The organism is Bradyrhizobium sp. RD5-C2 (assembly GCF_019972155.1).
GTDB lineage: Bacteria > Pseudomonadota > Alphaproteobacteria > Rhizobiales > Xanthobacteraceae > Bradyrhizobium.
Window position 1 is genome coordinate 340,882 of sequence record NZ_BOVL01000005.1, and the last position, 53,853, is coordinate 394,734.

58 protein-coding genes (1 of these 58 only partly in view) are annotated in these 53,853 nt (G+C 64.8%); 36 read left to right on the forward strand and 22 right to left on the reverse strand.

The window, feature by feature from the left end:
- On the reverse strand, positions 1-957 hold a 957-nt coding region (locus tag BraRD5C2_RS03845), incomplete at its 3' end, for a GlxA family transcriptional regulator (protein ID WP_223966949.1).
- A 64-nt stretch (positions 958-1,021) separates the two neighbouring features.
- On the opposite strand from BraRD5C2_RS03845, the gene BraRD5C2_RS03850 reads away from it, so the two are divergent.
- Positions 1,022-1,726 (forward strand): DJ-1/PfpI family protein, encoded by a 705-nt coding sequence (locus tag BraRD5C2_RS03850; RefSeq protein WP_223967207.1) that lies wholly within the window; start codon positions 1,022-1,024, stop codon positions 1,724-1,726.
- Between the two features lie 30 nt (positions 1,727-1,756).
- On the opposite strand, the gene BraRD5C2_RS03855 is transcribed toward BraRD5C2_RS03850, so the two are convergent.
- The gene (locus tag BraRD5C2_RS03855; protein WP_223966951.1) at positions 1,757-2,236 is read right to left on the reverse strand and encodes a hypothetical protein; all 480 of its coding nucleotides are present in this window, start codon (positions 2,234-2,236) and stop codon (positions 1,757-1,759) included.
- Between the two features lie 247 nt (positions 2,237-2,483).
- On the opposite strand from BraRD5C2_RS03855, the gene BraRD5C2_RS03860 reads away from it, so the two are divergent.
- The 5 genes from BraRD5C2_RS03860 (at position 2,484) to BraRD5C2_RS03880 (ending at position 8,058) form a co-directional block, all read left to right on the forward strand.
- Positions 2,484-3,548 carry an amidohydrolase family protein gene (locus tag BraRD5C2_RS03860; RefSeq protein ID WP_223966953.1) on the forward strand — a complete coding sequence of 355 codons (1,065 nt, stop codon included), beginning with the start codon at positions 2,484-2,486 and terminating at the stop codon, positions 3,546-3,548.
- A gap of 74 nt (positions 3,549-3,622) precedes the next feature.
- Positions 3,623-4,735, forward strand: coding sequence for an amidohydrolase family protein (locus BraRD5C2_RS03865; RefSeq protein ID WP_223966955.1), 1,113 nt, complete (start codon positions 3,623-3,625; stop codon positions 4,733-4,735).
- 7 nt (positions 4,736-4,742) lie between these two features.
- Complete coding sequence (locus tag BraRD5C2_RS03870) at positions 4,743-5,156, forward strand: Rieske (2Fe-2S) protein (RefSeq protein WP_223966957.1); 414 nt, start codon at positions 4,743-4,745, stop codon at positions 5,154-5,156.
- 148 nt (positions 5,157-5,304) lie between these two features.
- The gene (locus BraRD5C2_RS03875) at positions 5,305-5,922 is read left to right on the forward strand and encodes a glutathione S-transferase family protein (protein ID WP_223966959.1); all 618 of its coding nucleotides are present in this window, start codon (positions 5,305-5,307) and stop codon (positions 5,920-5,922) included.
- A 60-nt stretch (positions 5,923-5,982) separates the two neighbouring features.
- Positions 5,983-8,058, forward strand: a complete 2,076-nt coding sequence (locus BraRD5C2_RS03880) for an FAD-binding oxidoreductase (protein ID WP_223966961.1) — start codon at positions 5,983-5,985, stop codon at positions 8,056-8,058.
- 54 nt (positions 8,059-8,112) lie between these two features.
- On the opposite strand, the gene BraRD5C2_RS03885 is transcribed toward BraRD5C2_RS03880, so the two are convergent.
- Positions 8,113-8,466 carry a hypothetical protein gene (locus BraRD5C2_RS03885; protein ID WP_223966963.1) on the reverse strand — a complete coding sequence of 118 codons (354 nt, stop codon included), beginning with the start codon at positions 8,464-8,466 and terminating at the stop codon, positions 8,113-8,115.
- 123 nt (positions 8,467-8,589) lie between these two features.
- Complete coding sequence (locus BraRD5C2_RS03890) at positions 8,590-9,165, reverse strand: TetR/AcrR family transcriptional regulator (RefSeq protein WP_223966965.1); 576 nt, start codon at positions 9,163-9,165, stop codon at positions 8,590-8,592.
- A gap of 125 nt (positions 9,166-9,290) precedes the next feature.
- Here BraRD5C2_RS03890 and BraRD5C2_RS03895 point away from each other — a divergent pair, with 125 nt between their 5' ends.
- Positions 9,291-10,268, forward strand: coding sequence for an MDR family NADPH-dependent oxidoreductase (locus BraRD5C2_RS03895; RefSeq protein ID WP_223966967.1), 978 nt, complete (start codon positions 9,291-9,293; stop codon positions 10,266-10,268).
- A 27-nt stretch (positions 10,269-10,295) separates the two neighbouring features.
- On the opposite strand, the gene BraRD5C2_RS03900 is transcribed toward BraRD5C2_RS03895, so the two are convergent.
- The gene (locus BraRD5C2_RS03900; RefSeq protein WP_223966969.1) at positions 10,296-12,296 is read right to left on the reverse strand and encodes a hypothetical protein; all 2,001 of its coding nucleotides are present in this window, start codon (positions 12,294-12,296) and stop codon (positions 10,296-10,298) included.
- A gap of 38 nt (positions 12,297-12,334) precedes the next feature.
- Here BraRD5C2_RS03900 and BraRD5C2_RS03905 point away from each other — a divergent pair, with 38 nt between their 5' ends.
- Positions 12,335-12,535 (forward strand): hypothetical protein, encoded by a 201-nt coding sequence (locus tag BraRD5C2_RS03905; protein WP_223966971.1) that lies wholly within the window; start codon positions 12,335-12,337, stop codon positions 12,533-12,535.
- A gap of 128 nt (positions 12,536-12,663) precedes the next feature.
- Here BraRD5C2_RS03905 and BraRD5C2_RS03910 read toward each other — a convergent pair whose 3' ends face one another.
- The 3 genes from BraRD5C2_RS03910 to BraRD5C2_RS03920 all read right to left on the reverse strand — a co-directional run bounded on the left by BraRD5C2_RS03910 (position 12,664) and on the right by BraRD5C2_RS03920 (position 14,742).
- On the reverse strand, positions 12,664-13,434 hold the full coding sequence (locus BraRD5C2_RS03910; RefSeq protein WP_223966973.1) for a COG4705 family protein: 771 nt from the start codon (positions 13,432-13,434) through the stop codon (positions 12,664-12,666).
- A 78-nt stretch (positions 13,435-13,512) separates the two neighbouring features.
- On the reverse strand, positions 13,513-13,911 hold the full coding sequence (locus BraRD5C2_RS03915; RefSeq protein WP_223966975.1) for a hypothetical protein: 399 nt from the start codon (positions 13,909-13,911) through the stop codon (positions 13,513-13,515).
- Positions 13,912-13,965: 54 nt separating this feature from the next.
- Positions 13,966-14,742: a COG4705 family protein gene (locus BraRD5C2_RS03920; protein ID WP_223967208.1), complete on the reverse strand. Its 777-nt coding sequence runs from the start codon at positions 14,740-14,742 to the stop codon at positions 13,966-13,968.
- A gap of 246 nt (positions 14,743-14,988) precedes the next feature.
- Here BraRD5C2_RS03920 and BraRD5C2_RS03925 point away from each other — a divergent pair, with 246 nt between their 5' ends.
- The 4 genes from BraRD5C2_RS03925 (at position 14,989) to BraRD5C2_RS03940 (ending at position 18,791) form a co-directional block, all read left to right on the forward strand.
- A complete protein-coding gene (locus BraRD5C2_RS03925) occupies positions 14,989-15,651 on the forward strand; it encodes a response regulator transcription factor (protein ID WP_223967209.1) in 663 nt (220 codons plus the stop codon).
- Positions 15,648-16,952, forward strand: a complete 1,305-nt coding sequence (locus BraRD5C2_RS03930) for an ATP-binding protein (protein WP_223966977.1) — start codon at positions 15,648-15,650, stop codon at positions 16,950-16,952. Before BraRD5C2_RS03925 ends, BraRD5C2_RS03930 begins: the two co-directional genes overlap by 4 nt.
- A 187-nt stretch (positions 16,953-17,139) precedes the next feature.
- Complete coding sequence (locus BraRD5C2_RS03935) at positions 17,140-17,952, forward strand: amino acid kinase family protein (RefSeq protein WP_223966979.1); 813 nt, start codon at positions 17,140-17,142, stop codon at positions 17,950-17,952.
- 14 nt (positions 17,953-17,966) lie between these two features.
- Complete coding sequence (locus tag BraRD5C2_RS03940; RefSeq protein WP_223966981.1) at positions 17,967-18,791, forward strand: amino acid kinase family protein; 825 nt, start codon at positions 17,967-17,969, stop codon at positions 18,789-18,791.
- A 183-nt stretch (positions 18,792-18,974) separates the two neighbouring features.
- Here the strand turns inward: BraRD5C2_RS03940 and BraRD5C2_RS03945 are convergent, their stop codons facing one another.
- Positions 18,975-19,373 carry a hypothetical protein gene (locus BraRD5C2_RS03945; RefSeq protein WP_223966983.1) on the reverse strand — a complete coding sequence of 133 codons (399 nt, stop codon included), beginning with the start codon at positions 19,371-19,373 and terminating at the stop codon, positions 18,975-18,977.
- A 187-nt stretch (positions 19,374-19,560) separates the two neighbouring features.
- Between BraRD5C2_RS03945 and BraRD5C2_RS03950 the strand changes: the two genes are divergently transcribed.
- Positions 19,561-19,932 carry a cupin domain-containing protein gene (locus tag BraRD5C2_RS03950; RefSeq protein ID WP_223966985.1) on the forward strand — a complete coding sequence of 124 codons (372 nt, stop codon included), beginning with the start codon at positions 19,561-19,563 and terminating at the stop codon, positions 19,930-19,932.
- A 24-nt stretch (positions 19,933-19,956) separates the two neighbouring features.
- Here the strand turns inward: BraRD5C2_RS03950 and BraRD5C2_RS03955 are convergent, their stop codons facing one another.
- The 5 genes from BraRD5C2_RS03955 to BraRD5C2_RS03975 form a co-directional block, all read right to left on the reverse strand.
- A complete protein-coding gene (locus tag BraRD5C2_RS03955) occupies positions 19,957-20,193 on the reverse strand; it encodes a hypothetical protein (RefSeq protein ID WP_223966986.1) in 237 nt (78 codons plus the stop codon).
- Between the two features lie 83 nt (positions 20,194-20,276).
- On the reverse strand, positions 20,277-20,444 hold the full coding sequence (locus BraRD5C2_RS03960) for a hypothetical protein (protein WP_223966988.1): 168 nt from the start codon (positions 20,442-20,444) through the stop codon (positions 20,277-20,279).
- Positions 20,445-20,487: 43 nt separating this feature from the next.
- Entirely contained in the window at positions 20,488-21,606 is a 1,119-nt protein-coding gene (locus BraRD5C2_RS03965; RefSeq protein ID WP_223967210.1) for an acyl-CoA desaturase, read from the reverse strand.
- Positions 21,607-21,839: 233 nt separating this feature from the next.
- Positions 21,840-22,049: a cold-shock protein gene (locus tag BraRD5C2_RS03970; RefSeq protein WP_097671727.1), complete on the reverse strand. Its 210-nt coding sequence runs from the start codon at positions 22,047-22,049 to the stop codon at positions 21,840-21,842.
- A gap of 240 nt (positions 22,050-22,289) precedes the next feature.
- Complete coding sequence (locus BraRD5C2_RS03975) at positions 22,290-22,898, reverse strand: TetR/AcrR family transcriptional regulator (protein WP_223966990.1); 609 nt, start codon at positions 22,896-22,898, stop codon at positions 22,290-22,292.
- A gap of 112 nt (positions 22,899-23,010) precedes the next feature.
- Between BraRD5C2_RS03975 and BraRD5C2_RS03980 the strand changes: the two genes are divergently transcribed.
- The 8 genes from BraRD5C2_RS03980 (at position 23,011) to BraRD5C2_RS04015 (ending at position 29,950) form a co-directional block, all read left to right on the forward strand.
- A complete protein-coding gene (locus tag BraRD5C2_RS03980; protein WP_223966992.1) occupies positions 23,011-23,706 on the forward strand; it encodes a PspA/IM30 family protein in 696 nt (231 codons plus the stop codon).
- A gap of 56 nt (positions 23,707-23,762) precedes the next feature.
- Positions 23,763-24,038, forward strand: a complete 276-nt coding sequence (locus BraRD5C2_RS03985; protein ID WP_223966994.1) for a YiaA/YiaB family inner membrane protein — start codon at positions 23,763-23,765, stop codon at positions 24,036-24,038.
- Between the two features lie 302 nt (positions 24,039-24,340).
- A complete protein-coding gene (locus BraRD5C2_RS03990; RefSeq protein WP_223966996.1) occupies positions 24,341-25,408 on the forward strand; it encodes a hypothetical protein in 1,068 nt (355 codons plus the stop codon).
- On the forward strand, positions 25,405-26,280 hold the full coding sequence (locus BraRD5C2_RS03995) for a HesA/MoeB/ThiF family protein (protein WP_223966998.1): 876 nt from the start codon (positions 25,405-25,407) through the stop codon (positions 26,278-26,280). The genes BraRD5C2_RS03990 and BraRD5C2_RS03995 overlap by 4 nt, the downstream gene beginning before the upstream one ends.
- Complete coding sequence (locus BraRD5C2_RS04000) at positions 26,277-27,476, forward strand: hypothetical protein (protein WP_223966999.1); 1,200 nt, start codon at positions 26,277-26,279, stop codon at positions 27,474-27,476. Before BraRD5C2_RS03995 ends, BraRD5C2_RS04000 begins: the two co-directional genes overlap by 4 nt.
- Positions 27,473-28,594, forward strand: a complete 1,122-nt coding sequence (locus BraRD5C2_RS04005) for a GNAT family N-acetyltransferase (RefSeq protein ID WP_223967000.1) — start codon at positions 27,473-27,475, stop codon at positions 28,592-28,594. The genes BraRD5C2_RS04000 and BraRD5C2_RS04005 overlap by 4 nt, the downstream gene beginning before the upstream one ends.
- Complete coding sequence (locus BraRD5C2_RS04010; protein WP_223967001.1) at positions 28,591-29,586, forward strand: nitroreductase family protein; 996 nt, start codon at positions 28,591-28,593, stop codon at positions 29,584-29,586. The genes BraRD5C2_RS04005 and BraRD5C2_RS04010 overlap by 4 nt, the downstream gene beginning before the upstream one ends.
- Before the next feature lie 157 nt (positions 29,587-29,743).
- Positions 29,744-29,950, forward strand: coding sequence for a hypothetical protein (locus BraRD5C2_RS04015; protein WP_223967003.1), 207 nt, complete (start codon positions 29,744-29,746; stop codon positions 29,948-29,950).
- A 206-nt stretch (positions 29,951-30,156) separates the two neighbouring features.
- Here the strand turns inward: BraRD5C2_RS04015 and BraRD5C2_RS04020 are convergent, their stop codons facing one another.
- The gene (locus tag BraRD5C2_RS04020; protein WP_223967005.1) at positions 30,157-30,717 is read right to left on the reverse strand and encodes a DUF2478 domain-containing protein; all 561 of its coding nucleotides are present in this window, start codon (positions 30,715-30,717) and stop codon (positions 30,157-30,159) included.
- A gap of 91 nt (positions 30,718-30,808) precedes the next feature.
- Positions 30,809-32,218, reverse strand: a complete 1,410-nt coding sequence (locus BraRD5C2_RS04025) for an aldehyde dehydrogenase family protein (RefSeq protein WP_223967007.1) — start codon at positions 32,216-32,218, stop codon at positions 30,809-30,811.
- 177 nt (positions 32,219-32,395) lie between these two features.
- Between BraRD5C2_RS04025 and BraRD5C2_RS04030 the strand changes: the two genes are divergently transcribed.
- Both BraRD5C2_RS04030 and BraRD5C2_RS04035 read left to right on the forward strand, forming a co-directional pair.
- Positions 32,396-32,776: a hypothetical protein gene (locus BraRD5C2_RS04030; RefSeq protein ID WP_223967008.1), complete on the forward strand. Its 381-nt coding sequence runs from the start codon at positions 32,396-32,398 to the stop codon at positions 32,774-32,776.
- 182 nt (positions 32,777-32,958) lie between these two features.
- A complete protein-coding gene (locus tag BraRD5C2_RS04035; RefSeq protein ID WP_223967009.1) occupies positions 32,959-33,750 on the forward strand; it encodes a substrate-binding domain-containing protein in 792 nt (263 codons plus the stop codon).
- 108 nt (positions 33,751-33,858) lie between these two features.
- On the opposite strand, the gene BraRD5C2_RS04040 is transcribed toward BraRD5C2_RS04035, so the two are convergent.
- On the reverse strand, positions 33,859-34,710 hold the full coding sequence (locus tag BraRD5C2_RS04040; RefSeq protein WP_223967010.1) for an SDR family NAD(P)-dependent oxidoreductase: 852 nt from the start codon (positions 34,708-34,710) through the stop codon (positions 33,859-33,861).
- Positions 34,711-34,976: 266 nt separating this feature from the next.
- Between BraRD5C2_RS04040 and BraRD5C2_RS04045 the strand changes: the two genes are divergently transcribed.
- Entirely contained in the window at positions 34,977-36,473 is a 1,497-nt protein-coding gene (locus BraRD5C2_RS04045) for an aldehyde dehydrogenase family protein (protein WP_223967011.1), read from the forward strand.
- Positions 36,474-36,751: 278 nt separating this feature from the next.
- Here the strand turns inward: BraRD5C2_RS04045 and BraRD5C2_RS04050 are convergent, their stop codons facing one another.
- A complete protein-coding gene (locus BraRD5C2_RS04050; RefSeq protein WP_223967012.1) occupies positions 36,752-37,135 on the reverse strand; it encodes a winged helix-turn-helix domain-containing protein in 384 nt (127 codons plus the stop codon).
- A gap of 102 nt (positions 37,136-37,237) precedes the next feature.
- Here BraRD5C2_RS04050 and BraRD5C2_RS04055 point away from each other — a divergent pair, with 102 nt between their 5' ends.
- Together BraRD5C2_RS04055 and BraRD5C2_RS04060 are read left to right on the forward strand one after the other, a co-directional pair.
- On the forward strand, positions 37,238-38,365 hold the full coding sequence (locus BraRD5C2_RS04055) for an alkene reductase (RefSeq protein ID WP_223967013.1): 1,128 nt from the start codon (positions 37,238-37,240) through the stop codon (positions 38,363-38,365).
- A gap of 162 nt (positions 38,366-38,527) precedes the next feature.
- On the forward strand, positions 38,528-39,043 hold the full coding sequence (locus BraRD5C2_RS04060; protein WP_223967015.1) for a GFA family protein: 516 nt from the start codon (positions 38,528-38,530) through the stop codon (positions 39,041-39,043).
- Between the two features lie 53 nt (positions 39,044-39,096).
- Here BraRD5C2_RS04060 and BraRD5C2_RS04065 read toward each other — a convergent pair whose 3' ends face one another.
- The gene (locus BraRD5C2_RS04065) at positions 39,097-40,581 is read right to left on the reverse strand and encodes a hypothetical protein (protein WP_223967017.1); all 1,485 of its coding nucleotides are present in this window, start codon (positions 40,579-40,581) and stop codon (positions 39,097-39,099) included.
- A 329-nt stretch (positions 40,582-40,910) separates the two neighbouring features.
- On the opposite strand from BraRD5C2_RS04065, the gene BraRD5C2_RS04070 reads away from it, so the two are divergent.
- The gene (locus tag BraRD5C2_RS04070) at positions 40,911-42,575 is read left to right on the forward strand and encodes a thiamine pyrophosphate-binding protein (RefSeq protein ID WP_223967019.1); all 1,665 of its coding nucleotides are present in this window, start codon (positions 40,911-40,913) and stop codon (positions 42,573-42,575) included.
- Positions 42,576-42,812: 237 nt separating this feature from the next.
- Here the strand turns inward: BraRD5C2_RS04070 and BraRD5C2_RS04075 are convergent, their stop codons facing one another.
- On the reverse strand, positions 42,813-44,201 hold the full coding sequence (locus BraRD5C2_RS04075) for an LLM class flavin-dependent oxidoreductase (protein ID WP_223967021.1): 1,389 nt from the start codon (positions 44,199-44,201) through the stop codon (positions 42,813-42,815).
- Between the two features lie 228 nt (positions 44,202-44,429).
- Here BraRD5C2_RS04075 and BraRD5C2_RS04080 point away from each other — a divergent pair, with 228 nt between their 5' ends.
- The 3 genes from BraRD5C2_RS04080 (at position 44,430) to BraRD5C2_RS04090 (ending at position 48,342) form a co-directional block, all read left to right on the forward strand.
- Positions 44,430-45,809: a M20 family metallopeptidase gene (locus BraRD5C2_RS04080; RefSeq protein WP_223967023.1), complete on the forward strand. Its 1,380-nt coding sequence runs from the start codon at positions 44,430-44,432 to the stop codon at positions 45,807-45,809.
- 210 nt (positions 45,810-46,019) lie between these two features.
- Positions 46,020-47,312 (forward strand): MFS transporter, encoded by a 1,293-nt coding sequence (locus tag BraRD5C2_RS04085; protein WP_223967024.1) that lies wholly within the window; start codon positions 46,020-46,022, stop codon positions 47,310-47,312.
- A gap of 184 nt (positions 47,313-47,496) precedes the next feature.
- Entirely contained in the window at positions 47,497-48,342 is an 846-nt protein-coding gene (locus tag BraRD5C2_RS04090; protein ID WP_223967025.1) for an IclR family transcriptional regulator, read from the forward strand.
- Positions 48,343-48,604: 262 nt separating this feature from the next.
- Here BraRD5C2_RS04090 and BraRD5C2_RS04095 read toward each other — a convergent pair whose 3' ends face one another.
- Positions 48,605-49,501 (reverse strand): glutathione S-transferase family protein, encoded by an 897-nt coding sequence (locus BraRD5C2_RS04095; protein WP_223967026.1) that lies wholly within the window; start codon positions 49,499-49,501, stop codon positions 48,605-48,607.
- Positions 49,498-49,770 (reverse strand): hypothetical protein, encoded by a 273-nt coding sequence (locus BraRD5C2_RS04100; protein ID WP_223967027.1) that lies wholly within the window; start codon positions 49,768-49,770, stop codon positions 49,498-49,500. Before BraRD5C2_RS04100 ends, BraRD5C2_RS04095 begins: the two co-directional genes overlap by 4 nt.
- Before the next feature lie 79 nt (positions 49,771-49,849).
- Between BraRD5C2_RS04100 and BraRD5C2_RS04105 the strand changes: the two genes are divergently transcribed.
- From BraRD5C2_RS04105 to BraRD5C2_RS04130, 6 genes are all read left to right on the forward strand, one after another.
- The gene (locus BraRD5C2_RS04105) at positions 49,850-50,266 is read left to right on the forward strand and encodes a hypothetical protein (RefSeq protein ID WP_223967028.1); all 417 of its coding nucleotides are present in this window, start codon (positions 49,850-49,852) and stop codon (positions 50,264-50,266) included.
- Entirely contained in the window at positions 50,263-51,126 is an 864-nt protein-coding gene (locus BraRD5C2_RS04110) for an alpha/beta fold hydrolase (protein WP_223967029.1), read from the forward strand. Before BraRD5C2_RS04105 ends, BraRD5C2_RS04110 begins: the two co-directional genes overlap by 4 nt.
- A gap of 28 nt (positions 51,127-51,154) precedes the next feature.
- Complete coding sequence (locus BraRD5C2_RS04115) at positions 51,155-52,072, forward strand: amino acid ABC transporter substrate-binding protein (RefSeq protein ID WP_223967030.1); 918 nt, start codon at positions 51,155-51,157, stop codon at positions 52,070-52,072.
- Between the two features lie 152 nt (positions 52,073-52,224).
- Positions 52,225-52,956, forward strand: coding sequence for an amino acid ABC transporter permease (locus BraRD5C2_RS04120; protein ID WP_223967032.1), 732 nt, complete (start codon positions 52,225-52,227; stop codon positions 52,954-52,956).
- Positions 52,957-52,958: 2 nt separating this feature from the next.
- Positions 52,959-53,651 (forward strand): amino acid ABC transporter permease, encoded by a 693-nt coding sequence (locus BraRD5C2_RS04125; protein WP_223967034.1) that lies wholly within the window; start codon positions 52,959-52,961, stop codon positions 53,649-53,651.
- Between the two features lie 18 nt (positions 53,652-53,669).
- A protein-coding gene (locus BraRD5C2_RS04130; RefSeq protein WP_223967036.1) for an amino acid ABC transporter ATP-binding protein crosses the window boundary here: on the forward strand, positions 53,670-53,853 show its beginning. Its footprint extends 548 nt past the window's final position; only the first 184 of its 732 coding nucleotides appear in the window; its start codon is at positions 53,670-53,672; the stop codon falls past the right edge of the window.

The window sequence follows — 53,853 nt, forward strand, 5'->3', positions numbered from 1 at the left end:
CGACAGCACGCGCAGGAAGCTGCGGCGCATCGTCTCCTCTGACCCGAAGCCGCAGCGCCGCGAGATTCGCTTGACCGGCAGGCGCGTCTCCGAGAGCAGGTGCCGGGCGCCCTCGACCCGCAATCGCTCGATCGCGCGTGCCGGTGTCAAGCCGGTTGCATCGGCGTAGTGCCGGCTGAAGCTGCGCTCGCTCATGCCGGCCTGTTTCGCCAGCGTCGAAAGCGAGAGGTCGTCGGCCAGATGGCCGCTGATCCAGTCATGCAGCGCGCCGAACCTGTCGTCGGTCGTTTGCAGCGACAGGATTTCGCTGAATTGCGCCTGTCCGCCGGGCCGCTTGAAGAACACCACGAGATAGCGGGCGACGGCAAGCGCTGCCGCGCGGCCGAGGTCCTCCTCCAACAGGGCTAGCGCGAGATCGATGCCGGAGGTGACGCCGGCCGATGTCCAGAACGATCCGTCGCGCACGAAGATCGGATCGGACTCGACGCGAACATCGGGAAAGCGCTCGGCGAGTTCCGAACAGAATTGCCAATGGGTCGCGGCACGACGGCCATTGAGAACGCCCGATGCGGCGAGCAGGAACGCGCCGGTGCAGACCGATGCGGTGCGGCGTGCTTGCCCGGCGCGTCCGCGTACCCAGTCCACCAAAGCGCGATCGGCCGCCGCTGCGTTGACGCCGTCGCCGCCCGGAATCACCAGCGTGTCGACCGCTGTGCTGACGGCAGGCAGCGGGTGCACCGCGAGCCCGACACCGGCCGATGCTTCGATCGTGGGCCCGTCCTTGGCGACGACGCGGACCTCATATGGCTCGGCATTGCCTGCCCTGGCCGCCAGCGCGTTGGCGGAAGCGAACACCTGCAATGGCCCGGTGACATCGAGCAACTGCACCGCCGGATAAGCCAGCACTTCGATCAGGCGGCGGCCGTTTGGCGAGAAACGTGGGTTGGTTGGCGTCATCGCCGAAACCTGCCGCGCTAGATTCGCTTTGTCCATAGCGCAAAGAAAGTTCGAGGGAAGTTCAATGATTGCTCACGATGTCCACTTGCGGATCGGATCACTGCTGTTCGAAGGCGTCGATCAAATCGATCTGACCGGGCCGTTCGAGGTGCTGTCGCGGATTCCGAATTCGACCTACCGCATCTACGGCAAGACCGCCGAGCCGGTCCGCGACATCAAGGGATTGCGGCTGACACCGGATGCGACTCTGGCCGAAGCGCCGCCGCTCGACGTGCTCCATGTGCCGGGTGGCTTCGGTCAGCAAGCCCTGATGGAGGATGCGGAAGTGCTCGGCTGGATCAGCCGGCAGGCGGCGGGGGCATGCCGCATCTTCTCGGTCTGCACGGGCGCGCTGATCTGCGGAGCGGCGGGCCTTCTGAAGGGGCGCAAGGCGACGACGCATTGGGCGTCGTTTCATCTGCTGCCGTTCTTCGGCGCGACGCCCGTGAACGAACGCGTGGTGGTGGACGGAAGCTTTGTCTTTACTGCCGGAGTCACGGCAGGCATCGACGGCGCATTGCGGCTCGCGGCTGAATTGCGCGGCGACGATGCCGCGCGCGCGATCCAGCTCTATATGGTGTATGCGCCGGAGCCGCCGTTCGACAGCGGCACGCCGGAGACCGCGCCACCCGAGATCCTGCAGCAGTCACGCGAGGCCGTACGCGCGATCACGGCGCAGCGGGAGGAAACTGCGCGCCGCGTGGCCGCTAGGTTGGGTGTCGTGGTGTAGGGAGATTGAGCGCCGCCTTTCAGATGCGCTCTAATTCCCCGGCTCGAAGCTGCAATCGGCGCCGCCGCCGGCCTTGTCCTTGATCACGGCGGGATCGAGTGTGCAGGACAATTTCGACAGTGCTTCGTAGATCGTCCCGGCGGCGCCGTCGCCGGGAACGCCAGCGAGCGCCACGGTCGCGTAGATCGCGTTGGCTTCGCGGCCCTTCACGGTGTGGGTCCTGCTGCCGAAGGTCAGCGCGCAGGAGCGCGAGGTGATGTCGACATTGCTGGCGCGGCAGACGACCTTGTCGGCGGTGACGGTGATCTTCCTGTTGGTGCGGACATTGCTGTCGCCGCCAAAGAACGCGGCGACCGCCTTCTTCTTCCTGGTCGGCAGCGACGAGTACGGCGCGACTACGCCGGCGAGCGCCAGCGCGACCGAGCCGGAGGTGGTCGCGGGCGCAGCCCATGCGGCGGACGAGGCCAGCGACAATGAACATGCGAGGATCGTCAATCGGTCAAGCCTCATTCCAACTCTCATTCTCGTCTCCTGAAGCTGCGCTTTCCGCGACGCAAAATCGCTAGCACGTCTGACAGCGCGCATGGGTGATACCGTTCACATGCCATTCTGCAACTTCACGTGAGGCCGGTGCGCGCACAGGGCAGGGCGGCCCCGCGTGGACCCGCTTGCACGATCGCGCCATCGGCGTCACAGTCCGCTTCGCGGCAGCGGTGCCGCCAACAACCAAGACAAGAATTTCACTTCGAGGAACGCCATGGCGGCCACGCGCATCGACTGCGACATCCATCCCGCGGTGGGGGGAACGCGCACCACGCTGCTGCCGTATCTCAGCGATCACTGGAAGGAACAGGTCGTCAGCCGCGCCATCGACGGGCTGGATCTCAATTCCTATCCGCCGTCCATGCCGCTGTCCGGCCGCGCCGACTGGCGGCCGGCCGACGGCCGCAAGCCCGGCAGCGATCTCGCCATGGTGCAGCGCGGCGCGTTCGACCAGCTCGGCGCCAGCCACGCGATCTGCAATGTCGTCTATGGCGCGCAGGCGGTGTTCGATCCCTACATGGCGGCGGACTTCTGCAAGGCGATCAACGACTGGATCGCGGTCGAGTGGCTTGCCAGGGACACGCGGCTGCGCGCCTCGATCGTGGTGCCGATCCAGGCGCCGGACCTTGCGGTCGAGGAGATCGAGCGCCGCGCCGGCGACAATCGTTTCGTCTCGGTGCTGGTGCCCTCGCAAGGCGAGATGCTGCTCGGGCGGCGGCACAACTGGCCGATCTATCAGGCCGCGGAGAAACACAGGCTGCCGATCGCGATCCACGCCGGCAGCGCCTACCGCGGCGCGCCGAGCTCGATCGGCTGGCCGTCCTATCGCTACGAATATTATCTGGCCGAAGCGCAGGCGTTCCAGGCGCAGACATTGAGCCTGATCTATGAGGGCGTGTTCGGAAAGTATCCGGGCTTGACTGTCGTGTTGATGGAGTCCGGCGTGAGCTGGCTGCCGGCCTTCATGTGGCGCGCCAACAAGACCTGGCGCGGCGTGCGCGTCGAGGTGCCGTGGGTCGAGCGCGAACCGGCCGCGATCATCCGCGATCATTTCCGCGTCACGATGCAGCCGTTCGATGCGCCGATGGATGCAACTGGCGTTGCCGACATCATCGACCAGATCGGCTCTGACAAGATGTTCCTGTTTGCGTCGGACTACCCGCACTGGCAGTTCGATGGCGACGATCCGGTCCCGCCGCATCTGCCGGCAGGTCTCGTCAAGCGGATGTGCGAAGATAATCCGTTGGAAACCTTTCCGCGTCTGAAACTCGACTCGTAATTCGCGCGCATGATCCGGAAAAGTGGGAACCGGTTTTCCGAATAGATCATGCGCCAAACAAAATGGAGGATCGCATGAGTGACGTCATCGACCGCCCGATGCTCGATCAGGAGACCACCGCCGCGACGCGGCTCAAGATCATCGATTGCGACATCCATCCGAGCATTCATGCGCACAGCGATCTCAACGAGTTCCTGCCGAAGCGCTGGCAGCAGCATCTCAAGGAATACGGCAGCCATCTGCGCACGCCCTATATCGGTACCACGCCATACCCGCGCTCCTCGCCGCTGATCGCGCGGCGCGATGCGTGGCCGCCGACCGGCGGCGTGCCCGGCTCCGATCTCGATTTCATGCGCAAGCAGCATCTCGATCCGTTCGATGTCGAGTTCGGGATCCTGCAGGTGCTCGACCTCTTCATCTTCTCGCAGCAGAATCTGGAATTCGGCGCCGCGATCCAGCGTGCCATCAACGACTGGCAACTCGCCTTCTGGGCGCATCGCGATCCCAGGCTGAAGGCCTCGATCCTGGTCGGGCAGGACGGCTCCGACCTCGGCCTCGCCGAGATCGACCGCTGCGCCAAAACCGGTGAGTACATCCAGATCAACGTCTCGCCGCGCGCCAACGAACCGCTCGGCCGCCGCCGCTACTGGCCGATCTATGAGCGCGCGCAAGAGCTCGATCTGCCGCTCGGCATCCATGTCGGCGGCTATGGCGGGCATGCGCCGACCGGCGGCGGCTGGCCGTCCTATTATTGCGAGGAGCATCAGTCGAACGCGCATACGGTGGCCTCGAACCTCACGAGCCTCGTGCTGGAAGGCGTTCCCGAACGCTTCCCGAAACTGAAGATCGTGTTCATCGAGGGCGGCTTCGGCTGGATCCCGGCGACGATGTGGCGGATGGATCAGCATTTCGAGCGCTTCCGCAGCGAGGTGCCTCATCTGAAGCGCAAGCCGAGCGAATATGTGAAGCAGCATTTCTGGTTCACGACCCAGCCGATCGACGAGCCGGATGAAGCCAAGCACCTGCGCCAGCTGATCGAATGGGTCGGCATCGACCGGCTGCTGTTCTCGTCGGATTATCCGCACTGGGACTATGACGACGCGCGCTACGCCTTCAAAACGCCGCTGACGGAGGCTGAGCGGCGCAAGATCTTCAACAGCAACGCCCGCGCGGTTTACAAGTTCTAGGATTCCGATGGCCCGTCACATCGTCGCGCGCACCAGTGAGATTCCTGCCGGCGGCAACAAGGTGTTCGACCTCGAGGGCCGCGACATTGTCGTGTTCCACGTCAATGGTGAGTTCTTCGCGCTGCTCAATCGCTGCCCGCATGAGGGCGCGCCGCTGGAGAAGGCGGCCTGCGTCGCGCGCCTGACCTCGCCGGAGCCCGGCATCTACCAGCGCGACCGTGTCGGCGAGATGCTGCGCTGTGCGTGGCACGGCTGGGAATTCGACATGCGCAACGGCCAGTCCTGGTTCGATCCCAAGCGATTCAGGATCCGCTCCTATCCGGTCGCGGTCGAGAGCGGCGCCGAGTTGCAGAAGGGTCCGTATGTCGCCGAGACGTTTCCGGTGCACATCGAGGACAACTACGTGATTGTCGAGCTGTAACGGGCTGCCGCGTGCCCTATCATAACGGGCGTTATTGCGGCATCTGCAATAATGAAGTTCCGTCGGCGATCATTATAATATCCAATGCAATGGGCCACCTTGAGGTCGCGGTCGGGATAACCCCGTCCACGACATCAGGAACGGCACCATGAAGCTTTATCACTTTGCTCTCTCCGGCCATGCGCACCGCGCCCGCCTGTTCATGTCCCTGCTGGGCATTCCGCACGAGGTGGTCGACGTCGACCTCAGGTCCGGCGCGCACAAGACGTCGGAATTCCTCACGCTCAATCCGTTCGGCCAGGTACCGGTGCTCGACGATGACGGCACTATCATTGCCGACTCCAACGCGATCCTCGTCTATCTCGCGACCAAGCTCGGCCGCACCGACTGGCTGCCGCAGGATGCGAAGGGCGCCGCCACGGTGCAGCGCTGGCTGTCGGTTGCCGCCGGCGATCTCGCCTTCGGGCCCGCCGCTGCGCGGCTGATCACGGTGTTCGGCGCGAAGTTCAATCCGGACGACGTGATCGCGCGCGCCCACATGCTGCTGAAGCGGCTCGAAGCCCACCTTGCCGATCGCGACTTTCTGGTCGGCACGCAGCCGACGATCGCTGATGTGGCGCTCTACAGCTATCTGTCGAGTGCGCCCGAGGGCAATGTCGATCTCTCCGCCTATCCGCGCGTCAACGCGTTCCTGCGCCGGATCGAGGCGTTGCCGGGCTTCGTCCCCTTTGCCAAGACGCGCGCCGGTCTGGCGGCCGCTGCGTGACATGTCGACCGGGCGTGCCCGCGGGCGCGCCCGTCCAACCCCGCAGGGGAGGGCGATGCGATGAGCGACAGGCGAACCAAGAGCAAGCTCGCGACCTGGCATGCCGGCGAGATGGCGATCCAGCAGAAGGTCGGCGTCGCCGAGAAGTTGGCGGCGGTCGGCCAGCGCGCCGTGCGCGACTTCATGCCCGACCAGCATCGCGATTTCTTCGCGCAAATTCCCTTCATCGTGGTCGGCAGCGTGGACCGCCGCGGCGACGCGTGGGCCTCGTTGCTGGCCGGCCGGCCCGGTTTTATCTCTTCGCCGACGCCGCGCAGCCTCGAGATCGATGCGCGGCCCGACCCCAGCGATCCCGTCAGCGAGGGCATGCGCGAGGGCGATGCGATCGGATTGCTCGGAATCGAATTGCACACGCGGCGTCGCAACCGTGCCAACGGGCTGCTCCGTGCATCGTCAGGCAAGGCGCTAAGCTTCGAGCTCGACCAGAGCTTTGGCAATTGTCCGCAATATATCCAGCTGCGCGATTTCACGTTCGTGCGGGAGCCGGCTGAATCTTTCAAGGGAGAGATTGAGGAAAGCACGACGCTCGATCAGGCCGCGCGCGACACGATCAAGGCGGCGGATACGTTCTTCGTGGCGTCCTATGCCGAGCGCGAGGATCGTCGCCAGGTCGACGTCTCGCATCGCGGCGGCAAGGCCGGTTTCGTTCGTGTTGCCGGCGACGGCACGCTGACGGTCCCCGATTTCGCTGGCAACCTGTTCTTCAACACGCTCGGCAACTTCCTCGTCAACCGCAAGGCGGGGCTGCTGTTCGTCGATTTCGAAACCGGCGACATGCTGCAACTGACCGGCGATGCCGAGGTGATCCTGGACTCGCCGGAGATCGCCGCGTTTCAGGGCGCCGAACGGCTCTGGAGTTTCCGCGCCCGCCACGTGGTGCGCAGGCGCGGCGCGCTGCCGCTGCGCTGGGCCTTCCGGGCCGAAGGCTGGTCGCCGAATGCCTTGATGACCGGCGATTGGGCGCAGGCCGTCGACCGGATTCGCGCCGCCGAGCGCGCCACGCAATGGCGCCCGTTCAAGGTGACCAAGGTCGTCGACGAGAGCCGTTCGATCCGCTCGTTTCATCTGCAGCCGGACGATGGCGCAGGGCTGCTGCCGCATCAGGCCGGACAGCATCTGCCGATTCGCCTTTCATTGCCGGGCTCCGGCAAGCCGGTCATTCGCACCTATACGCTGTCGGTCGCGCCGTCGGACGGCACGTACCGCATCAGCGTGAAGCGCGACGGCCCGGTGTCGCAGCATCTCCACGACACGATCCATGTCGGCGACATCATCGAGGCGCGGGCGCCGAGCGGCGGCTTCACGATCGATGCGCGCGAGAAGCGGCCCGCGGTGCTGCTTGCCGGCGGCGTCGGTATCACGCCGATGCTCGCGATGCTGCGCCACGTGGTCTATGAGGGCCTGCGCACCCGCGGCATCCGGCCGACCTTCCTGTTCCAGGCTGCGCATGCCAAGGAGGAACGCGCGTTTGGCGACGAGTTCCAGCAACTGGCCGAGGCCGCAGGCGGCGCAGTCCGGATCATCCGCGTCCTCAGTGACGTCGATGGCGCCGAGCAGGGTATCGATTACGACGCCGCGGGGCGGATCGACATGGCGCTGCTGTCGCGCGTCCTGCCGTTCAACGACTACGACTTCTATCTGTGCGGCCCGCCGCAGTTCACCCAATCGCTCTATGACGCCCTGCGCGGCTACAACATCGCCGACGGCAGGATTCACGCCGAGGCGTTCGGTCCATCGTCGCTGGTGCGGAAGCCGGACGTGGCCACGACAGTGCCGCCGCGCCGGCGGCCTGCGACCACGCCGGTCCCGGTCGCCTTCACCGCATCGATGAAGGAGGCACGCTGGACGCCGGAGTCCGGAACGCTGCTCGAACTGGCGGAGGAACGCGGTCTCAGCCCCGCGTTCAGCTGCCGGGAAGGCAATTGCGGAAGCTGTCGAACCAAATTGTTGGCAGGCGCCGTGACCTATCTGAAGCAGCCAACCGCCGAGGTGGCTGACGACGAGGTGCTGATCTGCTGCGCGGTGCCGGCGAAGCCGGATGGCGACGGCGAGGGGCGGGTCCAGCTGGATCTTTGATCAACCGAGTTCGCCGACCACGCAACCCGCGCGACGCGCCGTCTTCGCTGACGCTCAGCCCATGCTGCCCGGCATGAAACAACGCGGCCGCGGGTGGCCATTGAGGTAATACGGCCAGACCATGGTGCGACCGGCGCGGTTCGGGCCAGCGACGACGGCCTCGTCGGGAACGTCAACCCACTCACCCTCGAGGCGGACGCGATAGTGACCGTCCTTGGTGTCCCAGTCGGCATCATCGACGCGCTGCGCGTCGCTGCCGTCGCAGCAGGGTCCCTTGCCGCTATGCAGGCTCTCGTACCAGCCGTTCAACTCGGGATGCTGGTGATCATGGGCTCGCACTGGGCCGAGCGCCGGCAGCGCCAGCAAGCCGGAGGCAAAAAGCATCGCACGCCAAGACGGTTTGTTCATCTGATCCCCAGACCCGGATGGCCCAGCAGCCAATCCGGACATGGTCATCGCACGCGCGACATCAATAAGATGATAGACGACATATATTCACATTCATGCGAGGGCGCGGTGTGCCGCCGGGGCTCAGGCGAGCAGGCCCAGCACCTGGTCGATCACGGCCTTCACCCGTTTTGAATCCGGCCTCTGGTGTGCTAGCGCCAGCAGTCCGGCATGCACCACCATGATGGTGTGCGCAGTGACGTCGGGGTCAAAGCCCTTCCTGAACTCGGCGCGATCGGCGCGCAGCCGCGCGCGCAGCAGCTCTTCGAGCCGCCGGTTGTAGCGTTCGATGCTCTTGCGGAACTCGGCCTGGTCGAGCGAGCCGTCGGTCGCGGAATTGATCGACAGGCAGCCGCGCTGTCCCTTCTCGCCCGAGCAATACGGGATGAAGCCGGTAAGCCATTGCCTGATGGCTTCGCGGGCCGGCACAGGCTGCGCCAGGGTGCGCTCGGCCCAGCCCAGGATGCCGTCGTGATAGCGGTCGAGCACTTTCAGGAACAGCGCGTTCTTGTCGCCGAACGCCGCATAGAGACTGGGCTTGGCGACGCCGCTCGCGGCCGTGATCTCGTCGAGCGAGGTCGCCTGAAAGCCCTTCTGCCAGAACACCTGACGGGCGATTTCCAGGACGTTGTCCGGATCGAAGCTGCGCGGCCTTGCCATATCTCTGTTTTATGTACTCCCGCGTCGGATGTGAAGCCTTCACCTTGCCGTGAAGGCAATCCGGACCATTGACGTCATCGCTATTCTGTACTTATTAGTACATAACGAAATCGGGAGTTGCTGCCATGAAGGCTGTTCAAGTCGTTGCGTTCGGACGTGCCCAGGATGTGGTCAAGCTCAACGAGGTGCCCGACGTCGGCAGTCCGGGCCCCAGCGAGGTCGTGGTCGCGGTGGAGGCCGCGCCGATCAATAACTCGGATTTCATGATCATCGCCGGGCGCTACGGCTATCTGCCGACGCCGCCGGCGACTCTCGGGATCGAGGGCGTCGGGCGGGTCGTCGCCGCGGGATCGCAAGTCAAGAAACTCAAGGTCGGCGATCGCACGCTGATCCCGTTCACCGTCCCGACCTGGACCGAACGCGTCAAGTTCACGGCGTCCTGGCAGCGGCCGCTGCCCGAGAAGGCGGATGTCCGGCAACTCTCGATGATCGCGGTCAATCCGGCGACCGCTTATCTGCTGCTGACCGATTTCGTGAAGATCCCGCATGGCGGCTGGGTGATCCAGAACGGCGCCAATTCAGCGACCGCGCGCGCCGTGATTGCGGTTGCCAAATCGCTCGGGCTGAAGACGGTCAACGTCGTCCGGCGCGAGGAGGTCGTCGACGAGGTCAAGGCGGTCGGCGGCGATATCGTGCTGGTCGACGGGCCGGATCTCGCCAAGCGGGTGGCGAAGGAGACCGGCAGCGCGCCGATCCTGCTGGCGCTCGACGTCGTCGGCGGCACGTCCGCCTTGAACCTGATGAACTGCCTGGCGCCGAAGGCTATGCTCGTCATCTACAGCGCGATGAGCGGACAGCCGTTCTCCGGCTCGGCCTTGAGCGTGATCTTCAATGAAGTGTCCGTCCGCGGCTTCTGGCTCGGCCATTGGGGCAAGACTGCAACCGACGAAGCCTTGGCCAAAATGTACGACCATCTCGTGCCGATGGTCGCATCCGGCGCGATCAGCGCGCCGGTTGTCGGGAGCTACGGCCTCGAGGGATTCCCGGAGGCCATCGCGCAGGCGGCAGCATTCAAGGGCAAGGTCATCTTCACGCCGAACTAGAGCATATCGGGCGAAGCCGCAGCGCCGCTAGACGATGGTCGTGAGCACGAATGCGTGCCAGGAGCCCCAGTCGATGCCGTCGAACGCGCGCACATACATCGGCTCGGCGCCGGTGGCCGCGCCGCCGCGGACCCACACGTCATCGACAGCAGCGGCGCTGACGTCGATGATGGTGCTGGCTGCCCAATGCGAATTCGCGGAAGTCCAGAAGTAGCCGCTGTCGGCGGTATTGCCGCCGTCGAAGAACTGATACTCGGTCGCGGGATTTGCGTCGACATCGGAGTAGGACAACAAATTGCTGACCTGGCTCCACTCGTTGACGTGCAAGGTCTGATCGCTGATCGAAGCGACCGGCGCGTGGTTCGGCAGCGAGGTCAGGATAAAGCTGTCCCAATTGCTCCAAGCGGTCCCGTCGAAGGCCCGCACATACATGGTTTCGGAACCGCCGGCGGTGCCGCCTTGCACCCAGATATTGGCCAGATCGGACGATGCAACGTCGATGGGGGTGCTGGCTGCCCAGTGTGAATTGGCGGGGGTCCAGAAATAGGCGCTGTTGGCGGCACTGCCGCCGTCCCAGAACTGGTACTTGGTGATCGCATCGCCGTCGGCGTCGGATGCCGTCGTCCAGTTGACGAGCTGCGCCCACTGCGCGGCGTTCAGCGAATGATCGCTGATCGTAACCGTCGGGGCGGTGTTGGTGGACGTCACGATAAAGGGGTCCCAATTGCCCCACGCGGTCCCGTCGAAGGCTCGCACATACATGGTCTCGGAGCCGGGCGTCGAGCCGCCCTGAAGCCAGAGGTTGTCCAGGTCGGACGCCGAAACGTCAATCGGGGTGCTGGCCGCCCAGTGCGCATTGGTCGGTGTCCAGAAATAGGCGCTGGTCGCGCCCGTACCGCCGTCCCAGAATTGATACTTGGTGATCGTATCACCCTCGGCATCGCTGGTGCTGAGCCAAGCCTCCGGCTTGACCCATTGATTGACGTGAACCGACTGGTCGTTGATGGTCGCGACCGGCGGCGTGTTGACCGTCGACGTCAGCGTGAAGGTATCCCAATTGCTCCACGTGGTGCCGTCGAACCCCCTGACCCACATCGTCTCGGAGCCGGTCGCCGAGCCGCCCTGGATCCAGACATTGGCGAGGTCCGCGGCAGAAACGTCGATCACGGTGTTGGCGTCCCAGTGGGAATTGGTCGGAGTCCAGAAATAGGCGCTGGTCGCGGCTGTGCCGCTGTCCCAGAACTGGTACTTCGTGATCGTATCGTTGTCGGCATCCGACGTCGTCAACCAGTTGCCGACGGTGGCCCACTGGCCCATGTGCACGGAATGGTCGCCGCTCGTCACGACGGGGGCCGTGTTCGTCGACGTCAACGTGAAGGTATCCCAGTTGCTCCAGTCCGTTCCGTCGAACGCTCTCACCCACATGGTCTCGGAACCGGTCGTGGAGCCGCCCTGGACCCAGACATTGGCGAGATCGGCGGCCGAAACGTCGATCGTCGTGTTGGCAGCCCAGTGGGAATTGGTGGGAGTCCAGAAATACGCGCTGGTGGCGGCCGTTCCGCTGTCCCAGAACTGGTACTTGGTCGCAGCATCGCTGTTGGCGTCGGAGTAGTTCAGCCAGTTCGTGACCTGCGCCCATGTGTTGGTGTGCAACTGCTGGTCGTTGATCGTGGCGACGGGCGGCGTGTTTGGAATCGTCGTGAAGGTGAACGCGGTCCAGTTGCTCCAGTCCGTCCCGTCGGAGGCGCGTGCCCAGAGTGCCTCGGAGCCTCCGACCGAGCCGGCACGCACCCACACATCGGAGAGATCGGACGCTGCAACATCGATGACGGTGCCGGCATCCCAATGGCTATTGCTGGGAGTCCAGAAATAGCCGCTGGTCGCGGACGTGCCACTGTCAAAGAACTGAAAGCTCTGCGCGGGATTGCCGTCGGCGTCGAAATAAGTCAGCCATGGCTGCATCTTCTGCCACTGATTGTACAACAGGCTGTGGCTGCCAATCGTGACGACCGGTGCGGTATTGGCCATGGTTTGCGTCCTCGTGGTGCGCCGGTCGAAGCCGGCTAATGTCCAAGGTGCAAGGCAATCAATTTTTTGCTCGCGAAGGCGCTGGTGCTGAACCAGCGTCATTGGGCCGAGAGCAGCGCATCAAAAAAGCAGACAGTATCGAGATCAGGATCGCAGGATTTGAGCGCGTCATCTATGACCGGCGTCACACCCGCTGGCCGAGCCAACTGCGGCAAAACGTCCTAGACCTCGCTTCGTAACCACGTCACAGAGGGGGCTCCGTTCACGGAGTTCGCGCGGCGGAGCATCGATCGCGAGACGATGATCGCGGCGCGCCAAGCTGCCCGCACTCAGAGAACGATGTCCGGTGCGGGCAGAGGCTCGACGTTCACGCGTGTTCACCGGCTCGCTGCGGCAGGATGAAGACCAGGGCCGCGATCGCAGCGGCGAGAGCGATTGATGCCGTGTAGCGGCTGAGCGCAAGGCCGCCGTGATCCAGCGGCTTGTCGAGGAAATCGCCGACGGTGGCGCCGAGCGGCCGGGTCAGGACGAAGGCGATCCAGAACAGCACTGTGTGCGATATTCTGGTCCAGAGATAGGCGGCGGCGACGATGGCGATGCCTGCGGCGAACACGACGGCGCCGCCGCCATAGCCGAGGCCGGTGGAATCGGCCATCCAGTCGCCGAGCGCGGTGCCCAGCGTCTGCGAGAACAGGATCGTGATCCAGTAGAAGGTTTCGGCCGCCTTGTTGTCGATCGATGCGATCGAGACCGTTCCCATGGTGCGATACCATGCAACAAGGGACGCAACGAGCAGGCCGGCGAGCAGCGATGAGCCGCCGAGATATCCGATGCCGAGCGAACGGTCGACGAAATCAGCAAAGGTCGTGCCGACGGTCGTGGTCGCGATGATCACCGTCCAGTAGAGAGCCGGATGAAGGCGCTTCGCCGCCATCTGCGCTGCGACGGCAGCAGCGAAGATGACTGCGAAGATCGCGGTGCCGCCGAGATAGCCGAGATTCATCGACATCGTGACGGCGTCGCCGCCGGTCTCGCCGAGCGTGGTGGCGAGAATCTTGATGGTCCAGAAGCCGAGCGTGACGGCGGGGACCTTTGCCGCGCGCTCGTCCGCGGCGGTGTCGTGCAATAACAATTCCATGGGGTTCTTTCGCTCCGGGAGGCCGGGTCGCCGGCGGACGATGCCGCCGGCGGGTGGTCGAAATGCTGGATGGAGAGATCAGGCCTTCATCGAGTCCATGATCGACAGCAGCTCGGCGAGCGCCTTCTTGCACTTGGCCGCATCCGGATTGGTCTCACGCACCGCTTCGAGCGCGCGATCGATCGCCTTGTCGACCGTGTGCCAGTCCGCGGCCGCACGCGGCTTCAATCCGGCTTCCGCTTCGTCCCATTTGGTCTCGAGATCCTTGATCCGCGTCTTGGCGCCGACGAGGTCCCCCTTGTCGACCAGTGCCGCGACATCTGCAGCGATGTTGCGAAATGGCGCCAGGTCGCCGAGCCTGGAGGCGGCCGTCTGCGTGTGAGGCAGCAGTCTGAGGCCTGCGTTGGCATCGGGGAGCGGCTGGATCACTGCGAGCGCAACAATCGCCGTCGCCAAGCTGAGTGTCGTCTTGTTCATCGTGGTTCTCCTTTGTGGGGGCTTCGATTGATGTCGGTCGGGACGCAGTTGAACTCACGCGCCGGGCGATGCCTCGGGCTTGCGGCCGGCGTCGCCTTCGAACGACAGCCAGGCGACCAGCGCGACGATCACCGTCAGGAAGGCGAGGCTGGTGTAGATCGTGCCGAAGCCGAGGCCGCCATATTCGCGGGCCTGGGACAGCAGATCGCCGAATGATGCGCCGAGCGGACGCGTCAGGATGTAGGCGAGCCAGAAGGTCAGCACCGCGTTAGCGCCGAGCGCATAGGCCGCCGCGATGACTGCGATGAGTGCTGTGAACGCGACCACCCCGACGTTGAAGCCAAGGCCCAGCGCTTCGGTCGCAAGATCACCCGCAGCCGTGCCGAGCGCGAATGTGAACAGGATCGCGGCCCAGTAGAACAATTCGCGCCGTTGGGTCACGATGCTGTGGATCGACAGCGTCCGTTCGACCGAAAACCAGATCGCGAAGGTCGCGGCCAAAGCGATCGCGAAGGCGGCCGTGCTGACATAAAGGCTGATCTCGAGCTTGTCGGTCATCGCATCGGTAATCTGCGTCCCGACGATGCTGACGAGCACGACCGTCAGCCAGTAGACCCACGGCACGTAGCGGTCCATCCGCAATTGGATGGCCAGCACTGCGGCTAGCAGCGTCATCATCAGCAGGCCGGTTACGCTGGTGCCAAGGCCGACATGGACGGCGAGGTAATCGGCGCCGGTCTCGCCGACGGTGGTCGACATGATCTTGATCAGCCAGAAGACGAGGGTGACTTCGGGGACCTTGTTCAGCATGCTGCGGCCGATCGGTCTGATATCCAGCACGGTGTAAAGCTCCGCTTTTGAGAGTATCGGCGGTTCCGCCGAGTTCGAAAGCGAGCCTGCACGGCGAGACTTAGCCCCGGCTTAGGCGGGCGGCGCGGCCGCCATTTAAGCGCCGAAAGCCCCTAAGTTGCGGCTAAGTCGAAACTGATATGATCGCGGAAGCGTCGCCGGCTGATCGGTGGACGCAGTTTCACCGGGGCCTACTCCCGGTGCGAATCGGGGATGGATTGCCAGGCGATGCGGGTGCTCGTGGTGGAGGACGACAGGATGATCGGCGCCGCCGTCGTCGAGGCGCTGCGGGATGCGGCCTATGCGGTCGACTGGGTGCGCAATGGCGATCTCGCCATCGAAGCCAGCCGCAGCGAGACCTACGACATCGCGCTGCTCGATCTCGGCCTGCCATTGACCGACGGGCTCGACGTTCTCAAGGCGATCCGGGAGCGCGCTTCGCGCCTTCCGGTGATCATTCTCACCGCACGCGATGCGCTGAACGATCGCATTCGGGGACTTGATCTCGGCGCCGACGATTACCTGGTCAAGCCGTTCGAGATCGCCGAGTTGCTGGCGCGCATGCGCGCGGTACTGCGGCGCGAGGGCAGCGGAGCGCCGCCGGTCCTGACCAACGGTGAGCTTCATCTCGACCCGGCCACGCGGGAAGCTACTTTTTGCGAAGAAAAAGCCGTGCTCAGCGCACGCGAGTTCGCCCTGCTTCAGGCGCTGCTGGCGCGGCCGGGAACGATCCTGTCCCGTGCCGAGCTCGAGCGCCAGATCTACGGCTGGCGCGAGGAGGTCGAGAGCAACGCGGTCGAATTCCTGATCCACGCCGTGCGTAGAAAACTCGGCGCCGCGGCGATCAGAAACGTGCGCGGCGTCGGGTGGATGGTGGATCGTTCGAGATGATGAGATCGCTGCGCGGGCGCCTGTTCGTCGGACTCACCGCGATCATCCTGCTGACCGGCGCCGTCGGCGGACTCCTGGCGTACAGATGGGCCTACAGCGAAGCGATCGAGATGCAGGACTCCGTCCTGATTCAGATCGGCAGCTTCGCGCTCAGCGCTCCGATCCGGCAAAGCCGCCCGGTCACCGGCATCGACGCGGAAGCCGAGGTCGCCGTCGTCGAGCTCGGCGAGGTGCCGCGCGGCGCCGCCGATGAACGCCGGCTCTGGGGACTGACGGATGGGCTGCACAATGATGTCTATCACAGCCAGCCGGTGCGCGTGCTGCTTCGGACCCGGCCGGACGGCAGCCGCTTTGCGGTGACGCAGCAGACCGAGATCCGCACCGAGATCGCGGGCGACATGGCCGTACGCACGCTGTTGCCGATTGCGGCGTTGGTGCCGTGCCTTTTGCTGATGACGGCATTCGTGATCGCCCGATCGTTCCGGCCGATGTTGCGCCTCGCCGGCGATCTCGATGCGAGCAGGGTGGATGATGTCGGTGCCTTGCCGGTGACGGGCGCGCCGAGCGAGCTGCAACCGTTCCTCGGCTCGATCAACGGCTTGCTGGAGCGGGTGCGCGTCATGATGAACCAGCAAAGGCGTTTCATCGCCGACGCGGCCCATGAACTTCGAACGCCGGTCACCGCGCTCAGCCTGCAAGCGGAAAATCTCGCCTCCCTCGACATGCCGGCGGAGACGCGCGACCGGCTCGATGCGCTGAAGAGCGGCATGCGGCGCACCAAGCATCTGCTCGAGCAACTTCTCGCGCTGGCGCGTCAGGACGCTGCGCCGTCTGTCGTGAGCGCACCCGTGGAGCTGGACAAGATCGCGAAAGGCGTCGTCGCCGATCTGCTGCCGGAGGCCGCAGCGCGCAACATCGATCTCGGCTTCACGACGGTCGAGGTGGTCGCGGTGAACGGTGATGAGCTGTCCCTGATCTCGGCAGTCCGGAACCTGGTCGAGAACGCAATCAAGTTCACGCCGAACGGAGGGGCCGTCGATCTTGCCGTCGCCAGGGAGAACGGAATGGCCGTGATCCAGATCGAGGACACCGGACCGGGGATTGCGCCGCAGGATCTGGCGCGGATCGGCGAGCCGTTCTTCCGCGGCGGTCAGCCGAGCGGCGAGGGCGCCGGGCTCGGGCTCTCGATCGTGAAGCGCATCGTCGATCATGCCGCCGGTTCGGTCCTGTTCGAAAATGTGACCGGTGCCGGACGTTCGGGCCTGCGCGTGACCGTCAAGCTGCCGGCGAACACCGGGTGAGGCCTGGCGGCCGGCAAAATGGGCGCCGGTCGCGCGGCATCATCGCCATTGCATCTTGAGACCCGCCCGGACTATCGCTACCAGTGCAGTTCGGATGCGGGCTTTGCGAGCCGCCGGTGGAGACCGGTTCGGATGTCGCGGGGCCGACGGAAGCAATGCCAGGCGCATTGGAGAAAGGACGTTTCTCATGGCGAACACGACGGCGGAGCTTGAAGCGCTCCTGATGCAGCGGTCGCTGACCGATCCGCAGCTCCTGGCGACGGCCGAGGCCGCGTCGAATTTCCGGATCCTGCCGGATGCCGCGGTGATCAAGATCGGCGGCCAGAGCGTCATCGACCGCGGCCGCGCCGCGGTCTATCCGCTGGTCGACGAGATCGTCGCGGCCCGCAAGGCGCACAAGATGCTGATCGGGACCGGCGCGGGCACCCGCGCCCGCCATCTCTACTCGATCGCGGCCGGGCTCAGATTGCCGGCCGGCGTGCTCTCGCAGCTCGGCGCCTCGGTTGCCGATCAGAACGCCGTGATGCTGGGCCAGCTTTTGGCCAAGCACGGCATCTCCGCGGTCAGCGGCGCCGGGCTTTCGGCTGTGCCGCTCTATCTTGCCGAGGTGAACGCGGTGATCTTCAGCGGCATGCCGCCTTACGGGCTGTGGATGCGGCCCGCAGCCGAGGGCATGATCCCGCCCTACCGCACCGACGCCGGATGTTTCCTGGTCGCCGAGCAGTTCGGTTGCAAGTCGATGATCTATGTGAAGGACGAGAACGGCCTCTACACCGCGAACCCCAAGACCTCGAAGGGCGCCACCTTCATTCCGAAGATCTCGGTCGCCGAGATGAAGGCGAAGGGATTGCAGGATTCGATCCTCGAATTCCCGGTGCTCGATCTGCTCGCCACCGCACGCCATGTCCGCCAGGTGCAGGTCGTCAATGGCCTCGTCTCCGGCAATCTCACCCGCGCGCTCGCGGGCGAGCATGTCGGCACCATCATCACCGCGAACTGAGCAGGGACACGACCATGGATGACACCATCAAGCACGTCGCTTCGCCGCTCGCGCGCCAGACCCTGCTCGACAGCGATCTCACCCGCCCCGTCGCCGGCGGACGCCCGATCCCGCTGCTGCCCTGGGTGCAGGTGGTGAAGATCGGCGGCCGCTCCATCATGGATCGCGGCCATGAGGCGATCCTGCCTGTTGTCGACGAGCTGCGTTCGCTGCTGCCCGAGCACCGCATGCTGATCCTGACCGGCGCCGGCATCCGCGCCCGCCATCTCTACAGCGTCGGCCTCGACCTCGGTCTGCCGGTTGGCTCGCTCGCGCCGCTCGCTGCAAGCGAGGCCGGCCAGAACGGCCACATTCTCGGTTGCCTGCTCGCGCCGGAAGGCGTGTCCTATATCGAGCATCCGACCATCGCGAGCCAGCTTGCGATCCATCTCTCCGCGGCCCGCGCGGTGGTCGGCAGCGCCTTCCCGCCGTATCACCATCATGAATTCCCGGTCTCGCGCATCCCGTTGCACCGCGCCGACACCGGTGCGTTCTTGATCGCCGATGCGCTCGGCGCCGCCGGCCTCACCATCGTCGAGGACGTCGACGGCGTGTACAGCGACGATCCGAACGGTCCCAACGGCAAGAAGGCCCAGCTGCTGCGCGAGACCAGCTTCGCCGATCTTGCCAAGCTAAAGGGCACGTTGCCGTTCGATCCCGCGCTGCTCGAGGTGATGGCGAACGCACGGCACATCGAACGGGTGCAGGTCGTGAACGGCCTGGTTCCCGGCCGGCTCACCGCAGCGCTGCGCGGCCAGCATGTCGGGTCGATCATCCGCACCGGCGCACGGCCGGCGTAAATCGCGCCGCCGACTCCGCTTTACCTCGCCCCGCGCGCGGGGAGAGGTCGGAATGCATCGATAGATGCATTCCGGGTGAGGGGGAGTCCCCACGGACCCAGCTATCACCGTACGCGCGGAGATGACCCTCACCCCAACCCTCTCCCCGTAAGAACGGGGCGAGGGAGCACATCTACATTGCGACTACTTGATCGTGGCGTGCACGGTGATGACCGAGGTGCCGGAGGCCTTCGGTCCCTGACCTGTCGCCTTGATGGCAAACGTATCGTTGCCCTTGTACTTGGCCTTCGCCCTGTATTCGAAGGTCGATGCGTTGATCTTCTTCAATTTGCCATAGGCCGGCTTTTGCGAGATCGACGAGTCCGTCACCGTGCCGCGGATCCCGATCGGGATCTGGCAGCTTTCGCCGGCTGCGAGGTCGATATCGCCGGTCGAATTCTCTCCCCAATCCGCCAATGTCACCGACATCGAGCATTCCGGCACGGCCTGCGCCGAAGACGCCGGCGTGACACTTGATGCCGCGAGGATGAGCGCCAGGGCGGCTGCTCCCGACGATCGCGTGGTAACGATGCTCGTTCTCATGCAAGGCTCACTGCTGAAGATGTTCGGCGCCGAAATCCTGCAACGTGGAAGCAAGGGTGGCAAGGGCCTCGCCTCAACTGCGTGACATGTGTTGAAATGCTCGGGCGCTTGTTGCGTCGTTGGAGCGCAGCAATAGTCGCGCCCGATCCGATCGGGACAAAGGCTCGCGTGACAAGAAAGGGTTCCAATGGCTGAAAGCAACAACGGTCAGGCCAACGCTCAGCAGGCCGGCTTTGCCGGCGTCACGCGCAAGACCCTCGAGCGACTGCAACTGCCCGGCGATCAGCGCGACCTTGTCGTTGCCGAGGTGACCTATCCGCCCGGCGGAGTTGCTCCGCTGCACCGGCATCCGGTCGGCGGCGTGATCTTCATCGTCGAAGGCGTCGCCGAGTCCGCCTATGGCGACGAGGCGCCGCGGCAATATCGGGCAGGCGAGACCCTGCAGGACCGGGCCGACGTTCCGCACACGCTGTTTCGCAATTGCGACCCGGAACGGCCGCTACGCTTTCTGACGATCTACGCGCTCGAACCCGGGCGCGCCTACACGATGGAGCCGTGAGGTCTGGGTGTTTCCGTCAGCTGTTCAGCTCATCACGAGCTTGATCTGGCCGCCCTCAATGGTCCCCGCCGCAAGGGCATCGCGAGCCCTCTTTTCAATGGCCGGCCAATTCGCGAGCAGATATTTGTGCGCCTGCATCCTGGTTGGGAACGTGGTTTGCAGGGTGCAATCCTGCCGCGCGTTTCCGTTCGCAATCTGAAAGGACACCGCTTGGGGTCCCTCATTGATCTCTTGTTCGGTGGGCTTGGGAAGCTTGCGCATGCTGCTCCTTCACGAAGATTCTCGCGCTCGTCGCGAATGGAATTCGGTCGCATCCAGAGCCGGGCGATCCGGTCGCGTGGCGCTTAATCGACGTCGGCGGCTCCAGCCGCGGTCTTTTTGGCTTTTGCCGGGCGCGGTTTCGACGTCTGGTCCGGGCTCGGCGTGTTACGCACGGCCTCGGTCAGCATCTCGCGCAATTCGGCCTTGGTCTTGGGTGCTTCGCGCTTGCTCGGTTTTTGCCAGTTGGTCATTGAGTCTATATGGGGATGCCCGAGGCAAAATGCTACCGCTCTCTCAAGCTTTCGGGTTTACCCCGGCCACCGGCGGCGGAACGGCCAGAAGGAAGCAGACCGATTCCACCAGCAGCTCATGTGCACGGTCGACGATGTCGTCCAGCGATGGCGTCTTCGCGAACATGGCCTGGGCTTCAGCCAACAACTGCTCGCGCGTTGGCATGCTGGGCAGATGCAAGTCGGCACGATGCTGCAACAGAAAAAGCGCGTCCCGCACCGACAATCCGGTTTCGTGGATTGAGGATTTGATCGCCTGCGCAATGTGTTCGGGGTTGAAACGGCCGGCAAGCTGCTCAGCCGTCCGCTTGATCACGCGCGATCCCAGGCGCTGTTCGTTGCGGAGAACCTGCGCGGGCGGCGCCTTGAGATCCCAGACGACACCGAACCAGGACAACACCACCAGGACATAATAGGTCGCATCAACCTCCCACCAGCGGAAGCCCTGCCGCGCGCTGCTTTGATAGGCGTGGTGATTGTTGTGCCAACCCTCACCCATCGTAACCAGCGCCAGCAGCCAATTGTTGCGGGAGTCATCGCCCGTCACATATCGCTTGCGACCGTGAACATGTGCGAGGGAGTTGATGCAGAACGTCGCGTGATACAGCAGCACGGTGCTCCAGAAGAAACCGGCCAGGAGCCCGGGCCACCCGGCAATGAGGAAGCACAGGACTGCGACCACGACCGCCGGCAAAATCTCAAATCTGTGCAGCCACATCAACTCCGGATACGCGGCAAAATCCGCGACTTTCGTCAGATCAGTCGCATCGTGCTGTCGATAGAAGATCCAGCCGAGATGACTGTACACGAAGCCTTTGTGCCGGGGTGAATGCACATCCTGCTCGGTATCCGAATGAAGATGGTGATGTCGATGTTTCGCAGCCCACCAAAGGACGCTTTTCTGGGCGCTGCTTTGGGCCAGGAATGCGAGGATGAACTGAAACGTCCGGCTGGTCGAATAGGCTCGATGCGAGAAGTAGCGATGATACCCGGCCGTAATCGCAAACATGCGCAGCCAATACAGCGCGACGCAAATTGCAATCGCCGGCCATGAGACGCCCGACCAGATCGCCGCCAGACACCCCAAATGGACCAGCACGAACGGGAGCACCTGCGGGTACATGATGTCGTCGTGCTGCGGAGCTGGATCGATCTTGGTGGACACGCTCGCGACCTCAGCTGCTTCGATGCGCAGGCCGCTTCGCCGGCAGACGGTTCAAGTCCTGATCCTGGCGGGCATTGCGCGCGGTGTTGATAAAAGAGAACCCCGCGGCCGGGTGACCAGTCGCGGGGTCGCGTAACCTGAAGCTTTGCCAGTTCATCCGTGGTCAAAGCAGCATGGCTAATTGCCGCAGCTTACACCGCGCGCAGATTGTCCGCAGCAGATTTGCCGGTGCGGCGGTCTGCAACGATTTCAAAAGAAACCTTCTGACCCTCGTTGAGGGAGCTCATGCCGGCGCGTTCGACGGCGCTGATATGAACGAAAACGTCCTGGCCGCCGTCGTCCGGCTGAATGAAGCCGAAGCCCTTCTGGCCGTTAAACCACTTCACAGTTCCCATGCTCATGGAACATCGTCCTTTGGTATAGATGCGTGTTTGGAGCCGCACCCGAGGGCGCAGCAGGCTAATTCGAAGTTTAGGGGGTGAGGGTCGTCAGTCAGGCACGCTATGAGCGGCGAGGCCAAGTCGTTCGGCCGAAACTCGATCCGGGGAAGTTAACTACAGTTCGATCGTTCCGCAAGGGGCCTTCCTCCTTTCTCTGCCTGACCGCACGGCGGGGACACCGTGCGATTACGGGCACCTGCGCTATTCCTTCTTCGCCGTCAGGCCGTCGACCATCGCGCGCGTCAAGGTCGAGATCTCGCTGCGCAGCGCCCCGATCGGCACCGCGATCAGCTTGTGCTCCAGCCCGAGCGCGACCATGCCGTGGACGGCAGAGAACAGGCTGCGCGCGGTGACGCCGAGCTGGGCCGGCGAGCGCTGCGGAAACAGCGCGGCGAGCGGCTTGTAGATGTGGCGGAACAGTTCCATCTGCTCGCTGATCGCCCATTCCGGCACCGGCTTGCCGGGCTGCATGCGATGCTCGAACAGCGCGCGCCACAGTTCGAGATTGTCGGCGGCGAAGTCGCAATAGGCGACCGCGATCCGGACCAGCATCTCGCGCGGCGCGGCCGCGCCGCGGATCTCGGCCAGCGACAGCGAAGCATCGAGCCGGGCCAGGGTGCGGGAGCCGACGCGCAGGATCAGCTCGTCGACATCCTCGACCAGATTGTAGACGCCGCCATTGGCGACGCCGATTTCCTGCGCCAGTTCGCGCGTTTTCAGGCCACCGAGACCCTTTGCCGCAATTGCCCGTTCCGCCGCCTCGATCAGCGCTTCGCGCAGTTTCGCTCGTCGTTCCAATGCTTTGGACATGCTTCACCCGTCGTTAACCAGATGCGTGAGCGGCGCTCAAATAAATCTTGAGCGTCGCTCAGTATGTGGTACAAGAGATTCATGAGCGATGCTCATATCAGGGAGTGACCAAATGTTCAAAACTGTTTTGACGATTTTCCGCGGCAGCGTGGCGGCAGCCGAAGAGGAACTGCAGGATCGGACTGCGCTGGTCGTGCTCGACCAGCAGATGCGCGATGCCGCCGCCGCGGTCGACCGCTCGAAACGGACCCTGGCGCTCGCCATTGCCGGCGACGCCCAGGAGGGCCGGCGGCTCGAGGCGACCAATGCGCGGATCGCCGATCTCGAGGTGCGGGCGTCGGCGGCGCTCGAGGGCGGCCGGGACGACCTCGCCCGCGAAGCCGCGCAGGCGATCGCCAACCTCGAAGCCGAACGCGACGCCGCGATGACCGCGCGCACGCTGTTCGCCACCGAGATCACCCGGCTGAAGCGCCACGTCGCCAACGCCGAGGCGCGCATTGCCGAGCTCGATCGCGGCCGGCGCCTCGCCCGTGCCTCGGAAGCGGTGCGTTCGCTGCGCCGAAGCGGCATCGAGGCGGCGCGGCCCTATGAGTCGACGCTGCCGGAAGCCGAAGCGACGCTGAAGCGACTGCGCGAGCGCCAGATGGAGATCCAGGCGGCCGATGACGCGCTGTTCGAGATCGACACCGCCTCGGGTCCGCTTGTGGTCGCCGAGAGGCTCGCCGAACAGGGCTTTGGCCCGCGGATGAAATCGACCGCCGACGATGTGCTGGCGCGCTTGAGAGCCAAGCGCCCGCCTGCCGCCTGAGAACTCGAGCCTGAAACCAAGCCAACTTCAAACCACATATCATCAAGGAGACGATCATGAACCAGACCATCCAACCCCACAGCGGCAGCTGGATCACCTTCACCTACGCGTCCTTCGCAGCCTCCGCCTTCCTCGTCGCCGTCGGCGTGTTCTTCCTGCCCATCGACCTCTGGATGAAGGGCTATCTGACGATGGGCATCGTGATGCTGGTCCAGACCTGCATCACGCTGACCAAGACCGTGCGCGACAATTACGAGAGCGGCAAGTTCGTGAACCGGATCGAGGACGCCAAGGCCGAGCGCCTGCTGATGGAAGTGTCCAAGGCAGGGTGAGCCGGAGCCGATGCCAAGCGGCGGGGGTTTTTTCACCCGCCGCTCTCCAATAAAGGCCAATGCCCAAAACTCTCCACGTCATTGCGAGGAGCGTAGCGACGAAGCAATCCATCGCGCCACGTACGCGGAACGATGGATTGCTTCGCTGCGCTCGCAATGACGGTGGATAGGCCGCAAGCCGCTTACCACCAACTTGTTCCGTTTCCGGAAGGCCTTGTTTACCCTGCGGCAAACAGCGCCAAGTTGCACTCATGGCTCTTTAACAGGCCAAAGTGCAGAGATCGCGCCCGAGGGACAGAGAAATGGCGTCCACGGACAATCGCACGCCCGCTTCGCGCGGCAGCAGGAGCTTTGCCAAGACTCTTGGCAAGGCGCGCGCGGCCTTTGACGGCCTGCGCAGCCATGGCGGCTTCTGGCTGAAGGCGCTGTCGCAGCCGACCATAGATCTCACCTTGCGCACCCAGGCCGGCCAGCGCACCCGCATCGTCGAATCGCCTGGCCTGTCGCTGCCGAAGGACGAGCTCGATGCGCTGGTCGCGCAGCTCCGCATCGTCGCCGCCAAGACCCTGCCCGAGGAGAGCCTGAGCTACGGCATCTTCTCCGGCGAGCCCGAGCGGCTGTCGCGCGCTGTCATCACGCTGATCTCAGAGGAAGACACCGGGCGGCCGATCGCCTTCAACGCGCTGTCGGTGATGGACGTGCCGCTCGACGGCGAGCCGACCGAAGTCACCCATCTCGGCCTCGTCATGGTCGATCCCGATGTGCGCGGGCAGGGCCTGTCCTGGGTGCTTTACGGCCTGACCGCGCTGGTGCTGTTCGCCCGCGATGGTTTGCGGCCGAAATGGATCTCCAACGTCACCCAGGTGCCGGCCGTGGTCGGCATGGTCAGCGACACCTTCTCGGACGTATTTCCGTCGCCGCTGCCGGGCGCGCGGCAGAGTTTTGCGCATCTACAGCTGGCGCGCGGCATCATGGCACGGCATCGCGCGGTGTTCGGCGTCGGCGAGGAGGCCGGTTTCGACGAGGCCCGCTCGGTCATCACCAATGCCTATACCGGCGGCTCGGATGCGCTGAAGAAGACCTTTGAGATCGCGCCGAAGCATCGCGATGCCGTCTACAACGAATTTTGCGAGCGCGAGCTGGATTACGGCCGCGGCGACGATGTGCTGCAGCTCGGCCGCGTCGATCTTGGCGGCGCGCGGCGCTATCTGATGAGCGAGGTGCCTTCGGGCTCATTGCCGGCGCTGCTTGCGGCGTCCGCGATGCTGGCGTTGCAGCGGCTGGTGCTGCCGGTGGTCTACTGGATGGACGACACCCGCGCCTTCGGCACATTGCGGCCGCGCAAGCAGGACAACGGGACCGCGCGATGAACTTCGATTATTACTCGTTCACCGGCCGCAACATCGGCTTCATCGACGAGCACGAGCAGCAGCTCTTGCGCCGGGCGCGGGTGTTCGTCTGCGGCGTCGGCGGCATGGGCGGCGCGGCGTTCATGGCGCTGGCGCGCGCCGGCGTCGGCAAGTTCGTGATCGCCGACATCGACCGCTTCGAGGTCTCCAACCTCAATCGTCAGGTGTTCGCCTTTGCCGACGAGGTCGGCCGCGAGAAGGCGGCGGTCGCCGCCGAAGCCGCCAAACGCATCAATCCGACCATCGAGGTCGAGGTGCTCGGCGAGAATTGGACCAGTGAGCTCGCCGGCATTGCCGAACGCTGCCCGGTCATCGTCAACGGCATGGACGATATCGCCGCCGGCGTGCATCTGTACCGGACCGCCAAGCGCGCCGACGCAACCGTGATCGACGCCTATATGTCGCCGCTGCCGTCGGTGATCGTGGTGCGCCCGCACGATCCCAGGCCCGAGGAGCGCCTCGGCTTTCCGACGCTGGCCAAGGACTGGACCGAGATCACCGAGGACGACCGTCGCGCCGCGATGCGTGCCGAGATCGAGCACGTCATGCTGCATTCCTCCTCGCGCAACTATGTCGACCTCGCCATCGCCGGCGAAGTCGCGGCCGGTCGCCGCAGCCGGATGTCGTTCGCACCGATGGTGATCTCGACCGGCATGCTGATGGCCTATGAGGCGGTCGCGCTGATCCTCGGCCGCACCTCCGGCACCGATTGCCGCGGCTGGTTCCTCAACCCGCACCGGCCGGCGATCGAGAAGCCGCGCAATGCGCTGATCGCCGCCCTGATGCGCCCGCTGGTGCGGCGGGCGATCGATCAATTGACGGGCGTCGCATGACCTCGGGGGTGATCGCCGATTCCATCGTCAATCTCTGCGGCGCCATCGGCGTCGCGGTGGCGATGATGACGTTCTACCGGCGCGATCCGAGGAGCCCGCTGACCCGCCGCCTGCTGCTCGCGCTCGGCGTGATCGCGACCTTGTTCCTCGACCGCGGCCTGGCGTGGTGGAGCGGAAGCTGGCTGCTGGATCGTCTCTCGGTGATCCCGGCCGCGCTGATTCCGCTCGGTGCGCTGATCGTCACCGAAGGCATCCTGCGCCGCCACGCGCCGCGCGCAGTCAAGATCGCAGCGCTCGCGGGCGGCATCCTGCTCGGCCTCGGCGGCCTGTTCGGGTTGCAGCGCTTTGCGATGCCTTATGCAGTCGCGCTGGCCCTGTTCCAGCTCGTGGGCTTCGCCACCTGCGCGCTGCTGCTGGCGACGCGCGACCGCGCGGCGCTGATGGCCTCGGAGAACCGCAGCATCGGCCGCATGGCGGTGGGGGCGCTGGTGGTGATCCCGTTCATCCTGACCGATTTCCGCACGCTGTTTCCCGACATTCCGGTCCGGCTCGGCGCGCTGGGCGCGCTGCTCACGGTGACCGTGATGCTGATCGCCGGCGGCGGCGCCGAGACGCGGCGGCATGGGCTCGCGATGATGGCGCTGCGGCTGATCTCTTCGGGGCTGCTCGGGCTCGCCGCCGCCTTCATGGCGCCTGACGTCGATGCCGCGCAGATGATCCGGTTCGTCGCGGTGGCGATCGCCGGCGTGCTGACCATCGGGCTGATGACCGACGCGTTGCGGGCGCTGTTCGAATCGCAGGAGCCCGGCGTGCTAAATTCGGTCGCGGCGTCACCGGCGCAGACGCGGGAGCAGTTGATCGCCGAACTCGCACGGCATCCGATCTTCGAGAGCGCGCGGCGTTTCCGCGAAGACGAGCTTGGACCTTACGATCCGCGGTTGCTCCGCGATTTCCTGTCGACCAGGCGCGTGCTGCGCCGCTCCGAGGCGCCGTGGGGACTGGCGCCGACCGACCCCGCCGCCGAGCGCATGGTCTCGCTGATGACCGCCAACAACGCCTCCCATGTCATCGTGCTCGCGCATGATCCGCTCGACCTGATCGTGCTCGCGGTGCCCGTCACCGCGGCCGATCCGGCCACCGAAACCGCGCTGGCGCTGGTGCGGCGGCTGCTGGCGCTGACCCCGGAGGCCAAATGACGATCGAGATCCGGGAGGGCGACCGCAAGGCGGCCTTCGACGCCGCCCTCAATGCCTATGGGCCCGACAGCCTCTACGTGCCGCCGCTGTGGAGCGATTTCGACCGGATGTTCGATGCCGCGAAGAATCCGTTCGTCACGGAAGGCCATGGCCGCTTTGCGCTGTTCTCGGCGCATCGCGACGGCCGCCCGGTCGGCCGCATCGCCGCCTCGATCCACGATGCCTCCAACCGTAAGCACGGCACGCGCCACGGCGCGTTCGGCTTCTTCGACTGTGTCGACGATCTCGATGTGGCCGATGCGCTGCTGCGCACTGCCGAGCAGTGGTTGTCCGCGCGCGGCATGACCCGCATCGCCGGCAATTTCAATCTCACGGCGATGCAGCAGATCGGGGTGATGACCGACGGGTTCGACCATGCGCCGTTCACCGACATGATGTGGTCGCCGCCGCATATCGCGCAACACCTCGAACGCGCCGGCTATGCGGCGACGTTTCCGATGACGACGTTCGAGATCGCGCTCGACGGCGGTAAGCCGGAGCAGCTGCTCGGCGACAAGCAGCGGGCGGTGCTAACTGACAAGGATTTCGTCTGGCAGCCGATCAAGCGCTCCGCCTTCAAGGTCCGGCTGGAAGATGCGCGCCTGATCCTGAACGACGGTTTTGCCGACAACCCGATGTTCGTGCCGCCGACCGCGGCCGAATATCGGTTCCAGGCCGGTGACATGATGTGGATCATCGACAAGCGGATTTCGACCGTGGTCTATCACCGCGGCCGGCCCGCCGGCGCGATCATCGCAATCCCGGACCTCAATCCCTTGATCAAAGCGATCGGCGGCCGCATCGGTCTGACCGCGCCGTTCAAATTCGTGCAGCACCGCATGCTGAACACCCGCGCAGTGCTGATCTATCAGTCGGTCTGCCGCGATCTGCACAATCGCGGCCTCAACGGCGCGATGCTCTACCGTACCGCGCTGGCGTTGCAGGAGGCCGGCTACCGCACGCTCGGCGGCACCTGGATCGCGGACATCAACGCGCCGTCGCTGCGCCAGGTCGAGAAGGCCGGCGCCACGCCGCTGCACCGGCTGCATCTGTTCACCAAGCGGCTGGCCGCGGCATGAGCGAGCTGACGCCGGATTTGCTGCGCGAACTGGTCGCCGAGGCGCGGCTGGCGCCGAGCGTCCATAACATCCAGCCGACCCGCTGGCGCCTGCTCGGCGACGGGCGGCTGGCGCTGGTCGACGACACCTCGGTGCGCGCGCCGATCGCGGATCCCGCGGGGCATGATGTTCTCGTCTCGCACGGTGCGGCGCTGGAGGGCATGAGTCTTGCGCTTAACCGCCGCGGCTTCGCCATCACGGCGATGACCACGATCGAGCAACCGCTGTCACCGCAATTTGGCGCGCTCTGCAGCTTTGCGATCAGGCAGGGTGTCGCGCCCGATCCGTTGGCCGGCCATGTGGCGCACCGCATGTCGTGGCGCGGCAAATTTGCGGCGTCGCCCGATGAGCCCGCGCCGCTGGTGCAGCTCGCCGTCGCGCGTGACGATCTGGTCTGCATCGGGGATCGCCAGGCAATTGCCGATATCGCCGGCTGGGCCGACCAGGCCGAATTCTCCTTCGTGCACGGCGACGACTATCGGGCCGAACTGCTCGCATGGATGCGGTTGTCGCCCGACCATCCGCACTATCTGCTGGATGGTCTCAATCGCGATGCGCTCGCCATGAATGCAGTCGAGGCCACCGCCGCCCGCTTCGTGCTGGGTAGCCTGTTCAGGCCGCTCGATCGACTTGGTCTTGCCGCATCGCTGCTGTCAGACAGCGCCAAGACCGCCTCGGCCGCGGCGATCGTGCTGTTCTGTCGTCCGGTCGGTGAGGATCCACTCACGACGGGGCGGCATTTCTACCGCGGCTGGCTGGAGATCGATCGCGCCGGGCTGGTGGCATGCCCGATCTCGGCGCTGGCCGATCACCCTGACTTCAACGACCGGCTGCGCAAGCTCGGCAGGATCGGCACCGATCTGCGCCTCGTCAACGTGTTCCGCATCGGCCGGCCCGCAAAACCGCTGGAACCGCGGCATTTCCGGCTGCCGGTCGATCGGCTCATCGTGTAGATTTTTTTGTATTGACGCGTTTTCGTCACGCGAACCGGTATCCACGTCGCTCGAAAACGCTCTAGGATATACTCAGAAATAGAGCTCGATATCTGCTGTCAAAGCTTCACGGGGTCGTGCTATGACGCCGCCCGCAAACCAATGACCGGTGGGGTTAATGTCGAAGCAATCGTTGCGCGAGGAGGCCGAGCGCCTGATCCGCGAGACCATGGAAAAGCGGAACCTGGTCATCAGGCAGGGCACGACCCGGATCGAGGCCGTCTGCGGCAAATGCGGCGCGCCGAACCGTGTGCAGGCGGAAAAGGGCCAGTCCCGCGTCAAGTTCACCTGCAAGAACTGTGACCACAAGCAGGAAACGCTGTAAGCGGGGCCGTGGTCTGTATGGTGGGGCTCGCTAACTCATCCTTCGATTCTGCATGCCCCGTCATCCTGAGGAGCGCGTAGCGCGTCTCGAAGGATCGACGGCCACCGGCCGGGCCGTGCATCCTTCGAGGCTCGCTCCGCTCGCACCTCAGGATGACGGGATAAATAGAATAGGATGGGTCAGCTAACCCATCCTACGAAGCACCTCTACTTGAACGCCTCGCAGACCGTGATGTGATCCGGCGCGATCCGGGCCGCGGTTCGCAGCGAGACGTTGCGCCACCAGGCGTCCAGCGCGTGGCGGTCGCAGGCGAGCTTCACGCTCATGCCGCCGGCGAATTTGATCCAGTCGGCAAAGCTTTGGCGTGACACCGCGATCACGACGGGAATATCGGCGTCGAGCGCGCGCTCGATCACGAAGCCAAGGCCCTTGCCGTCGCGTTCCCGCTTGCCGAAGCGGTTGACGATGACGAGATCGGCGCCTTCGGCGAGCGCGTCGGCGACGCGGACGCCGGCGTCCTGCAGCCGCGACAGATCGAGCTTGCAGCCGGTGGCACCAGGAGCGGGCGGCTGCGCCAGCAGCAGCGTCTCGCCGCTATGGACCAGCACTGCCGAAAGGCTGGAGTCCGCGCATTGGCCAGTCTGCACCATGCCGACCACGCGCGCGCCGTGCGCCTTCAGCTCGCCGGCGAAGTCGCGCAGGATGGCGTCGGGATCGTCCCTGTCGTCATAAACCAGGGCGGCAAGGTCGCATTGGGCATCGAACATGATGGGCTCTGTTCGTTGTGGAGGAGAGCGGCGGCCGCGGCGCCAAGGGGCATTAAGGGGTGCCAAGGCGCCGCGGCCGCATGTTTTCGGATCAGGCGGCCGGCGGGCCGTTGATGATCTGCAGCTGGGTGAATTCGGCGAGACCTTCCTCGGCGAATTCGGTGCCGATGCCCGACTGCTTGGCGCCGCCGAACGGAATGTTCGGGGCCATGTCGAGGTGCTTGTTGATCCACACCGTGCCGGCCTCGATCTGGGTCGCGACCTCATGCGCGCGCTTGATGTCGGACGACCACACCGACGCGCCGAGGCCGTAAGTGGTGGCGTTGGCGCGGCGGATCACGTCATCCTTGTCGGAATATTTGATCACCGGCAGCACCGGGCCGAACTGCTCCTCGTCGACCAGCTTGGAGCCTTCCTTGATGTCGCGCACGATGGTCGGCTCGATGAAATAGCCGGGACGGTCAATCGCGGCGCCGCCGGCGATCACATTGCCGTTCTTGCGGGCGTCGTCGAGGAACGCCTTCACCTTCTCGTACTGCATCTTGTTCTGCAGCGGGCCGAGCTTGGTGCCCTGCTTGGAGCCGTCATCGACCACGGTGTTCTTCGCAATCGCGACCAGCTCGTTGCAGATCTCGTCATAGACGGATTCGTGCACATAGAGCCGCTTGATGGCGAGACAGACCTGGCCGGAGTTCTGGAACGCGCCCTCGAAGATGCCGGGCGCCACCTTCTTCGGGTCGACGTCGTCGAGCACGATGCCGGCGTCGTTGCCGCCGAGCTCGAGCGTGATCCGCTTCAACGTCTGCGACGCGCTCGCCATCACCTTCTGGCCGGTTGCGGTCGAGCCGGTGAAGGAGATCTTGCGGATATCAGGGTGCTTGGTCATGTGATCGCCGAGATCGTTGGCATCGGCGATGAAGTTCAGCACGCCCTTCGGCAGGATGTCCTTGACCAGCTCGGCGAAGCGCAGCGAGGCCAGCGGCGTGGTGGGCGCAGGCTTCACCACCAGGGTGTTGCCGGCGAGCAGCGCCGACGGCAGCTTGAACGCCAGGATCAGCAGCGGATAGTTCCAGGGAATGATCGCGCCGACCACGCCGAGCGGGCGGCGATAGGCCTCGACCTTGCGGTCGCCGGAATTCTCGACCACGCGCATCGGCAGGTCGAGCGAGCCGAGGTAGCGGAAGAAGCCCGCCATGCCCATCACCTCGCCGGTGGCATCCGCGAGCGGCTTGCCCTGCTCGCTGGTCAGGATGTGTGCGAGCTCGTTGGTGTTGGCCTCGATCGCCTCAGCCATCTTGATGATGAGCTTGCGACGCTCTTCCATCGGCGTGGCGGCCCAAGCGGGATAGGCGGCCTTCGCGGCGGCGACGGCCTTGTCGAGCTGCTCCTTGGAGGCGCGGGGGCATTGCGCCACCACCTCTTCGGTCGCCGGATTGAGCACCGGCATGGTCTGGTCGCCGGGTACCATCTTGCCGTCGATGAGAAGCTTGTAATCACTCATAGGCTTTGCTCTCCCTGGTCAAACGGGCCCTTCGCGGGCCTCGCTATATCTTGTCATATATCACGATTGCGGTGGGTGGGCCACGGCCAAAGATGGTCCCCGAATAACGGCTGGACGGCGGCCGGCCGAGCGATATATCTTTACGAATATAACGAAGAAATGACCCGGAGTGCTGGTATGCAGATCGAAACCCAGGAGCTCACCACCTGCGAAGTCGCGCCCGACGGCTGCGCCATTTCGCTGGGATTCGTCGACGGCAAGGGTGAGCCCGCAACCATCCGCCTGTCGATCAACCAGGTCGGCGCGCTGGTCATGACGCTGCCCGGGCTGATCAGCAAGGCGCTGCAGACCCGTTTCGGCGACCAGAGCCTGCGCTACGCCTATCCGCTGGATTCATGGGTGCTCGAGCAGTCGACCGATCCGGCCCATGGCATGATGACGCTCAAGACGTCGGACGGCTTCAGCGTCTGCTTCTCGATCCCGCGCGCCCAGCAGAGCGAACTCGGCGAGGCGCTGGTGTCGCAGCCGGAGACACCGGTGCGGGTGCGGGCGAATTAGTCCATCGACCGGATGACATCCGTATCAACTTCATACATCGTCATTCCCCGGTGCGCGGTTGCGCACCTGAGGGCGCGCGCAGCGCGAGCCTGGAATCCATTGGGCCGCATGCGTTGTGGCGAAATGGCTTCCGGGCTCAGCCCTTCGGGCTGCCCCGGAATGACGGCGACTGGAGTTTATCGATGCGCGCATTGTTGATAGCCCTCTTGATTGGTCTTTCGTCCGCGGCCTCGGCAGCCGAGCTTAAGGTGATGGCCGCGGGCAGCCTGAAGGACGCGTTTGCTGCCGTCTTCGCGGATTTTGGCAAGCAGTACGGCCACAGTTTCGCGCCGGTGTTTGGACCTTCGGGCGGCTTGCGCGAGCGGTTGCAGAAGGGCGAGGCCTTCGATGTGTTCGCGTCAGCGGCATTGCCGCATGCGCAGACGCTCACCGATGCGGGCATTTCCGGGCCCAGCATGCTGTTCACGAAGAACGCGATGTGCGTCGTCACGTCGGCCGATCGTCCGCTGGACACCGATCGTCTCGTCGAGACGATGCTCAAGCCCGAGATCAAGATTGCAACATCGACACCGGTCTCCGATCCGTCCGGCGACTATACCTGGGAGATGTTCCGCAAGGTCGACGCGATGCACCCCGGCGCTTTCGACACGTTGTCGAAGAAGGCGCAGCAATTGTTCGGCGGCCCCGCCACCACGATGACCGTCAGCGATCTGCTGGCTGCGATCGACCAGCACCGAATCGATCTCCTGGTCTACTACTGCTCGGGCGCGCAGCAGATCGTGCGCGACTCCGCAAAATACAAGTCGGTCGCGCTGCCGCCGGAGCTCGTGGTCGGACCGGAATACGGGCTGACCGTCTCGCGCAAGGCGCAGGCAGGCGCGGCGGATTTCGCGATGTATCTGATGTCGCCGCAGGGGCAGGCGACACTGAGGGCGTTCGGCTTCGTTCCCGTGACGCTGCCGGGCGGGCCGTAATCGTAGGGCGGGTTAGGCGAAGCCGTAACCCGCCAACTTCGCGCAACGAATGCTCGTGCGGATGAGAGACCGGCGGTGGGTTACGCTTCGCTAACCCACCCTACGCATCTAGTTCCCCTTTACGAACGCCGCGAACGCATCGCCGAAATCCGGGTGCCAGCGCGACAGCGGCGGGCGGTTCTCGACGATGTCGCCGGCGGCCCACAGGATGCGGCGTTCGTCGAGCGCGCGCGGCACGTCGTTGTCCGGGCAGAGGATGTAGAAATCGCCGGCTGCGAGGTGCTCGATCATGAAGTCGACGGTCTGCTCCGACGTCCAGGCGCCGGCCGGCTTCTCGGTGCGGTCGCGCGCGGTCAGCCCGGTGAAGACAAAGCCCGGGATCAACAGATGCGCCGTGATCTCGCAGCCGTCGGTGTTGCGCAGCTCGTGCTGCAGCGCCTCGGTGAACGCCTTCACGCCGGCCTTGGAGACATTGTAGGCGGGATCGCCCGGCGGCGTGGTGATGCCCTGCTTGGAACCGGTGTTGATGATCAGCCCCGGCCGGCCGCGCTTGATCATGTTGGGCGCAAACGCCTGCGTGCCGTTGATCACGCCCCACAGATTGACGCCCAGGATGCGCTGCCAATTGTCCGCAGGCCCGAACATCGAGCTGCCGGGCTGGATGCCGGCATTGTTCATCAGGATGTCGGTGCCGCCGAACTTTTTCGCGACGGCGGCCTCAAGGCCTGCGACCTCGTCGGCGCGGCTGACGTCGACCGCAGCCGCCATGATGTCGGCGGCGCCGCCGGGTGCGGCAGATGACAGTTTTGCCGCAGCTGCCTTCAGCCTGTCATCGCCGAGATCGGCGATGCAGACCTTCATGCCGGCTTCGGCAAACCGCGTCGCGGCGGCAAGCCCGATGCCGGATGCGCCTCCGGTGATCACGGCAACATGATTGGCTGATATCACGGGGTGGGGCATCGTCGGTCTCCGGACACATCTGTGGCTGAGGTTAGCATAGCGTTTTCAAGCGAAGTGGTTCCCGGTTCGCGTGAAGAAAACGCGTCAAACAAGAAGACCCTTACCTAGCATATCGCACCCACCATGCACGCGGGTGCATGGGAGGTTTTCATGCGCGCCACCCTCGACAACGCTTGCCTCGCTTTACGGTTTCGCGGCCGCGCTGTAGAATCGCCGATATAACGCTTCCAAAACACCTCAGCCGACATTTTACAGGGAGTGCAAACATGGCTGTATCGCAGGCTATTCCGATCACGCGCCATCCTTATGCCGATGGCTCCTACAAGCAGATGCTGATCGACGGCAAATGGGTCGACGCCGCCTCCGGCAAGAAATTCGAAACCCACAACCCCGCCACCGGTGAATTGCTCGCCTCCGTCGCCGAAGGCGATGCCGAGGACATCAACCGCGCGGTTGCGGCCGCGCGTCGCGCCTTCGAAGGGCCGTGGAGCAAGGTGAAGCCGTTCGAGCGGCAGAACATGCTGCTCAAGCTCGCCGAGCTGGTCGAGGCCAATTTCGAGGAACTGTCCCAGCTCGACACGCTCGACATGGGCGCGCCGATCAGCCGCACCCGCGGCAACCGGCTGCGCGCGCTCGGCATGCTGCGCTACTACGCCGGACAAGCGACCGCGATCCACGGCGAGACCATCGAGAACTCGCTGCCTGGCGAGATCTTCTCCTACACGCTGAAGGAGCCGATCGGCGTGGTCGGCGCCATCATCCCCTGGAACGGGCCGCTGACCGCCTCGATCTGGAAGATCGGCCCTGCGATCGCGACCGGCTGCACCGTGGTGCTGAAGCCGGCCGAGGAATCGCCGCTGACTTCGCTGCGCATCGGCGAGCTCTGCATGGAGGCCGGCATTCCGCCCGGCGTCGTCAACGTCGTGCCGGGCTATGGCGAGACCGCGGGTGCCGCGCTTGCCTCGCACCCCGATGTCGATAAGGTCGCCTTCACCGGCTCGCACGTCACGGGACAATCGATCATCCGTGCCTCGGCCGGCAACCTCAAGCGCGTCTCGCTCGAGCTCGGCGGCAAGTCGCCGGACATCGTGTTCGCCGACGCCGATCTCGACGCCGCGGTGCCGGGCGCTGCGATGGCCGTGTTCGCCAATTCCGGCCAGATCTGCAGCGCCGGCACGCGGCTGTTCGTCGAGCAGAAGGTCTATGACGAGTTCGTCGGCCGCGTCGCCGAGTTCGGCAAGAAGCTGCAGGTCGGCAACGGCCTCGATCCCAACACCCAGATTGGGCCGCTGGTGTCGCAGCAGCAGATGGACCGCGTCTCCGGCTATCTCGACATCGGCCAGAAGGAAGGCGCCAAGGCGCTGGCCGGCGGCGGGCGCCTCACCGAGGGCGCGCTGTCGAAGGGCTATTTCGTGCAGCCGACCGTGTTTGCCAATGTGCAGGACAACATGCGCATCGCGCAGGAGGAGATCTTCGGCCCGGTGATCTCGGCGATCTCCTTCAAGGATCCGGACGAGCTGATCAAGCGCGCCAATGCTACGACCTTCGGTCTCGGCTCGGGCGTGTGGACCACCAATGTCAGCAAGGCGCACCAGGTCGCCAAGGCGCTGCGCGCCGGCTCGGTCTGGGTCAATTGCTACCAGGCGATGGATCCGGCGGTGCCGTTCGGCGGCTACAAGATGAGCGGCTACGGCCGCGAGTCCGGCAAGCAGCACGTCGAGGAGTATCTCAACGTCAAGGCGGTCTGGATCAACACGGGCTAGCGCTTGCTTCTTCTCACCTCTCCCCGCCTGCGGGGAGAGGTCGGATTGCATCGATAGATGCAATCCGGGCGAGGGGTACAGGTCTCAATGTTCGGCGTGCTCGCGGAGGGAAGTCCTCACCCCAATGCCTGCATGATTTCGGAATATTAGAATAATATCCCTGATTTGCCCGACGCGTCAAGTTGCGTTGTCGAACGCCGGCCGCCGCCGGTTACTGTGCATGGGGTTGTTTTCGATATTTTCGTAAGCGCCCCTGCAACGACCACCGGCTCTTGCGTTTACCGCCCCGCGGCCTTCTTCGGCTTGCCGATGTCGCTGCGCAGGGCTTCGAGGTCCTTGCGCACGGCGGTCGCCGCATCGCGTTCGATCTTGCGGTAGCGCGCCACCAAGGAGAGGCCGAACGGGGTCAGCACCGCGCCGCCGCCGTTCTTGCCGCCGGTCTGGCGTTCCACCGCCGCCTGCCGGCAGATGCGGTTGATCTCGTCGACCAAGTCCCAGGCGCGCTTGTAGCTCATGTCCATGGCGCGGCCGGCGGCGGAGATCGAGCCGCATTCCTTGATCTGCTCGAGCAGCAGGATCTTGCCCGGTCCGATGCGGTCTTCGGCATCGAGATCGATGCGGACGCTCAATGAGGGGAGCAATGTGGCGCTCGGTTTCGACATGGCAAGCCTGCTTGTCTGTTCGCTAGATTGCCACTACCTGCTTTTGCGAACAAGATGAACCCGTGACATAACGGGACATCACAAAAAATAATCGGGGTAGGCATGAGTTCTCCATCGCTGTTTTCGCCGCTCAAGGTCGGTCCCTATGAGCTGAAGCACCGTGTCGTGATGGCGCCGCTGACGCGGATGCGGGCGGCGCGGCCGAGCCTCGCGCCGCGGCCGATGAACGCGGAATATTACGCGCAGCGCGCCACGCCCGGCGGCCTCTTGATCGCGGAAGCCTCGCCGGTGGTCGCGACCGGCTTCGGCAATCCCGGCGTCCCCGGCATCTACAGCGAGGCCCAGATCGCGGGCTGGCGCGAGGTGGTGGATGCCGTGCACGCCAAGGGCGGGCTGATCTTCCTGCAGCTCTGGCACGTCGGACGCGTCTCGCATTCCTCGTTCCAGCCCGATGGCGCGCTGCCGGTGGCGCCGTCGGCGGTCGCGATCCCCGCCGAGTTCAGGTGCATGACGGCGGACGGCAAGGTGGTCGACTACGAGACGCCGCGTGCGCTTACGACCGGCGAGGTCGCCGTGATGGTCGAGGCCTACCGGCAGGGCGCGAAGAACGCGCTCGCCGCCGGGTTCGACGGCGTCGAGATCCACGGCGCCAACGGCTATCTGATCGAGCAGTTCCTGCAATCGCGCAGCAATCTGCGCACCGACCAGTATGGCGGCTCGATCGAGAACCGCGTCCGCTTCCTGCTGGAAGTGGCGCAGGCGGTGACCGAGGTCTGGGGCGCTAACCGCGTCGGCGTGCGGCTATCGCCCTACGGCATTGCCAATGGCAGCGGCGAGGCCGACCCGATGCCGCTCTACAGCCACGCCATCAAGGCGCTGGACAAGTTCGGGCTCGCCTATCTGCATTTCATCGAGCCGCGCGCTTCGGGCACCGGCCGTGCCGAGGTCGACTGGCAGAACGTGCCATCCGCGATGGTGCTGTACCGCCCGATGTGGAGCGGTGTGCTGATCACCGCCGGCAATTTCGTCGGCGACAGCGCGCAGAGCGCGGTCGCGGAAGGTCATGCCGATGCGATCGCGTTCGGCCGCTATTTCATCTCCAACCCGGATCTGCCGCGCCGCCTGCAGCGCGGCTACCCGCTGACCAAGTACAACCGCGCGACCTTCTATGCCGGCGAGGAGAAGGGCTATACGGACTATCCCGCCCACGACGAGTTGGCGCAGGCGTGACTTCGTAGCCCGGATTTCGCTTCGCTGCGTCCGGGCTACAATGCTTCCTTCCTCGTCATTGCGAGGAGCGGAGCGACGAAGCAATCCATCGCTCCTCACGCGCGATAGATGGATTGCTTCGCTTCGCTCGCAATGACGGCGGACAAAGCCGGAGAGCTCCCGATGTTTCCGGACGACGAGTTCGAGCCGACGAAAAAGCCGAAACCGGTGGCGCTGGCGAAGCCTGCGGCCGGCCAGTGCCTGTGCGGCAAGGTGCGGTTCGAGATCGATGTGCCGGCGCGCTGGGCCTGGCACGATCACACCGCCGCGAGTCGCCGCGCCCATGGCGCTGTTTATGCGACCTATGTCGGCAGCTGGAAGAAGCGCTTCCGCATCACGCAAGGCGAAAGCGAGCTCTCGCGCTATGAGGACGCGAAAAACAAGACCGCACGCAGCTTCTGCGCCAATTGCGGTACGCCCATCATCTACGAGCGCGCCCGGTCGCCGCACATGGTCAACATCCCGCGCGCGCTGTTCTCCGGGCGCACCGGCCGGCAGCCGCTCTATCACATCGCGATCGAGGAATTGCAGGAGTGGGCCTACACCGGCGAGCCGCTGGTGCCGCTGAAGGGCTATCCCGGCGTGGTCTGGCAGCGTTCGAAAAAGAAGAAGCGCAGCGAGCGCGAGGGGATGTTCTAGGACGCCAGCTCGCGTGCCGGCATTCGGGGGAGGCGGTCGCACGCAACGTTGCGTCAGTGCTTCACGTAGACGACCTCTTCCGACCCTACGTATTCCTCAGTCCACCCTCTCTTGTCCACGAGGAACCGCTTCAGAGGTTCGTGCGCCTTCACCCAGAGCACCGTATCGATCTTGTACTTGGCAAGCACGGTGTCCCAGGCGGCTTCATCGATTTCCCATCTGATGAGGCTGAAATAGTCGCGCAGCAGCTCATCGGGATAGGCGGTGGCCGACCGGCCGTCGACGAACACCGGTACCGCACCGCGTGTGTAGAAGATCAGGAGCCCGCCGACGTTCCAGTGGTTCAGCAGCCGCGCATGCGGAAAATGGCTTTGAAGATAACGCGCATCCTGCTCCGACAGCAGCTGGGGAAGTGCGAGCGCCGGCTTGACGTACATCAAGGTCAACGGCAGCGCGCACATTGCGACGATGCCGGCGACCAGCAACGAGCCCTGGACCTTGAGGTCGTTGAGTTGCTTGGGCAGCACCCGGTCGATGTGAAGCGCCAGCGGCACCGTTGCGAACATGAAGAAGAAGGACATGTACCGGTATTGATAGAATCCCAGCAGCAGAAACAGCCAGGACAGCAGCCGCGACTCCAGAGGAGCCGGCGAAGCAGCTGGGTGGCGCAGCTCGAACGCGGCAAATATCGCGATATAGACGATGCCGGGAATGCTCCCGGGCACGCTGAAGTTCGCGGAATAAGACCACCACTCGGTGATGTTCGCCTGCGCAAAATGGCCCAGCGTGGTGGTGACGCCGTCGTAGATGCGCCAGCCGAGAGGATTGATCAGGATTGCGACAAGGCAGCCGGCTGCTGCGAAACTGTAGATCCTAAAACCGGCCCAGTCCCGCCTGAGCACGGACGTGGCTCCAAAAAAGCCGATGATGAAAAGCCCGAGCACAAAGCCGCCATGCAGATTGGCCCAAAGCACCATCATCACCGGCAGCAGGAACCATCTGGTTCGCTTCAAACACTCTGCGTAGAAGACGACGCAGAACAGCATGGTGGGGGTGTTCGGCGAAGCGGCGAGATAGGAATTCGGCGCGGTCACGAACGCCGGGTAGAGCACGCACGCGGCGAGAACGGAAATGCCGACCGCGAGCGTCGAGGCGCCGCTGCGCAGGCAGATCGATGCAAGATATCCGGTGATGACGGCGCCACATGCAACGACTGACAGTGTGAGACCGATATACCCCGTGTATTGAAACACCACGCTGGCAATCACGTCCCAGAGCCAGGACAGATTGTACCATTGCCGGTCGCCGAGGGTGAACGACCATGGATCCTGGAAGGGGACATTGCCGCGCTCCCTGATCAGGTCTCCGGCGGCGAGGTGCCATCCGAGATCAAGGTGGCCGAGCAGGAGCGGCCCGTTCGACAGGTAGTACAGCGACGTGACTGCGATCAGGAAGACATAGAGACCCGGCTTCTCGCGCCCGATCGTTCCCGGTCCTCTATCGAGCCTGGTTCCGTTCCAGGCCGCCAGCGCGTCCATGACTGAACCCCCGCGATCGAAGCGAGCCAACTGCGGGCCCTGCATGCTGTTCTATGTGCTTGATGAAGGCAAACCATCGTCGCTTTAGGACACTCTGGCTAAAGTAGCGTTAAAGTCAGCCGCGCAATTCGATGGCTGCCGTCGAGGTTCACGTCTGCCCAACGCCGGCTTTCGAGGGACTGGCCGGCGGAGTGAAATGATGAGCCCGGAGAGCCAGGCGCGCGCCAGCGGAATGCGGCCATGACCGGCCGCTCGATTGCTCCCCAAGCGCAAGTTTGGTCATCTCCTCCGGCGCCGTCGGCCAACGCGCCGGCAGGCCTGGAGGGAACATGAAGAATCGCATTACCGGCCGCTCGGCTTTCCTGGCGCTGCTGAAGGACGAGGGCGTCACGCATCTGTTCGGCAATCCCGGCACCACCGAATTGCCGATCATGCATGCGCTGAAGGATCATCCTGACCTCACCTATGTGATGGCGATGCAGGAGAGCCTGGTCGTCGCGATGGCCGATGGTTTCAGCCGCGCCTCCGGCAAGCTGGTCGCCTGCAACGTCCATGTCGCGCCCGGCCTCGGCAATGCGATGGGCTCGCTCTACAATGCGAGCTTCACCGGCACGCCGTTGATCCTCACCGCCGGCCAGCAGGAACAGGGCCACGGCCTGACCGAGCCGGTGCTCTATGGACCGCTGGTGCAGATGGCCACGCCCTTGGTGAAATGGGCGGTCGAGGTGACGCGGCTGGAGGACCTGCCGCGCATCGTGCGCCGCGCTGCCAAGATCGCGGCCACGCCGCCGACGGGACCGGTGTTCATCTCGCTGCCCGGCGATATTCTCAACGCCGAGGCCGGCATCGAGCTCGGCCGCTCCACCCGGGTCGACACGCGCGTCCGGCCGTCGGAAGATTCGTTGAAGGCGCTGGCCGCGCGCATCCTGAAAGCCGAGCGTCCGGTGATCGTCGTCGGCGACGAGATCGTCAAGAGCGACGCGCTGCGCGAGGCCGCCGATCTCGCCGAGACGCTGGGCTGCCCGGCCTGGCAATCGCCGACGCCCTATGGTTCGCACTTCCTCTCCGAGAGCCCGAGTTTCATGGGCGCGATCGCGCGGCTGCAGAAGGTCGCGCGCGATGTGCTGGCGCCGTATGATCTGTTGATCGCGCTCGGCGGCGATCCACTGCGGATGTCGGTCTATAGCGAGGTCGATCCGCTGCCGGACGGACTCTCGATCGTGCAGGTCGGTCTGGTCGACAGCGATCTCGCCAAGAACTATGGCGCCGAGATCGCGGTCAAGGCTGACGTCAAGGAGACGCTGCGCGCGCTGGTCCCGGCATTGAAGGAGCTCGGCGGTGGCGCGCTGGAGGCGCGTGCGAAGCAGCGACTCGCGGCGCTGTCGACGAAGAACTGGGCGGCGAAGCGCAAGGCGCTGGTCGAGCAGATCTCGAAGGCGAACCTGAAATCGCCGATCGATCCGGACTGGCTGGCGCTGCAGGTCGTGGAGGCGATGCCGGATAACGCGATCCTGGTCGACGAGGGCCTGACCTCGTCGCGGCAGATCCTCGCGCTGCGCCCGCATCGCGACCGCTTCGGCTATCACGCGCTCGCTTCGGGCGGCATCGGCTGGGGCCTGCCGGCCGCGGTCGGCGTCAGCCTAGCCAATCCGCAGCGCCCGGTGGTGTGCTATTCCGGCGACGGCTCGTCGATGTATTCGATCCAGTCGCTGTGGACCGCGGCCAATCACAAGCTGCCGCTGACCTTCGTCATCGTCAACAATGGCGGCTATCGCATCATCAAGCAGCGCCTGCTCGCCTTCCACGGCGATGACAATTATGTCGGGATGGATTTCATCGATCCGCCGGTCGATTTCACCGGCGTCGCACGCTCGCTCGGGCTCGAGGCGATCAAGGTGACGGACCCGCAGGAGCTGAAGGGCGTGATGAAGTCCGCGTTCAGCCGTCCCGGCGCGAAGCTGATCGAGGTGATGGTGAGCAATTCGGTGAATTAGCCGACGCTTACTCTCACACCGTCACCCTGAGGAGCGCGAAGCGCGTCTCGAAGGGTCGACGGCCCGGCCGTGGCCGTCGATCCTTCGAGACGCGCGCAAGAGCGCGCTCCTTAGGATGACGGGATGGTGAGCTGTGCGGTACCCCGTCATTGCGAGGAGCGAAGCGAAGAAGCAATCCATTGCTTCGCATATGCGGAACGATGGATTGCTTCGCTTCGCTCGCAATGACGGAGACAATCACTCCGCTGCGTTTGCCTGCGACTTTACCCGATATCGCCCCGCCGGATGCGTCGAGTCCAGCCTCGCTCGTCCCGCGCCGAACAGCTTCTCGCGCAGCGTGCCTTTGGCATACTCCCGCTTGTAGCGGCCGCGCTTGACGAGCTCCGGCACCAGCATGTCGGCGATATCCTCGAAATCGCCGGGCGAGATCGCAAACGCGACGTTGAGGCCGTCGACGTCGGTGTCCTCGAACCATTGCTCGATCTTGTCGGCGACCTGCTCGGGCGAGCCGACCACCACGGGGCCGGCGCCGCCGATGCCGACATGCTCGGCGACCTCGCGCACGGTCCAGACCCGATCGGGATCGGCGCGGGTGACGTTGTCCATCGCCGAGCGGCCGGCGTCGTTCTGCACGTGACGGACCTCCTGGTCGAGCGAATAGGTCGAGAAATCGACGCCGGTCCAGCCCGACATCAGCGCCAGCGCGCCTTCATGGCTGATATGGCTGCGATACTCGGCATATTTCGCCTTCGCCTCGGCTTCGGTCGGTGCCACTACGATGCACATCATCGAGAACATCAGGATCTCGGCCGCGTTGCGGCCCTTCTCGGCGGCGAGCTCGCGGATTGCCGACACCCGCGGGCCGATCACCTTCGCTGACGGGCCCGACATGAACACGCACTCGGCGTGCTCGGCGGCGAACTGCCGGCCGCGCGGCGAGGTGCCGGCCTGGTAGAGCACCGGCGTGCGCTGCGGCGACGGCTCGGAGAGATGGATCGCGTTGAGGCGGTAGTTGCTGCCCTCGTGCTGCACGCGATGCACCTTCGCAGGATCCGTGAAGATGCCGCGCGCGACGTCGCGGATCGCGGCGTCGTCCTCCCAGCTGCCTTCCCAGAGCTTGTAGACCAGCTCCATATATTCGTCGGCGAGCTCGTAGCGGTCGTCATGCGCGGTCTGCTTGTCCTTGCCGGCACCGCGCGCGGCACTATCGAGATAGCCGGTCACCACGTTCCAGCCGACCCGGCCGCCGGTCAGGTGATCGAGCGTCGACATCCGCCGCGCGAACGGGTAGGGCGGCTCGAAGGAAAGATTGCTGGTGACGCCGAAGCCGAGATGTTCGGTCACCGCGGCCATCGCCGGGATCAGCATCAACGGCTCGTTGGCCGGGGTCTGCGCCGCGTTGCGCAGCGCCGCATCCGGATTGCCCGCATAGACGTCGTAGACGCCGAGCACGTCGGCGAGGAACAGGCCGTCGAACCGGCCGCGCTCCAGCGTCTTCGCCAGATCGGTCCAGTAGGACAGCTTGTTGTAGTCCTTGGTGCGATCGCGCGGATGGGTCCAGAGCCCCGGCGACTGATGCGCCACGCAGTTCATGGCAAAGGCGTTGAGCCGGATTTGTTTTGTCATTGTCGAAACCTTGAGCGCCGCTTCAAATGCTGCTCGGTCGGATGCCGGGCGTCCCGCATCAACTTTGTTGCGACTTCCCACGTTTTGGCAAGGCCCCCTTCGCGATTCACACCCTTCCGGTGGCGCGCCGATCCCGATAGGTTGCCGGCCTCCAGAAGCATGATCCGGGCGCAAAGCATCGCGTTCCGGTGGGTTCATGCCAAGACGCGACCGGACGAAGGAACAATCATGGCGACACGGGCCGACGCAATCGCAAACGTGCGAGAGCATTTTCAATCGGGGCAGTTCTTGCAGGAGCTGGACCGCAGGGTCGGCTACCAGACCGAGAGCCTGAACGCCGACAAGGCCGATGCGCTGCGCGCCTATCTGGTCGAGAATTTGCAGCCGGCCTTCGCCGAACTCGATTTCACGACCCGGCTGATCGAGTCGCCGACCGGCCGCGGGCCCTATCTGATCGCCGACTACCAGGAGGACGCCGCGCGGCCGACCGTGTTGACCTACGGCCATGGTGACGTCGTCGACGGCATGGTCGGCGAATGGCGCGACGGGCTCAATCCCTGGCAGACCACGGTCAAGGGCGACCGCGTCTACGGCCGCGGCACCGCCGACAACAAGGGCCAGCATTCGATCAACATGGCCGCGCTACGCGCGGTGAAGCAGGCCCGCGGCGGCAAGCTCGGCTTTAACGCCAAGTTCATCATCGAGACCGGCGAGGAGATCGGCTCGCCTGATCTGCGCGAGGTCTGCGAGGCACATCGCGAGGAGCTGAAGGCCGATCTTTTCATTGCCTCGGACGGGCCGCGGCTGTCGGCGGACCGGCCGACCATCTTCCTCGGCTGCCGTGGCGGCAACCGCATCCATCTCGACGTCAATCTGCGCGAGGGCGGCAACCATTCCGGCAATTGGGGCGGCGTACTGGCCAATCCGGCGACGATTTTGGTCAACGCGATCGCGAGCCTGGTCGACGGCAAGGGCCGCATGAAGCTCGAGATCCTGAAACCGCCGCCGATCTCGAACCGCGTCCGCGCCGCGCTCGCCGACGTCGAAATCAAGCCGACGGCGGACGAACCGGCGCTGGCGGAAGATTGGGGCGAGGAGGGCCTGACTGCGGCCGAACGGCTCTACGCCTGGAACACGCTGGAAGTGCTGGCGATGTCGTCGGGCAATATCGACAAGCCGGCCAATGCTATTCCGGGCAAGGCCAACGCCGTGCTGCAGCTCCGCTTCGTCGTCGGCACCAAATATCTCGAAGTGATCGATGGGGTGCGCGATCATCTGCACAAGAACGGCTTCCCGATGGTCGAGGTCTCGGGCGCGCAGCGGTTCGGCGCCTCGCGCACCGACATGGACAGCCCGTGGATCGACTGGGCGGCGAACTCGATCCGCACCACCACCGGCAAGGCGCCGGCGGTGCTGCCGAACTTCGGCGGCTCGCTGCCGAACGACGTGTTCTCGGAAGGCCTCGGCCTGCCGACGATCTGGGTGCCGCATTCCTATCCGGGCTGCTCGCAGCACGCCCCCGACGAGCACATCCTGCTGCCGGTGACCGAGGAGGCGCTGACCATCATGGCCGGCCTGTTCTGGGACCTCGGCGAGGCAAAGCGCTAGGGGTGAAGGACGGACTCGCTTCTTCCCCGTCATCCTGAGGTGCGAGCGGAGCGAGCCTCGAAGGATGAATCGGCCACCAGCGGGGCCGTGCATCCTTCGAGGCTCGCAAGAGCTCGCACCTCAGGATGACGGGGAAGGCGTGTATCGCCGGGATAGGCCCCGGCCATCGACGCGTTGAGAGAAGAGTGCCGACACGGCCAAGGAAACCTGATGACACTATCGACAGCAACGCCGCTCTCCTCCGAAGACGACGCCACCACCAAGAAAAACATCACCCGCCTGATCGTCGCGACCTCGGTCGGCAATGCGCTCGAATGGTACGACATCTCGGTCTACGCCTATTTCGCGGTCTACCTCTCCAAGGCGTTCTTCCCGGCCAATGATCCGACCACCTCGCTGCTGCTGACCTTCGGCAGTTTCGGCCTGTCGTTCCTGATCCGCCCGATCGGTGGCATCGTGCTCGGCGCCTATGCCGACCGCCACGGACGCAAGGCTTCGCTGATGCTGTCGATCGTGCTGATGACGTTCGGCACGCTGGTGCTGGCGCTGATGCCGACCTATCAGACCATCGGCATCCTGGCGCCGATCGCGGTGATGCTGGCGCGGCTGGTGCAGGGCTTTTCCGCCGGCGGCGAGTTCGGCTCCTCGACCGCGTTCCTGGTCGAGCACATGCCGGAGCGGCGCGGCTTCGTGGCGAGCTGGCAGTTCGCGAGCCAGGGCGTCAGCGGCCTGCTGGGTGCCGGCTTCGGTGCGCTGCTGACCTCGCTGATGAGCCCGGAGGACCTGCAATCCTGGGGCTGGCGGTTGCCGTTCCTGTTCGGCGTGCTGATCGGCCCGGTCGGCATCTACATCCGCAACCATGTCGACGATGCGACGCCGCCGCCGGCGGCGGGGAAGCAGGACTCGCCGGTCAGGGAAGTGTTCGCGCGGCAGAAGCTCGCCACGATACTGGCGATCGGCGCGCTCGCGGTGTCGACCGCGGTCAACTATCTGATCGTCTACATGCCGACCTATGTGGTGAAGACGCTCAACCTCGCGCCGTCGGTCGGCTTCATCGCCGCATTCGCCGCGCAGACGGCGGTCGCGCTGCTGGCGCCGATCGCGGGCCTCGTCTCCGACAGGGTGGGGCGCACCACCCACATGATCCTGTTCGCGTTGCTGCTGCTGGTTTCGATCTTCCCGGCCTTCCTGCTGCTCACGGGCAGGCCGACGCCTGTCATCATCCTGATCGGCGTGCTGTGGCTCGGAATCCTCAAGTCGCTTTATTACGGACCGCTCGCCGCGCTGATGTCGGAGCTGTTTCCGGCGGCGACGCGTGCGACCGGGCTCGGCCTCAGCTACAATATCGGCGTCACATTGTTCGGCGGCATGGGACCGGCGATCATGACCTGGATGGGCGGCTTCGCGCCGATCGGCGAACTCGCACCGGGCTACTACCTCACCGGCGTTTGCCTGCTCAGCCTGTGGTCGCTGTTCACCATCCGCCGGCTGCGGTTGGCTTGATTTCGTGAAGCGAAATTCAATTATCCTTGTTGCTGCAAAGCAGCGTAGATAGTCGCAATCAAAGTTTCATCTGACGAAAGTATACGATGTCCGGCGCGTTATCCGTCTTAGGATGATATCCGCCGGGCACGTCCCTCGTCGTGCCCGGTTCAGGATTTGCAATTGAGGCAGGGAAGATTAGGGCATGAACGCCTCCACGACTGCGACCGCACGGACCAGCCGCAAGAGGCCGCCGCCAGAGCCGGGCCAACCCGACAAGTTCAACGCGATCCAGAAGGTCTGCGCGATCCTGCGCGTGCTGGCGCAGCGCTCGCCGCTGCGGCTGACCGACATTGCCGATACCACCTCGCTGAACAAGGCGACCGCGCTGCGTATCCTCAACTCGCTGATCGAGGAAGGTTTCGTCAGCCGGGTGGCCGGCGCCAAGACCTATGAGCTCGGCCAGGAGGCTCGGGTGATGGCGGTCGGCGCGCGCCGCTCGGTCGACATCGCCGAACTGGCGCAGCCGAGCCTGCTCCGGCTGTCGGAGCGCTCCGCGGATACGGCGCTGTTGTCGGTGCGCTCCGGCGTCGAGGCGCTCTATCTGGCGCGCTCGGTCGGCAGCCATCCGTTGCAGCCGAACTATCTGCAGATCGGCAGCCGCCGTCCGCTCGGCGTCGGTGCCGGCGCGCTGGCGCTCCTGGTCTGGCTGCCCGACGCCGAGATCGAGGCCGTGATCGAGGTGATCGTGCCGCGGCTGGCGAAATCGCCGCGCATCACGCCGAAATTCCTGCGCGAGCGGATTGCGGTGGCGCGCAAGGCCGGCCACACCGTGCTGCTCGACGCCGCATTCCCCGGCATGGGCGGCGTCGGCGTTCCCGTCCGCGACGATGCCGGCGAGGTTGTCGCCGCGCTCTCGATCGGAGCCGCCACCGACCGCATCCGCCGCCGCGAAAGCGAGCTCGCCGACATGCTGAAGAAGGAAGCCCAGGTGCTGGCCCGCGCGATGGCTCAGGCGCCGAAGAACGTGCGTGCGGCGAAGACGGGGTGAAAATGCTGCCGCGCTCTTCTTTGCCTCTCCTCGCGCACGGTAGACGTCGCGTCCTCTCAGGATGACGGAATTGGTTTACTCAGCTTGCTCAGTGTCATCACCCGCGCATGCGGGTGATCCAGTATTCCAGAGACGGTCGTGCTTGAGCCGATAGGCCGCGGCGTACTGGATCGCCCGGTCCATGTGCGCAATTGCGCACAGGCCGGGCGACGACAAGAGTGGATGAGGACAAAACTTCACATCCTCTCAGGAACCAAGCGGTTCAATCGAGGCGATGCAGCCGACCACCGGTCGCCGGCAGATGGACCACGACGGTGCCGACAGTCGGATTTTCCAGCAGGATCGACACCCGCTGCGCGTCCTCTGCAACGAACCTGCCCGTGATCGGCGACGAATTGGCGTCATTGATCTGGTAGCTCACGCGCGCGCCGCCAACCGCCGCAGAGATCGACGCTTCGCGGGCTACTCTGAGCGCGTCGTCCTTGCCGATGTCATGACGTATGCCGTGTCCGATCGCGCGCATTCTCGTCTCCCAGGCGCGCAGGCCCTGATGCTGGTCGAGCAACGCTGTCGTCCGTCCCTTACCCCAGCGGATGAACGCGAGGTTGTGGAAGACCTGAAGATCGGCCGCACTCGGCTGCTCGCCTGCCAGAAAGGCGCTGCCGTTCTCGAGCTGCATCTCCAGCAGCCGCAGGTGCCGGTGCAGCGCGTCGGTCAAGCTTGGTATGGCCGCGCGGAACGCTTCGGGATCGAACGGCCGGCCCCGCAGCGCCGAGCGGTCGGCGATGAAGGCCTCGCTGACATCCCAATCTCCGGAGAACAGCAGTCCCACGACGGTCGGAAACAGCTTCTCGTCTGCCCATAGACGATAGGTCTCCGCGGTGGCCCGGCCGCATGCAAAGATCGACGGAGCGGGAAAGCGCCGCTCGATCTCGTCCAGAATGAGCTCGCTGTCACAATAGACGTCACCGCCGATCTGCAGCACCGGGATGCGGCGGTAACCTCCGGTCAGCGCGATCAGGTCCGGCTTGGGCATGATCGACGGCTGGTTGCAGGCCCACCAGGTGAGGCCCTTGAGGCCGAGCGCGCCGCGGATTTTTTCGGAGTACGGCGAGATATCGTATTGGTGAAGAATCAGGGCGTTGTGATCGACCGTCATGACTTGCTCTCTTTCGGCCTGGTTGCGGCCTGGGCGAAGCGCGCGGTCTCGAAGCGCGCGTCCCTCTCGCGGAGCGCGATCCTGCGCGTCTGTGTGAACGGCGAAAGCGGATGCTGATCCAGGATCATCTTGCGGGGCCGCGCGGGGCGCAGGCATTCTACGCTGCCGAGGTCGCGGCGAACAAGGCATGCGGGGAGGGCGCGCCGCTCCGCGCCCTGACCGGCAAGCAACGTTTGGTCAAGCGTATAATCCAGGGAACCCAAGGGCATCCAGGGGCATCGGCGCCTTGCGGGATCGCGCCCTTCCGGTCATCATGGGGCGTCCGCCGCAGGAAAACTTCCCCGACAGATGACGCTATCGCCCGACGCCACCGACGACGCTGTGACGACGGCGTTTGCCGGCATTCCCGCATTGCTCGACCAGGCACCTCGCTTGGTCTCGCGCGGGCGGCTGCTCGATTGCGACTGCCTGCTCGGTCCGATGGCGCGGCCGTTTCATGCCGCGATCCGTGGCGGCCGCATCGTCGAGCTCGTGCCCTCACCGGTCCTGATGCGCTCGTGGCGCTTCGCCTATCGTGCGACGCCGCAGGCCTGGGCCGCCTATTGGCAGGCCGAGCCGAGGCCCGGCTGGCACGATCTCCTGGCGCTGACCAAGCGCGGCGAGGCGGTGCTGGAAGGCGATTTGCATCCCTTCATGGCGCATCTGCAATACTTCAAGGACCTGCTGGCGCTGCCGCGGCAGCATTTCACGGCGGTCGTAGCATGAGCGGCACTGTCACGAACGGCCATATCGAGCCGATGGTCGGCCGCTACGTTCACGTCGAGATCGGCGGCGAGCTGCACCGGATCTATTTCGAGGAGAACGGCAAGGGCATTCCGCTGGTCTGCCTGCACACCGCGGGATCAGACGCGCGGCAGTGGCGGCACCTGCTCGCAGACGCGCAATTTGCCGAAAATTTCCGCGTCATTGCCTTCGATATGCCCTGGCATGGCAAGTCGAATCCGCCGAAAAGCTGGGCCGGCGATGAATACCAACTCACCACAGCGCGCTACACCGAAACCATCCGCGCCTTCTGCCGTGCACTGCGGCTGGAGAAGCCTGTCGTGATGGGCTGCTCGATCGGCGGCCGCATCGTGCTCAACCTTGCGATCGAACATGCCGCCGAGTTCCGCGCGCTGATCGGGCTCGAGGCCGCCGATTTCCAGGCGCCGTGGTATGACACCGACTGGCTGAACCGCCCCGACGTTCACGGCGGCGAGGTCTGCGCCGCGCTGGTGTCGGGGCTGATTGCGCCGCAGAGCCCGGAGCCTGCGCGGATGGAAACGCTGTGGGCCTACAAGCAGGGCGGCCCCGGCGTGTTCAAGGGCGACCTCTATTTCTATCGTGTCGACGGCGACCTGCGCGGTCGGGTCGCGTCAATCGATACTAAAGTATGCAGGCTCTATCTCCTCACGGGCGAGTATGATTTCTCCTGCACGCCTGAGGACACGAGGCGGACGGCAGCGGCAATAGGGGGCGCCAGCGTCACGATCATGGAAAAGCTCGGTCATTTTCCGATGAGCGAGAATCCGGACCAGTTTCGCCGCTATATCGCACCCGTCCTCGCCGACATTCTCACGCACTAAATCGACGTTTCCACGAAGGAGTAGACGTATGACATCCAAATATCTGATCGGCTTCGCGCTCGCCGCCGCGCTCGGCGCGAGCCAGGCGCAGGCCGAGGAGCTGACGGGCACCCTGAAGAACATCAAGGACACCGGCGCGATCACGCTCGGCTACCGCGATTCCTCGATCCCGTTCTCCTATCTCGACGACAACCAGAAGCCCGTCGGCTACGCGATGGACATCTGCTACAAGATCGTCGATGCCGTGAAGAAGGAGCTGAAGCTCGACAAGCTCGAGGTCAAGCTCAACCCGGTGACCTCGGCGACGCGTATTCCGCTGATGGCCAATGGCACCGTCGACCTCGAATGCGGATCGACCACCAACAATGCAGAGCGCCAGAAGCAGGTCTCCTTCACCAACTCGCACTTCCTGACCGCGAGCCGCTACGTCACCAAGAAGGCGAACAAGATCAACTCGATCGACGACCTCAAGGGCAAGACGGTGGTTTCGACCGCCGGCACCACCAACATCAAGCAGCTCACCGAAGCCAACCTCGCGCGTGGGCTAAGCGTCAATATCATCCCGGCCAAGGATCATGCCGAGGCCTTCCTAATGGTCGAGACCGATCGCGCGGTCGCCTTCGTGATGGACGACATCCTGCTCGCGAGCCTCGTCGCCGGCTCGAAGTCGCCGGACGACTACGTGATCTCAAAGGACGCGTTCTCCAAGCCGGAGCCGTACGGCATCATGCTGCGCAAGGATGACGCGCCGTTCAAGAAGGTCGTCGACGCCGCCACCGCAGCGCTCTACACCAGCGGCGAGGGCCAGAAGATCTACGACAAGTGGTTCACCCAGAAGATCCCGCCGAAGGGCCTCAATCTCAACTCGCCGGCTGGACCGGAGATGAAGAAGCAGTTTGCGAAGCCGTCGGACTCGCCGGATCCGGATGCCTATCTGGTGAACTGATCGCAGTGCTGCGCATGACCCGTCGCCGTTCGGCGGCGGGTCCCGAAAATAAGCGTGTCCGGCCATTTTGGAGGAGAATGGCCGGACATTTGCATAGACGCCGCGCGTGATGTCGGCGTAATGCGTGATCGGCGCGAGAGCGCGGGGGACCTGTGAACTACAATTGGAACTGGCACATCTTTCTCGAGCCGAACCCGATGGGGACCGGCACCTATCTCGACCTGCTGCTGTCGGGACTGGTGGTCACCATCAAGGTGTCGGTGCTCGCCTGGATTATCGCGCTGGTCTCCGGCACGGTGATCGGCGTGCTGCGCACGCTGCCGTCGCGGACGGCGTCGTGGATCGGCTTCTGCTGGGTCGAGTTCTTCCGCAACATGCCGCTGCTGGTGCAGCTGTTCCTGTGGTTCTTTGTGCTGCCCGAGCTGTTGCCGAAATCCGCCGGGCTGTGGCTGAAGCAATTGCCGAACGCGCCGTTCTGGACCGCCGCGGTTGGCGTCGGCCTCTTCATGTCGGCGCGCGTCGCCGTGCAATTGCAGGCCGGCATCGGCTCGCTCCCGCGTGGCCAGAAGCAGGCTTCGACCGCGCTCGGCCTCACCACGGTGCAGACCTATCGCTACGTGCTGCTGCCAATGGCGTTCCGCATCATCCTGCCGCCGCTGACCTCCGAATTCCTCAACACCATCAAGAACAGCGCGGTCGCGATCACCATCGGCCTGATCGAACTGACCGGCCAGGCGCGTTCGATGCAGGAATTCTCGTTCCAGGTGTTCGAGGCGTTCACCGCGGCAACCGTGCTCTATCTTCTTCTCAATTTCGTCGTGGTCACCGCGATGCGCTTCCTCGAGCGTTATGTCGCGATCCCCGGCTACATCACGGGCAAATAACGATGCTCGGCAATCTCGATTTCGACGTCATCCGCCGCTCGCTGCCTTATCTATTCTTCGAAGGGATGCGCTTCACGCTGACCTTGACGGCGCTCGCGGCATTCGGCGGCCTCGTGTTCGGCACCCTGATCGCCCTGATGCGATTGTCGAGCTACAAGGTGCTCGGGCGCATCGCGGGCTTCTATGTCGACTTCATCCGCTCGCTGCCGCTGGTGCTGGTGATCTTCTGGTTCTACTTCCTGGTGCCTTACATCGGGCAGTGGCTGACCGGCGCGTCGCGGCCGATCTCGGTCGGCGCCTTCGCCTCCTCGCTGATTACCTTCGTCGCATTCGAGGCTGCGTATTTCTCCGAGATCATGCGCGCCGGCATCCAGTCGATCTCGAAGGGTCAGCCGGCCGCGGCCAGCGCGCTCGGCCTGACCTACGCGCAGTCGATGCGCTACATCGTGCTGCCGCAGGCGTTCCGCAACATGCTGCCGGTGCTGCTGACGCAGACCATCGTGCTGTTCCAGGACACCTCGCTGGTCTACGTGCTGTCGATCCCGGATTTCCTCGGCGCCGCCAGCAAGGTCGCGCAGCGCGACGGCCGCCTGGTCGAAATGTACCTGTTCGCCGCGCTGGTCTACTTCGTCATTTCCTGTGTCGCGTCTTTCGGCGTCCGCCGCCTGCAGTCGCGGATCGCCATTGTTCGCTGAACAACAAGCTGAGCCATCATGATCGAGATCAATCACGTCAATAAATGGTACGGGCCGACCTTCCAGGTGCTGAAGGACTGCACCACCAGCGTCGCCAAGGGCGAGGTGGTCGTGGTCTGCGGCCCGTCCGGCTCGGGCAAGTCGACCCTGATCAAATGCGTCAACGCGCTGGAGCCGATTCAGGACGGCGACATCACGCTCG

Bases quoted from the DNA above. Each gene is read 5' to 3' on its own strand.
- BraRD5C2_RS03955 (WP_223966986.1), bottom strand. From the start codon at position 20,193: ATGCGCAAGCTTCCCAAGCCCACCGAACAAGAGATCAATGAGGGACCC.
- BraRD5C2_RS03935 (WP_223966979.1), top strand. From the start codon at position 17,140: ATGGCGAACACGACGGCGGAGCTTGAAGCGCTCCTGATGCAGCGGTCG.
- BraRD5C2_RS04110 (WP_223967029.1), top strand. From the start codon at position 50,263: ATGAGCGGCACTGTCACGAACGGCCATATCGAGCCGATGGTCGGCCGC.
- BraRD5C2_RS04105 (WP_223967028.1), top strand. From the start codon at position 49,850: ATGACGCTATCGCCCGACGCCACCGACGACGCTGTGACGACGGCGTTT.
- BraRD5C2_RS03875 (WP_223966959.1), top strand. From the start codon at position 5,305: ATGAAGCTTTATCACTTTGCTCTCTCCGGCCATGCGCACCGCGCCCGC.
- BraRD5C2_RS03970 (WP_097671727.1), bottom strand. From the start codon at position 22,049: ATGAGCATGGGAACTGTGAAGTGGTTTAACGGCCAGAAGGGCTTCGGC.
- BraRD5C2_RS04085 (WP_223967024.1), top strand. From the start codon at position 46,020: ATGACACTATCGACAGCAACGCCGCTCTCCTCCGAAGACGACGCCACC.
- BraRD5C2_RS03990 (WP_223966996.1), top strand. From the start codon at position 24,341: ATGGCGTCCACGGACAATCGCACGCCCGCTTCGCGCGGCAGCAGGAGC.
- BraRD5C2_RS04025 (WP_223967007.1), bottom strand. From the start codon at position 32,218: ATGAGTGATTACAAGCTTCTCATCGACGGCAAGATGGTACCCGGCGAC.
- BraRD5C2_RS04070 (WP_223967019.1), top strand. From the start codon at position 40,911: ATGAAGAATCGCATTACCGGCCGCTCGGCTTTCCTGGCGCTGCTGAAG.
- BraRD5C2_RS04060 (WP_223967015.1), top strand. From the start codon at position 38,528: ATGTTTCCGGACGACGAGTTCGAGCCGACGAAAAAGCCGAAACCGGTG.
- BraRD5C2_RS04125 (WP_223967034.1), top strand. From the start codon at position 52,959: ATGCTCGGCAATCTCGATTTCGACGTCATCCGCCGCTCGCTGCCTTAT.
- BraRD5C2_RS04065 (WP_223967017.1), bottom strand. From the start codon at position 40,581: ATGGACGCGCTGGCGGCCTGGAACGGAACCAGGCTCGATAGAGGACCG.
- BraRD5C2_RS03915 (WP_223966975.1), bottom strand. From the start codon at position 13,911: ATGAACAAGACGACACTCAGCTTGGCGACGGCGATTGTTGCGCTCGCA.
- BraRD5C2_RS03905 (WP_223966971.1), top strand. From the start codon at position 12,335: ATGTCCAAGGTGCAAGGCAATCAATTTTTTGCTCGCGAAGGCGCTGGT.
- BraRD5C2_RS04045 (WP_223967011.1), top strand. From the start codon at position 34,977: ATGGCTGTATCGCAGGCTATTCCGATCACGCGCCATCCTTATGCCGAT.
- BraRD5C2_RS03985 (WP_223966994.1), top strand. From the start codon at position 23,763: ATGAACCAGACCATCCAACCCCACAGCGGCAGCTGGATCACCTTCACC.
- BraRD5C2_RS03890 (WP_223966965.1), bottom strand. From the start codon at position 9,165: ATGGCAAGGCCGCGCAGCTTCGATCCGGACAACGTCCTGGAAATCGCC.
- BraRD5C2_RS03925 (WP_223967209.1), top strand. From the start codon at position 14,989: ATGCGGGTGCTCGTGGTGGAGGACGACAGGATGATCGGCGCCGCCGTC.
- BraRD5C2_RS04005 (WP_223967000.1), top strand. From the start codon at position 27,473: ATGACGATCGAGATCCGGGAGGGCGACCGCAAGGCGGCCTTCGACGCC.
- BraRD5C2_RS03900 (WP_223966969.1), bottom strand. From the start codon at position 12,296: ATGGCCAATACCGCACCGGTCGTCACGATTGGCAGCCACAGCCTGTTG.
- BraRD5C2_RS04000 (WP_223966999.1), top strand. From the start codon at position 26,277: ATGACCTCGGGGGTGATCGCCGATTCCATCGTCAATCTCTGCGGCGCC.
- BraRD5C2_RS04075 (WP_223967021.1), bottom strand. From the start codon at position 44,201: ATGACAAAACAAATCCGGCTCAACGCCTTTGCCATGAACTGCGTGGCG.
- BraRD5C2_RS04095 (WP_223967026.1), bottom strand. From the start codon at position 49,501: ATGACGGTCGATCACAACGCCCTGATTCTTCACCAATACGATATCTCG.
- BraRD5C2_RS04090 (WP_223967025.1), top strand. From the start codon at position 47,497: ATGAACGCCTCCACGACTGCGACCGCACGGACCAGCCGCAAGAGGCCG.
- BraRD5C2_RS03930 (WP_223966977.1), top strand. From the start codon at position 15,648: ATGATGAGATCGCTGCGCGGGCGCCTGTTCGTCGGACTCACCGCGATC.
- BraRD5C2_RS03855 (WP_223966951.1), bottom strand. From the start codon at position 2,236: ATGAGGCTTGACCGATTGACGATCCTCGCATGTTCATTGTCGCTGGCC.
- BraRD5C2_RS03960 (WP_223966988.1), bottom strand. From the start codon at position 20,444: ATGACCAACTGGCAAAAACCGAGCAAGCGCGAAGCACCCAAGACCAAG.
- BraRD5C2_RS04015 (WP_223967003.1), top strand. From the start codon at position 29,744: ATGTCGAAGCAATCGTTGCGCGAGGAGGCCGAGCGCCTGATCCGCGAG.
- BraRD5C2_RS04040 (WP_223967010.1), bottom strand. From the start codon at position 34,710: ATGCCCCACCCCGTGATATCAGCCAATCATGTTGCCGTGATCACCGGA.
- BraRD5C2_RS03950 (WP_223966985.1), top strand. From the start codon at position 19,561: ATGGCTGAAAGCAACAACGGTCAGGCCAACGCTCAGCAGGCCGGCTTT.
- BraRD5C2_RS03975 (WP_223966990.1), bottom strand. From the start codon at position 22,898: ATGTCCAAAGCATTGGAACGACGAGCGAAACTGCGCGAAGCGCTGATC.
- BraRD5C2_RS04020 (WP_223967005.1), bottom strand. From the start codon at position 30,717: ATGTTCGATGCCCAATGCGACCTTGCCGCCCTGGTTTATGACGACAGG.
- BraRD5C2_RS04030 (WP_223967008.1), top strand. From the start codon at position 32,396: ATGCAGATCGAAACCCAGGAGCTCACCACCTGCGAAGTCGCGCCCGAC.
- BraRD5C2_RS04010 (WP_223967001.1), top strand. From the start codon at position 28,591: ATGAGCGAGCTGACGCCGGATTTGCTGCGCGAACTGGTCGCCGAGGCG.
- BraRD5C2_RS04080 (WP_223967023.1), top strand. From the start codon at position 44,430: ATGGCGACACGGGCCGACGCAATCGCAAACGTGCGAGAGCATTTTCAA.
- BraRD5C2_RS04100 (WP_223967027.1), bottom strand. From the start codon at position 49,770: ATGCCCTTGGGTTCCCTGGATTATACGCTTGACCAAACGTTGCTTGCC.
- BraRD5C2_RS03880 (WP_223966961.1), top strand. From the start codon at position 5,983: ATGAGCGACAGGCGAACCAAGAGCAAGCTCGCGACCTGGCATGCCGGC.
- BraRD5C2_RS04035 (WP_223967009.1), top strand. From the start codon at position 32,959: ATGCGCGCATTGTTGATAGCCCTCTTGATTGGTCTTTCGTCCGCGGCC.
- BraRD5C2_RS03940 (WP_223966981.1), top strand. From the start codon at position 17,967: ATGGATGACACCATCAAGCACGTCGCTTCGCCGCTCGCGCGCCAGACC.
- BraRD5C2_RS03870 (WP_223966957.1), top strand. From the start codon at position 4,743: ATGGCCCGTCACATCGTCGCGCGCACCAGTGAGATTCCTGCCGGCGGC.
- BraRD5C2_RS03980 (WP_223966992.1), top strand. From the start codon at position 23,011: ATGTTCAAAACTGTTTTGACGATTTTCCGCGGCAGCGTGGCGGCAGCC.
- BraRD5C2_RS03865 (WP_223966955.1), top strand. From the start codon at position 3,623: ATGAGTGACGTCATCGACCGCCCGATGCTCGATCAGGAGACCACCGCC.
- BraRD5C2_RS04115 (WP_223967030.1), top strand. From the start codon at position 51,155: ATGACATCCAAATATCTGATCGGCTTCGCGCTCGCCGCCGCGCTCGGC.
- BraRD5C2_RS03965 (WP_223967210.1), bottom strand. From the start codon at position 21,606: ATGTACCCGCAGGTGCTCCCGTTCGTGCTGGTCCATTTGGGGTGTCTG.
- BraRD5C2_RS03995 (WP_223966998.1), top strand. From the start codon at position 25,405: ATGAACTTCGATTATTACTCGTTCACCGGCCGCAACATCGGCTTCATC.
- BraRD5C2_RS04055 (WP_223967013.1), top strand. From the start codon at position 37,238: ATGAGTTCTCCATCGCTGTTTTCGCCGCTCAAGGTCGGTCCCTATGAG.
- BraRD5C2_RS03945 (WP_223966983.1), bottom strand. From the start codon at position 19,373: ATGAGAACGAGCATCGTTACCACGCGATCGTCGGGAGCAGCCGCCCTG.
- BraRD5C2_RS03910 (WP_223966973.1), bottom strand. From the start codon at position 13,434: ATGGAATTGTTATTGCACGACACCGCCGCGGACGAGCGCGCGGCAAAG.
- BraRD5C2_RS03850 (WP_223967207.1), top strand. From the start codon at position 1,022: ATGATTGCTCACGATGTCCACTTGCGGATCGGATCACTGCTGTTCGAA.
- BraRD5C2_RS04050 (WP_223967012.1), bottom strand. From the start codon at position 37,135: ATGTCGAAACCGAGCGCCACATTGCTCCCCTCATTGAGCGTCCGCATC.
- BraRD5C2_RS03885 (WP_223966963.1), bottom strand. From the start codon at position 8,466: ATGAACAAACCGTCTTGGCGTGCGATGCTTTTTGCCTCCGGCTTGCTG.
- BraRD5C2_RS03895 (WP_223966967.1), top strand. From the start codon at position 9,291: ATGAAGGCTGTTCAAGTCGTTGCGTTCGGACGTGCCCAGGATGTGGTC.
- BraRD5C2_RS03860 (WP_223966953.1), top strand. From the start codon at position 2,484: ATGGCGGCCACGCGCATCGACTGCGACATCCATCCCGCGGTGGGGGGA.